Origin of the sequence: Bacillus sp. AY2-1, from assembly GCF_008368965.1 — a bacterium.
Taxonomy (GTDB): Bacteria; Bacillota; Bacilli; order Bacillales; family Bacillaceae_G; genus Bacillus_A; species Bacillus_A thuringiensis_S.
The window spans coordinates 57672-115342 of record NZ_QPEL01000016.1; the positions used below are offsets into that span (position 1 = coordinate 57672).

The window sequence follows — 57671 nt, forward strand, 5'->3', positions numbered from 1 at the left end:
TGTCTTTCTCATTCGATATGTATAGCGTGTTTCCTACTTTATATCGCTCTTCTGGAAAATCAGTACGAGAAATCACACGGATTTCTCCTCTTACTCCATGAGTATTTACAATTTTCCCTACGTTAAACCACTTTGTCATAAATAGTATGTCACCCCTGGTTTCTATATAAATTAAGCATCTCCATTTCATAGATGGAACATGCAATCTCTATTTAAATGTTAAAAAAGGGAGAGGAATAACTCCTCGCCCTTTTTACGTTTATTGAATTTCCAGTGTTACTTTTTCATCATTATGATGTCCCACTGAATACAAGAGCATTCGAATCGCTTTCGCAACTCTCCCTTGCTTTCCAATGACTTTTCCAACATCCTCAGGATGTACAGTTAATCGATACTTTATCTCTCCGTTGCAAAGTTCCTGTGTAACTTTTACATCTTCAGGATGATCGACAAGAGGCTTGACAATCGTCTCGACTAACTTCTTCATAGTCATTGCCTCAATTACTTACCTTGTTTAGATAAGTGGAATTTCTCCATGATACCTTGGTTAGAGAATAAGTTACGAACTGTATCAGATGGTTTAGCACCATTTCCTAACCATTTTAATGCTGCTTCTTCGTCGATCTTAACTTCAGCTGGTTGAGCAACTGGATTGTAAGTTCCGATTTCCTCAATGAAACGTCCGTCACGAGGAGAACGAGAATCTGCAACAACTACACGATAGAAAGGAGTTTTTTTAGCTCCCATACGTTTTAAACGAATTTTAACTGCCATTTATAAAGCACCTCCGAATTTATTTCACACAGATAATTATATTAGCAAAAAGACTATTGCTTTGTAAAGTATTTTTTCTTAACAGAGCCATCTTTTTTTCCTTACATGAATGGAAACTTCAATCCACCTAGTCCTTTTTTCTTGCCTTTTTGCATTCCCGTCATCGTCTTCATCATTTTTTTCATGTCATCGAATTGCTTAATTAGACGATTGATTTCTTGTACAGTTGTACCGCTACCTTTGGCAATGCGCTTTTTGCGACTAGCATTGATTATTTCCGGTTGTTCTCGTTCTAATTTAGTCATAGAACGAATAATTGCCTCAATATGCCCAATTTGTTTTTCATCAACTTGCGCATTTTTCAGCCCTTTAATTTTATTTGCACCAGGAAGCATTCCTAACAATTCATCAAGCGGTCCAAGTTGACGCACTTGTCCAAGTTGTTCTAGGAAATCGTCAAGCGTAAACGAAAGCGTACGCATTTTTTGCTCAAGTTCTTTTGCTTTCTCTTCATCAACTGTAGCTTGCGCTTTTTCAATCAATGTTAAGACATCGCCCATCCCTAAAATACGGGATGCCATACGCTCTGGATGGAACGCTTCAATTGCATCTAGTTTTTCACCCATACCAGCAAATTTAATCGGTGTGTTTGTTACAGCCTTAATAGATAATGCAGCACCACCGCGGGTATCACCATCTAATTTCGTTAATACAACACCTGTTAAACCTAACTGTTCATGGAAACTTTGTGCAACATTTACCGCGTCTTGTCCCGTCATCGCATCGACAACAAGGAAAATTTCATCCGGTTTCGCAACTTCTTTAACTTTCGCTAATTCATCCATTAGTTCTTCATCAATATGCAGGCGACCCGCTGTATCGATTAAAACATAATCATGATGATCTTCTTTTGCTTTTGCAATCGCTTGTTTCGCAATTTCAACAGGACTTACTTGATCTCCTAAAGAAAATACAGGCATGTCCAATTGCTTCCCTAATGTTTCAAGCTGTTTAATCGCTGCTGGACGGTAAATATCCGCTGCAACAAGCATCGGTTTACGATTATGCTTTTTACGAAGCAAATTCGCAAGCTTACCTGTCGTCGTTGTTTTACCCGCACCTTGCAGACCAACCATCATAATAACAGTCGGTGGCTTATTAGCAACAGCAATTTTGCTTTGCTCTCCGCCCATAAGTTCTGTAAGTTCTTCCTGTACAACTTTAATTACTTGTTGTCCAGGTGTCAAACTTTTCATTACATCTTGTCCGACAGCACGTTCAGACACACGCTTCACAAAATCTTTTACTACTTTAAAGTTAACATCTGCTTCTAAAAGAGCTAGACGAACTTCTCTCATCATTTCTTTCACATCGGCTTCAGAAACTTTTCCTTTGCCGCGGATTTTTTGCATTGTCTGTTGAAGTCGGTCGGCTAATCCTTCAAATGCCATATTGCCGCCCTCCTAATCTAATTTTTCGATAGCTTCAACAACTTGTTTCATTTCTTCATTCACATGCTCTTCTTCGCTGATTAGCTGTTTTAGCTTTGCAACAAGTCGCTGTCGCTCTTGAAACTTTTGAAGTAATACTAATTTTTCTTCATATTCTTCAAGCATCGCTTCAGTCCGTTTAATGTTATCATACACGGCTTGGCGACTTACATCAAATTCTTCCGCAATTTCACCAAGAGATAAATCATCTAGATAATAAAGCGACATATAACTTCTTTGTTTTTGCGTTAACAACGATTGATAAAAATCAAATAAATAGTTCATTCTCGTTGTTTTTTCGAGCATGTTGGATCATCCTTTGTTAAGTGATTTCCCTTTACATAAGTTAGTTTACATGGAGTCCAAAAGAGTGTCAAGTTTTTTTCTTAACATCATATATTTTTATAGAAAAAGAAGCGGAAATACCGCTTCTTTCGCTTACGCTTCTTCTGTTTCTACTAAGTTCGCAAATAAACCATACACATATTGTTCTGGATCAAACTGCTGCAAGTCATCCATTTGCTCTCCTAATCCAACAAACTTCACCGGTACATCAATTTCGTTACGAATCGCTAATACAATACCACCTTTAGCAGTTCCATCTAACTTCGTTAAAACAATACCTGTTACATTCGTTGCTTCACGGAATGTTTTCGCTTGGCTTAAACCGTTTTGTCCTGTTGTTGCATCAATAACAAGCAATACTTCATGAGGAGCACCTGGTACTTCACGCTCAATTACACGCTTCACCTTCTCTAACTCTTTCATTAAGTTTACTTTATTTTGCAAGCGTCCTGCTGTGTCACATAGTAATACATCTACCTTACGTGCTTTTGCAGCTTGTACAGCGTCATACATAACCGCCGCTGGATCAGATCCAGATCCTTGTTTAATCACTTCTACACCAACGCGATCGCCCCATACTTCTAATTGTTCAATCGCCCCAGCACGGAATGTGTCTCCTGCCGCCAATAAGACTGACTTACCTTCTGATTTAAACTTATGCGCCAGTTTACCAATTGTCGTCGTTTTTCCTACACCGTTAACACCAACAAATAAAACAACCGTTAATTGGTCTTCTTGCATATTAATTTCGTTACTAAAATCGCTGTCACCTTTGTAAATTCCTACTAGTTTTTCTGAAATAACAGCTTGTACTTCTTTTGGATCTTGAATGTTACGACGTTGTACTTCTTCTTTCAATTGATCAATTAATTCCATTACCGTTGCGACGCCAACGTCTGCACCGATTAAGATTTCTTCTAACTCTTCGAAGAAATCTTCGTCCACTTTACGGTAACGATACACTAAATCATTCACTTTATCCGCAAATGAATTTCTAGTTTTTTCTAATCCGTGTTTAAATTTCTCTGTAACTGTATCCGTTTGTTTTGAAATTTTTTCTTTTAGTTTTTTAAAAAAACTCATACTTTCCCATCCTTCCTATTCACTTGCAATAAGTTCTTCTCCGGCATCTAAACGAACCGAAACAAGTTTAGATACCCCTGATTCTTGCATTGTTACACCGTACAACACATCAGACTCTTCCATTGTACCTTTTCTATGTGTAATTACAATAAACTGCGTCTCATCACTAAATTTCTTTAAATACTGTGCAAAACGAGCTACATTCGCTTCATCAAGGGCGGCCTCTACCTCATCTAGTACACAGAACGGTACTGGGCGCACTTTTAAAATACCAAATAAAAGCGCAATTGCCGTTAAAGCACGCTCTCCACCTGAAAGTAAACCTAAGTTCTGCAATTTCTTCCCTGGCGGTTGTGCTACAATATCAATACCCGTATTTAGTAAATCCTCTGGATTAGTCATTACTAAATCCGCTCTTCCGCCTCCAAATAACTCAGAGAATACCGATTGAAACTCCATTCTAATGCCTTCAAACGTAGTAAAAAAGCGTTTTTTCATTTCTTCATCCATTTCGGTAATAAGCTGGTGCAATGTCGTTTTCGCTTCTTCTAGGTCGTCTCTCTGCTCTAGTAAAAATGTATGACGCTCCGCTACACGTTCATATTCATCAATTGCCCCTAGGTTCACTGTACCTAACTCTTCTATGGATAATTTGATTAATTTTACTTTCTTACGCGCATCTTCTGCAGGCATTGTCATTGTATATTTTAGTTTTGCCGCTTCAAATGAAATCGTATATGTTTCACGTAAATGTTGTAATCTATTTTCCAACTCTACATCAAGTCGGTTTATTTTCACTTCTTGATCTTTCAACATTTCAATAATATATTTATGTTTACCTGTCGTTTCTTTCAAATTACGCTCTAAATGTTCTACTCTCTCTTGCAACGAGACACGTTGTTCGCGACGAGAGCGAATTAATTCTGAAGTTTGATTACGATCATACGCTTTCTTCTCAATCATATTCGTAATTTGCTCTTCACCACTTGAATTAGATGTCATTTCTTGTTTTAAGAAAGCTAAATCCTCTTTCGTTTTTACAAGTGTCGCATCCGTTTCTTCTTTTTCCTTCGTAAATCGTTCAACTTTTTCTTTTTGATTAGATAAGCGTTGTTGCTTTTCAGCTACCAGCACTTTTAACTCAGTCATTTCTTTTTGAACTTTTTCTTTTGAAGAATGTTGCTCACTTTTTTGTTTTGTTAAAGCTACAATTTTACTATCTAACTCTGTGATATCAGCTTGAAGATTCGTTAAAATCCCTTCTAACGCCTCTTTACGCCCTTGTGTTTTTACTCGATCTTGTAAAAAACCTTCAATCTCTAAATCATAAATAGACAAGCGGTCATTAATACGATGTTCTTCTAATTCTAAACGATTAATCTCTTCTCTTAATTTCTGCTCATCTACACGCTCTGCTTCTACAGTTTGCCTTAGTTCGCGTATTTTCACTTCTTTTTCTTGAATCTCTTGTTTTACTGCTTTAACAAAGTTTTCTAACTTCGTTGTTTTTTCTTCCATATCAGTTAACTTGCGAGTCCACTCTTCCAGTTCACGTTGGCGTCCTAATAAAGAAGATTTCGCTTGTTTTACCGCTCCACCAGTCATAGAACCGCCAGGATTCACTACGTCCCCTTCGATTGTTACAATGCGATAACGGTATTGCAGTTGTTTCGCCAACTCATTTGCTCCGCGTAAATCTTTCGCAACAATAACAGTACCTAATAAATTTGAAACTACATTTTCATATTTATTATTGTACTGCACAAGTTCTGCCGCCACACCTACAAACGATGGGTGTTGATTTACAATGCGTAATTGCTCAAATGATAACGACCTACTTTTAATAACAGCTTGCGGTAAAAACGTTGCACGCCCATGTTTATTTTGCTTTAAAAATGCAATTGCATTACGAGCATGTTCCTCTGTTTGTACAACAATGTGCTGCATCGCTGCACCTAGAGCGATTTCCATTGCAACTTCGTATTCTTTAGGTACCGTTAACAGTTCCGCAACAGCACCCTCGATACCTTGCAACCTATTTTCTCTAGCTTTCAATACTTCACGTACACCTTGATAGAAGCCAGAATAATCTTCTTGCATCTCTTCAAGCATTTCTTTTCGAGAACGTGCCTGTTGCACAAATTGATATGCTTGATACAGTTTTGTTTCATTTTCACTATACTGCGTCTTACATTTCCCGAGCGCCGCCTCTGTCTTCTGTATGTTTGAGAGGATGCCAGCTACTTTTTCTTTCACTTGTTCGTAATTTTCTACAAGTTTCGTCTTTTTCGCTGTAATTTCCATACGCATTTCTACATATTTCGCATTCTCTTCATCCAGCCGCTCGTTTTTAGACGTTTGCTGTTTAGATTGTTCTTCAATCATAGATAATTCATTGCGATGACTAGCTTGTTGATTTAAAAGTTCAATATAGTCACCTTTTAAATTCTCAATCTGTTCCTCTAAATTGTCAGCAAAAGTAGCAAGCAGTTGCTCATTATCATACAATTTTTGCTCTAACTCTTTTACTTCATTCACAAATTGCATTAAAGCTTCTGTACTTGACGCAATTTCACCATCGTAACTTTTAGCTTTCTCTGTTAATTCAACAATTAACTGCTCAAGTTGCGCACAATGCGTCGTAGCATTTTGCTTTCTCTCTTTTAACAACTCGCGCTGTCCTTCTAGTTTTTCTAGCTCTTTACTAGAAAGAAGAAGTACTTCTTGCAACGAATCTACAGACTCATCTACCGCTTGTAATTGTCCTCGTAATTCCTCAAGCTCTTCTTCACTTTTTTGTAAATCCGTTGACATTTTAGCTTCTTCGTCTTTATTATGCCCAAACTGATTTCGAAGCGCTTCCCATTTCTCATGCAATTCTTCAATTTCATGTACAATAAGCGCAGCTTCTACTTTCTCTAATTCTTCTTTATTCTCAAGATAATCTTTCGCAATAGAAGCTTGTCTTTCTAAAGGTTCTACTTGACTACTTAATTCATGAATTATATCTTGTACACGATTTAAGTTTTCTTGTGTTTCTGCTAACTTCCCTTCAGCTTTCTTTTTGCGAAGTTTGTATTTCAGTACGCCTGCCGCTTCTTCAAATACACCTCGACGCTCTTCTGACTTACTACTTAAAATCTCTTCCACTTTCCCCTGGCTAATAATTGAAAAAGCTTCTCTTCCCATACCAGAGTCCATAAATAAATCGATAATATCTTTCAATCTACATGATTGTTTATTAATATAAAAATCACTATCACCTGAACGAGATACACGACGTGTTACACACACCTCATTGTATTCAATTGGTAAACGTTGATCTTCATTATTTAAAGTTATTGTTACTTCAGCAACATTAACCGCTCTCCTCGTATCACTGCCTGCAAAAATAATATCCTCCATCTTTGCACCACGTAATGATTTTGCAGATTGTTCACCAAGTACCCAGCGAATCGCATCAGTAATATTACTTTTCCCGCTTCCATTAGGGCCTACTACAGAAGTTACACCTGGGACAAAATCAACAGATACACGCTCAGCAAAAGACTTAAATCCTGCTATTTCTAATCTTTTTAAAAACACGAAAGGCCTTCCTCCTATTCTCCGTTGCTATAACTGTTATCTATACAAAAACGAGCTATCATACGGATTTCCCTTCCTTTTATTCACAAACAAAAAGAAAGTTTCATTCTATGCATAAGGAATCCCCCTCATTCAAAGGGGGATTCCTTATAGTTGTTCTTTTAATTTTTTCAATGCTTCTGCAGCAGCTTGTTGCTCTGCTTCTTTTTTCGACTTACCACTACCAAGACCTAAAGCTACGTTATTTAACGTAACACGTGACACAAATTCTCGATTGTGAGCTGGTCCTTTTTCTTGCAAAATTTGATACTCAACATTGCCACTACCATCACGCTGAATCAATTCTTGTAACTGACTCTTATAATCCATCACATGAGAAAAAGCACCCTCATTAATTTTCGGATATACAATTTCTTTTAAGAATTCCCAAACTGTTTCTAACCCTTGATCAAGATAAAGGGCACCAATAAACGCTTCAAAGACATCCGCTAATAAAGCTGGTCGTTCACGTCCACCTGTCATTTCTTCACCTTTTCCTAATAAAACAAGGCTACCAAATGACAATTCGTTCGCAAAACGAACAAGAGATGGCTCACATACAATAGCTGCACGTAGTTTTGTTAACTCTCCTTCGCTCATTGTCGGATATTTTTGAAACAGATACTGCGATACAGTAAGTTCCAATACTGCATCTCCAAGAAATTCAAGACGCTCGTTATCTTCATGCGGTTTTTTTCGATGCTCATTCACATACGATGAATGCGTAAATGCTTGAATCAATAATTTTTCATCTGTAAACGTAATACCTATCTTTTCTTGAAACACTTTAAATGCTTCACGATATTTTGTTTCGTATTTTTTTTCTCTATATTTTCGGTACGGCATAGGTCCCTCCAGATATAAGCCAGAAAGCCCCGCTAAAAAACGGGACTTCACTTAAGCATTATAGATGACTCTCTATGTAAGTCACAGCATCGCCAACAGTAGCAATCTTTTCAGCATCTTCATCAGAAATTTCCATTTCGAATTCATCTTCTAATTGCATTACAAGTTCTACTACATCTAGGGAGTCTGCTCCTAAATCTTCCTTGAAGCTTGCAGCTGGTACTACCTCAGTCTCTTCTACTCCTAAACGATCAACGATGATTTTTGTTACGCGCTCTAAAACATCTGCCATTCCATTCACCTCCCCTCAAATATTATATTAAATATTGACCAAAAAAACTAGGTGAAATCGATTCTTTTATTACATTACCATACCGCCATCAACATTTAACGTTTGACCTGTAACATATTTGCTTTGATCAGAAGCAAAAAACGTTACAGCATTCGCGATATCTTGCGCTTCACCAAATTGAGCAGCTGGAATAACTTTTAACATTTCTGCTTTAATATTCTCATCTAGTACATCTGTCATATCAGTCGCAATAAAGCCCGGCGCAATTGCATTTACTGTAATATTTCGACTTGCTAACTCTTTTGCAGATGTTTTTGTTAATCCAATAACACCCGCTTTAGCAGCAACATAATTAGCTTGCCCTGGGTTTCCTATAACACCAACAACCGAAGCGATATTTATAATTCTACCGTGACGTTGACGCATCATATAGCGAGATACTGCTTTTGTACATAAGAATACACCTTTTAAGTTTGTATTAATAACTGTATCCCATTCTTCTTCTTTCATACGCATTAATAAATTATCTTTTGTTACACCAGCATTATTTACAAGAATATCAACTTGTCCAAATGTATCTACTGTTTGTTTCACCATATTTGTAACATCATCAGCATTTGCAACATCTGCTCTTACCGCAATTGCATCAGAACCTAATTTCTTAATTTCATCTACTACTTCATTTGCTTTTTGTTCATTACCTGCATAATTCACTACTACATTTGCCCCTTGTTTCGCTAAATCGATCGCAATCGCGCGACCAATTCCACGTGAAGCGCCAGTTACTAATGCTACCTTCCCTTTTAACATCAGTTTTCTCCTCTCAAATTTGAAATGGTATCTTTTAATGTCTCTTCATCATATATCGCATATGCTTTCACTGATGAATCAATTGACTTCATAAGTCCAGCAAGTACTTTTCCAGGTCCAATTTCAATAAATGTATCTACTCCCTGCTGCACCATACATTCAATAGACGGGTACCATAATACAGGCGAATAAAGCTGTTCGATTAACTTTTCTTGAATGTCTGCACCACGTGTAATAACATCCGCCGTAACATTTGCAATAACAGGAATATTCGTGTCATGAATTGTAATTTCATTTAAAACACTTTGGAACTTCTCAGCTGCCGGCTTCATAAGTGAAGAATGGAAAGGCCCACTTACTTTTAGTGGAATTGCTCTCTTTGCACCATTTTCTTTCGCTCTTTGAGAAGCAACCTCTACACCTTGCTTCGTTCCAGAAATCACAATTTGCTTCGTACTATTCATATTAGCGATTTGCACTGCATATCCTTCACTTGTTACTTCTTCTGTAACTTGTTTCAGCATATCTAGGTCAGCACCTAATATAGCTGCCATCGCACCTTCCCCGTCTGGAACAGCTTCTTCCATATATTCGCCACGTTTCCTTACAGCATATACAGCATCTTCAAAAGTTAATGCACCAGCTGCTACAAGAGCGCTATATTCACCTAAACTATGACCAGCGACAAAGTTAGGTGTAATGTCATACTCTTTCAAAGCTGTCAAAATAGCAAAACTCGTTGTTAATAATGCAGGCTGAGCATTTGTTGTTAATGTAAGCTTTTCCTGCGGTCCTTCAAAAATCACTTCTGAAAGTGAATCTTGTAACACCTCATCTGCTTTTGCAAACACTTTTGCAACCTCTTTATTATTCTCTGCTAATTGTTTACCCATTCCAACTGCCTGTGAACCTTGGCCCGGAAAAAGAAATGCTATTTTTCCCATTTCAAATCCTCCTCTTATTGGAGTGACTCTTTCTCCATTACGCTTGAAATTGTAGGAATTACTTCTTTCGCTACCATTTCTCTCGTTTGACGAATCGCACTAAATATCGACTGGTCATTAGAAGAACCGTGAGCCTTAATGACAGGTGCTTTCAATCCAAATAATGCAGCTCCCCCATACTCCGAATAATCCATTTTATCTTTTAATACCATAAGTTTTGGCTTTAATACCGCCGCTGCTAATTTGCTCGTAAACGAACTCATTAGTTGTTCTTTCAACATAGAGAATAGCGCAAGTGCTGTTCCTTCTAATGATTTCAACGCTACATTCCCTGTAAAACCATCACATACAACAACATCTGCTACACCTTGCAATAAATCTCTCGATTCAACGTTCCCAACGAAATTAATTGGCGCATCCTTAAGCATTGCAAATACTTGCTTTGAAAGCTCGTTTCCTTTTCCATCCTCTGTTCCAACGTTTAATAGTCCAACACGAGGATTTTCAATTCCTCTTACCTTCTCAGCATAAACAGATCCCATTACTGCATATTGATATAAATGAATTGGTTTTGCATCAACATTTGCTCCAACATCTAACATAACAAAACCTTTTCCATCTACAGTTGGCATTGTAGGCGATAAAGCTGGTCGCTCAATTCCTTCCATACGACCGACAACAAATAATCCAGCTGCCATTAAAGCTCCTGTACTACCTGCGGATATACAAGCGTCTGCTTCTCCATCCTTTACTTGCTGTGCCGCAAGTACCATTGAAGCTTGTTTTTTTCGACGAACCGCTCTTACTGGTTCTTCCGTCGATTCTATTTTTTCGTCTGTATGAAGAATAGTAATTCGTTCATCACTCGTTAAGTATTGACGAATTTCCTCTTCTTTCCCTACTAACGTAATATGTAGATCAGAATATTCCTTAATAGCTTTCATTGCCCCTAATACTACAGCCTTTGGAGCGTGATCTCCGCCCATTGCATCTATTGCGATTTTCATAAGTTGTTACCTTCCTCACTATAATTACTAGATCGATACATTTCAAAAGTGCCTGTAAAAACAAGTTCTTCTCCAACGAAGCTACGCACTTTGACAACCGTCCGTCCCTTATCATTCTCTACGTCTTCAACACGCGCTTTTGCAACAACACGCTCTCCTAATTTTACAGGGCGAATATATCGAATGGTAGACTTTGCAGTTAAAGCTAATTCTTCATCAATAACCGCAACAGCTAGTGAGTTTGCTTGCGCAAACAGATGATGCCCACGGGCAATTTGATTTCTTTTAAATACATGTTCTACCTTTACTTCAAAGATAGAGATTGCATGTCTATCTAATTCAATATCAATAATTTCTCCGACAACCTCTTCTAACGGTAAAGATTTCACATCTTCTTCATGTTGCTTTGTAGCTACATGTTTAATTCTCTCTCTTAATTCAGGAATAGACAATTCCATACGATCCAGTCGTACTGTTTGTATACTCACTTGAAATTTTTCCGCTAAATCTTCATCCGTAATAAAAGGATTTGATTCGATTGTTTGTTGTAATAATTCTTGTCTTTCTTTTTTACTTCTTCTTTTCTTCATACCGCACCATCCATTTTTATGACTAGGTACTAACAGTAGTATATAATCATTGAAAGTAGAATGCAACAATTTTTTTGTTGACTCCCTTTAATCGAGCTTCTCTCCTTGGAACACACCTGTCCCATCAAGATACGTACGCAAGGCAGCGTATTGATCATTGTGCCAAAATGCTTCTGACTCTACTAGTATCGCCGCATCTTGCCTTGCTGTTTCTAACGCTCGATAATCGTGTACCATGTCAGCAACCTTAAATTCCGGTAAGCCACTTTGCTTACTCCCAAAGAAATCTCCAGGACCTCGTAATTCTAAATCTTTTTCTGACAATACAAATCCATCATTTGTTTCAGTCATTATGCGCATTCTTTCTTTTCCTGTTTCTGATTTAGGGTCTGCTATTAATAAACAATATGATTGTTCACTACCACGCCCGACACGCCCTCTAAGCTGATGAAGCTGCGATAAACCGAAACGTTCTGCATCATAAATAACCATCACAGTCGCATTCGGTACGTTCACACCAACCTCAACAACTGTTGTCGATACAAGAATTTGCACTTTATTTTCACTAAACTGTCCCATTATCTCTTCTTTTTCCTGAGACGATAATCTCCCATGCATCAATCCAACTTGGCATTTCCCTTGGTAATGATGCGTCAGCATACTATGTAAGTCGATAGCATTTTGCACATCAAGTTTCTCAGATTCTTCAATTAGAGGACAAATAACGTATGCCTGTCTTCCTTTTTTTATCTCCTTCTCAACAAAACCGAGGACGCGATCTAACATATCATGTTTTGCCCAGTATGTTTCAATCACCTTTCTCCCTGCTGGCATCTCATCGATTATTGAAACATCCATCTCTCCAAATGCAGTAATTGCAAGCGTACGCGGAATTGGTGTCGCTGTCATAAATAATACATCTGGACTTTCACCTTTCTCCCGTAAAACTCGGCGCTGCGCTACACCAAATCGATGCTGTTCATCCGTAATAACGAGACCCAACCTATGAAATATAACTTCCTCTTGAATTAAAGCGTGCGTTCCAACAAGAATATCTATTTCTCCTTGTTCTAACTTCGCTAAAATGTCTCGTCGTCTCGCACCTTTAACAGAACTTGTTAGCAGTTCCACCTTCATACCAAAATGCGAAAACGTTTCAACAAGCGACTGATAATGTTGCTCAGCTAAAATTTCTGTAGGAACCATTAAAGCACCTTGATAATGAGCTAATTTCGATGCATAAAGGCCAATCGCAGCAACAACTGTTTTCCCAGAACCAACGTCACCTTGTAATAGTCGGTTCATCCGATAAGGAGATGTCATATCTTTTAAAATTTCATCTACAACTCGGCGCTGCGCACCCGTTAACGGAAACGGCAGTGCATCGATAAATTCTTGTAATTCTACTGACGGAATCTCTTTCTTCGTCCCTTTTGAATTTTCCCTCTCCATTTTCCTCAGCGTTTGCATTTTCAGCTGAAATAAGAAAAATTCCTCATATACAAAACGGCGACGCGCTTGCTTTAAATCCTCCTGTCCTACCGGAAAATGCAAAGCCTTAAGTGCTTCATATCTTGGTAATAATTTATACCGGCCTAACAAACCATCCGGTAACACTTCGACTATAGAATCTCCATATTCCTTTAACGCTTGAGCAATAAAACGACGCATCTGTTTTACTGTAAGTTTCCCCTTTACTGAGTAAACTGGCTCCACTTCTTGTTGACGTACAACTGGCCCAAAATGAAGTTCTGATACAGCAATTGTTTGACGATGTTGATCCCATTTACCAGTAATCGTTACCGTTTCATCTAACGTTAATTTTTGCTTATAGTAAGGCCTATTAAAACATACCGCCGTAATTAAATAACGACCGACGAGAACACGAACTGTTAGACGCGATTTCTTCTTACCATAATATTGCAGCAAAGGAGCACTATGAACCTTCCCTTCAACCGTTACACGTTCATCATGCTTTACTTCAGCAAGATCTTTCATCGCATAATCTTCATAACGGTACGGAAAATGTTCTAATAGATGAGAAACTGTATAAATCCCCATCTCATGTAGTAACTCAGATGTTTCTCCTCCGATCCCCTTTACATCCGTAACAGGAACTTGTACAACATCATTCAAGATTCTCACACCCCGTCACATTATTTTCTTTATTGCATTTTATTTGAGTACCAATTAGCATCTGTAATCGCTCTCTTTCACCTTATTTATTCTATCATAGGCATTCTAAGAGAAACTACTCAAATCCCTTATATAAAACAAGTAAAAAAGAGCCTCACTATTAGCAGCAAGGCTCTTTTCTCTCTTCAATATGCTAGCCTTTTGAATAAAAACTAGTAATAAACTTCATATTACTACTTCTTATCCATTAGCAAGTAAGTAATCCATTTATTCTCAAAACGAATCTTATCTTATTCTACAGAGAAGATGAAAGAATACACTGGTTGGTTTCCAGCATGCACTTCTACTTCTGCATCTTCAAATTTCTCTTCTACAAATTCAACTAACTCCGCTACTTCTTCGTCAGTTGCATCTTCACCTTGTAGAATCGTTACGATTTCAGAATCTTCATCAATAAGCGCTTCTAGTAATTGCTTCGCAGCTCCTACTTTTTCAGCATTTGTAGATACAATTTTTCCATCTGCAATACACATGAAGTCATCTTTTTGAATTGCTACACCATCAATTTCCGTATCACGTACAGCATACGTAATTTGACCTGTTTTCACATGAGATAAAGCTTCTTGCATGTTTTCTTCATTCTCTTCTAACGTTCCAACTGGGTTAAATGCTAACATTGCTGCCATACCTTGAGGAACTGTTTTCGAACGAACAACAATAACTTCTTGATTTACAACTGATGCCGCTTGTTCTGCTGCCATTACAATATTTCCGTTATTCGGTAAAATAATGATTTTTTCAGCATTTGCTTCTTCAATTGCCTTCACGATATCCTCCGTACTTGGATTCATCGTTTGACCACCTTCGATAACTTTCGTTGCGCCGATGCTCTCAAATAAAGTTTTAATACCAGACCCCATTGCCACAGTTACGATACCATATGGTTGTTTTTCTTTCGATTGAGCTGGTTGTTCAGGAACCATAGCAGGTTCATCTAATAAAGCAGTATGCTGTTCACGCATATTTTCTACTTTAATTTTAATTAAACTACCGTATTTTTGCCCGTAGTTCATAGCGTCTCCAGGATGCTCTGCGTGGATATGAACTTTTACAATTTCATCATCAGACACAACTAGTAGAGAATCACCATATACACTAATATCTTCACGGAATTTTTGTTCAGAGAAATTATGCTCTTTCACCTTTTCAGCCTCTAATTTCACCATGAACTCCGTACAATATCCATACTTAATATCTTCTGTACTCAATTGGCTTTGTACACTACGGTGATGTTCTGCGCGTACCATCTCATTCATAGATGTTTGCGTCGGTGCATCAGAAGAAATCGTTTCTCCTTTTAAGTCAGCTAAAAATCCTTCGTATACCACTACAAGACCTTTACCACCGCTATCTACAACGCCAACTTGTTTTAATACAGGTAATAAATCTGGCGTACGATTTAACGATGCGTTTGCTTCTTTCACAACGTCTTCCATAAACAAAACAAAGTCGCGCTGTTTTTTCGCAACTGTTACTGCATATTTACCCGTTTCTCTTGCAACCGTTAAAATCGTTCCTTCAATCGGTTTCATAACCGCTTTATAAGCCGCCTCTACTCCAGCTTCTAGTGCTGCAGCAAAATCAACTGTTGTTAATTCTTCTTTTTGTTCAATGGATTTAGAGAAACCACGGAACAACTGAGATAGAATAACTCCAGAGTTACCACGAGCTCCCATTAATAATCCTTTGGCTAAACTTACGCCGACTTTACCAGCATGCTGTGAAGGATTTGCTTTCACTTCACGCGCACCTGAAGTCATAGATAAGTTCATGTTTGTACCGGTATCGCCATCTGGAACTGGAAATACGTTTAATGCATCAACAAGCTGAACATTATTTGTTAAATTATTCGCTCCTTGCATGATCATTTGTGATAAACGTTTTCCATCAATTTTTTGAATTGACACAGATTTTCCTCCTTAATGCACATTACAAGTTTATTACTTTAACTCCTTGTACGTAGATGTTTACAGAATCTACTGCTAGTCCTACAGTTTGATCTAATGTATATTTCACTTTCGTCTGCACATTATGTGCCACTTCTGAAATTTTCGTACCATAGCTCACAATAATATACATATCAATATGTACTTCATCTTCATCTTTACGAACAATAACACCTCTAGTGAAGTTTTCTTTTCGTAAAATGTCTGTTAATCCATCTTTTAACTGATTTTTTGATGCCATACCTACGATACCGTAGCAATCTACCGCGGCACCTCCAGCAATTGTTGCAATTACATCTGTACTAATATCAATTTGACCGTACTTCGTTTTAATTTCAATTGACATCTCGTTTCCCCCTTCATAAATGGTGAAAGTGAGCTAGACTACTTTAGTTACTATCATATAATCTTTTTAAAGAAAATTCCATCGTTCTTTCTTTTCACTCTCATATTTTATGTTTTAAATTACACTTTTTTATGATGAGCAAAATAGTCCATTGTTATTATACAACATGTACCACTATAATATGTCAAGCAATTTTTATGGATTTTAACTTTTCTTCATTGACATATAGTGTCAAGTAAATTTTCTTGATTTCTTTTTTCTACGGTGTTGCATTCTCTTTTTAGTTGTGTTAAATTATAGTAGTGTTTTTAGCATCGCATAAAAGACTAACATTGAAAAATTACGTATGGTAAGGTATCAAGGGAGGGAAATATAAATGGCTCGTGTTTGTGCTATTACTGGAAGAAAAGCTCGTTCTGGTAACTCTCGTTCTCACGCAATGAACGCTACAAAACGTAAGTGGGGCGCTAACCTTCAAAAAGTTCGCGTACGCATCGACGGAAAAGTTCAACGTGTTTACGTTTCTGCTAGAGCATTAAAATCTGGCAAAATCGAACGTGTTTAATAATAAAAAAAAGAGCCGATAGGCTCTTTTTTTACTATAACAATGGAAAAAGCACCGGTGATAGGTGCTTTTTTAATCTTTTTTGAAGGTATTTAACATTGCACGAACAATTCCACCAAGAAATTTAGGTAACTTAATTGTATAAAATCTCATGGTTTCCCTCCTAATCCCTATTACTCCACTTGGTCACTATATGATGTAAGGAGCAAAATTGTTTCTTCAATCAGTGCTTCTTATCAACATTAATATGCCAGAAGTAAATGAAAAAGTACCTTTTTCCTCAACGAGTTCGTTACTAATACAAAGTGTTGATCCCCACTCTATTGTTTTATTAGTAAGAGGGTACTTAAAACCAAACAATGTAATCCCTTCCACTATTTCAGTAACTGGTACAAAAGATACATAAGGAAAATTTTTATTTTCTTCAATTATATGTGTACCCACTTTTTTAACTGTTATTTCATTTTTATTGTCCACAATACACATTTCTATCTCTACTTCTAACCCTTTTAAAAGCATTTGTATATTTGCCAAACCGTGATCAAGTCTTCCACCGGTAGCACCAAAAATACGAATTAGTGCCGGCTTCTGTCCTAATGCCCAGTTGATTGCAATTTCTAAATCCGTTTGATCTTTTTCCCGCGGAACAATATGTAATTCGTTCGTTTGCTGTCCCATCCATACTAATTCTTCTTCAGTAACTGAATCGTAATCTCCAAACGCAACAGCCGGGGTAATCCCTTTCTTTAATAGACGGTATACTCCCCTATCAACCGCAGCCCACACTACTTCCTCATTCTCATATCGAGCAAAATCTGCGCAATATTCCGAAGGTCCTCCTGCCAAAATATGAATAATCATTTTTTCTTCCCCTTCCATTGTAAAAAGGCAATCTGCCATTCGGTAGATTGCCTTTTTACATATTTTTACCCTATCCTATGAATACCTTACTAGGATAAAAGTTCATCACTACCCACGAATTACGCGAATTGCTTCACCGCGGTCTTTTTGATTGTATACTGCTGATCCAGCTACAAGTACATTTGCTCCTGCTTCCACACAAAGTCTTGCTGTTTCAGCATTTACACCACCATCAACTTCAATTTCTACTTCTAGATTGCGCTCTTTCACCATGTCTGCAACTTGTTTAATTTTCGGTAATACAGAATGGATAAACTTCTGTCCACCAAATCCAGGGTTTACTGTCATAAGTAATACCATATCTATATCTTCTAATACATGCTCAATCACTGAAACTGGCGTATGTGGATTTAATACAACGCCCGCTTTAATACCGTGAGATTTAATTAACTGAATTGTACGATGCAGATGTGGACACGCCTCTGCGTGAACAGTAATAATATCCGCTCCCGCTTGTGCGAAAGTCGGGATATAGTTATCAGGATTTTCAATCATTAAATGTACATCTAATGGTAATGATGTAATTGGACGGATAGCTTCTACAATTAATGGTCCAATCGTAATATTTGGTACGAAATGTCCATCCATTACGTCAACGTGAATGTAATCCGCTCCGCCCTTTTCTACATCTTTAATCTCTTCCCCTAATTTTGAAAAATCTGCTGATAAAATCGATGGTGCAATTTTAATCATAACTAATACCTCGGCTTTCTCTCTCTAATTTCTTCTACGAATTGTTTATAGTTCTTATAGCGATATTCTGTAATCTTCCCTTCTTCAACCGCAGCTTTCACAGCACATTTCGGTTCAGAAAGATGTGTACACCCTCTAAATTTACAGTATTGGCTCGCTTCTTTCAACTCTGGAAAACAATATGTAAGATCTTCTACTTCTATATCAATGAAATCTAGTGAACTAAAACCCGGTGTATCTGCTACTAGTCCACTCCCAATTGCAATTAATTCTACGTGTCTTGTCGTATGCTTCCCGCGTCCTAAATGGGAGGAAATATCATTTGTTTTCAGCTCTAATTCTGGACGTAGCACATTAAGCATTGAAGATTTCCCAACACCAGATTGACCCGCAACAACAGAAACACAATTTTCTAAGTATGGTTTTAATATATCAATACTTTCTGACGTATTAATAGAAGTAAATAAAACATCATAACCCATCTCACGATAATCATTCGCATAAGCTTCAACAGTTGCTTTCATCTTTTCATCTACTAAATCCATCTTGCTAATACAAATAATTGGCTTAATGTTATGATATTCAATCAGCACTAAAAATCGATCTAACAGTCCAGGATTAAAATCTGGTTCTACTGCAGAGAACACAAGGATCGCTTGATCGACATTAGCAATAGGAGGTCTAACAAGTTCATTTTTTCGATCAAACACTTCAAGCACATAACCTTCAGTTGGATTATCTGCCTGAAAAACAACTTGGTCTCCTACAAGTGGTGTAATTTTATTTTTTCTAAATACACCTCGCCCACGACATTGCGTAACCCCTTCTTCATGCTGCACGTAATAAAACCCACTTAAAGCTTTTATAATTTTTCCTTCTGGCATAGAATTCTCCTTTTTTTGTATAAGGTGATGCTGAATTTAAAAATGAATGGATTTAAATTTTCCAAATAACGATTTCAAAACCTACCATATATACTTTCGCTAATATACATTAAATCTTCCATTAAATGCAAAAAAATATTTACAGCTGCATCACTTTACTAGCTTTTTGAATCATATATTTTTGCCTGCTATACCGTCCACTTTGTAGACAGCATAACAGGCAATAATAATAAGTAGACTTTCACTATTATTGAGTTGGATATGGTACTTCTTTATCAATAATCGTTACTCCATCTCGTACAATTTTATAGTGTCCCTTTGAACCTTCTTGAATTACAAATTCTAAAGAAATAGTCGCTGATTCAGTAATTGTTCTCGTTTCAACCGGTCTATCCATTTTTTGCTGCATGTCTTCTTTATAAATTTCTATTGTTTGCGGCTTTTTTTCACCTGTTACAGCAGGCTCATATGGGATAGAGATATTGTCCACTTTTACCGTTTTAGTCACTTTAGGCTTTTGACCATCAGAGATAATAATAGTTACTTTATCTCCCTCTTTTAATGGTGTACCTGGTTTTGGAAATTGCGAAATTACAAGTCCTTTTTCGACTGAATCTGAGTACTCTCGTTTTATATCTGACGTTAGTTTTCTCTCATTCAAATAACCAGTTACACTATTTTCAGTCCACCCCGAAAAGTCACCTGGTCTAATTTGATAAGGACCTTTACTTACCCAGATTTTCAGTTCTTGCTCCGCTTCTATAACCATTTGATCAGGCGTCGGAATTTGCTCTACAATTTCACCTTTCGGCTTATCATTTTCAATATAATTTACTGTAACTTGTTTATATTTTTCTTCTAACTCAGCTTTTACACTCTCAAAGTTTTGCCCTGTGAAATTCGCCATCTTACTTTTCTTTTTTCCACCTGATTGATAGATAGTAATTTTAGCGTTTTCTTTTACGACTCTTCCTGCTACAGGTTCCGTTTTTATTACATCCCCAACTTCAACATCATCTGTATATACAATATTAGGCTCCGTCACCTCAAAGCCCTTTTCTACTAACGTATTTACAGCTGTCGTGTATTTCATACCAGCCACATCAGGCACTTTCACATCTTTCGGAATAAATAATCCTGGAATAACCGTAAGCGCTAATGTTATTCCTATTGCTAAAAATAAAAATGTTGAAATTAAAACTTTAAGCCACTTGTTACTCCGTTTTTTCTTCTTATCTAACTCAGCTTCTTCTGCTCTTATCGGTTCTTCCACCTTACTCCCTTTTAAAACAATCGTTTCATCACTTACATTTTCAAATAATTGTTCTTGTTGAATAATCGGAATCGCTTTCGTCGCTTCCATATCTTCTGGTATGTAAAATGGTTGCTCATTTATCCTCTCTGGATATAGCGCAGTTTCAATATCTCGCTTCATCGCATTGGCAGATTGATATCGATGGAAAGGATCTTTTGCAGTTGCCTTTAATATAATATTTTCAACACTTTGCGGAATATTTTCATTCCATCTTTTTGGTGATGGGATTTCACTTTGTAAATGTTTTAAAGCTATAGCAACAGCAGATTCGCCAGAAAACGGTTGTCTTCCTGTTAACAATTCAAACATAACTATTCCAAGAGAATAAATATCCGATTGTTTATTTGCTATCCCGCCACGTGCCTGTTCTGGTGATAAATAATGGACTGAACCCAGTACTGAATTTGTATGTGTAATTGTTGTTGCACTTGTAGCTGTCGCAATTCCAAAATCTGTTACTTTTATTATTCCATCAGCTCGAATTAAAATATTGTGCGGCTTTATATCACGATGCACAATTTCAAAATGATGGGCGTGTGCCATGGCGGATGTTAACTGCTCCATAATATCAAGAGCTTCTCCTATAGGTAACATACCTCGCTCAATTATGTATTGCTTCAATGTTTGCCCGGGTACATATTCCATGACAAGATAATATATACCATCTTCTTCTCCGACATCATACATATTCACAATATTTGGATGCGACAACGTTGTAACAGACTGCGCTTCTCGATGGAAACGTTTAATAAACTCTTCGTTATTTGAGTAGTCGAGTCTTAATATTTTTACCGCTACATCTCGGCCAAGTATATCATCATGAGCTAAATATACATTGGCCATTCCGCCACCACCAATCATTTTCAGCAGCTTATAACGGTCATTTAAGCGTTTTCCAATCAGCACGTTGCACTTCACCTACTTTCGTTTGTCGAACCCGCATAATCAATAAGAACAAGTGTGATATTATCTTCTCCACCGCGATCATTCGCCAATTGAATGAGACGCTGCCCTTTACCTTCAAGCTGTTCATTTAACTGTAAAATTTGTTGCATATCATCAATAGAAACTTTGTTTGATAACCCATCAGAGCAAAGAAGTAATTGATCATCTTCCTCAAGCACCAACGTTTTAACATCTAATCCAACTTTTTCTTCTGTTCCTAGCGCTCTTAATAACACATTCTTTTTCGGATGATACTCTGCATCTTCCTTTGAAATTTCACCATGTCTCACAAGCTCATTTACAAGCGAATGATCTTCCGTTACAAGCGTCATTTCTCCTTCTGATACCATATAGCAACGACTATCTCCTATATGCCCTATCGTCACAAAACTTGGTGTACAAACAGCTATTATAAGCGTTGTTCCCATACCATTACATTCTACATTTTGCTGAGCGTATTCATATATGCGCTCATTAATAATCCCAACACTAGTATGTAACCATTGTTCTACTTTTTTCGGTTCATTCATATTATGCGTTTGCTTCCAATAATCATGGAATAATTGAATGGCCATCGAGCTAGCTACATCACCAGCTCGATGACCTCCCATTCCATCTGCTACTACCGCTAAAACATTTCCATCTAAATTGTGAAAAACTCCTGCACTATCTTCATTATGTTGACGAACTTTTCCTTTATCCGATAGAAATACGGCTTTCATCTCGTCACCTCGTCTCTTCTTTGCGCTCCTTCGCACGCAACTGACCGCAGGCTGCGTCAATATCATGACCTTGTTCACGGCGAATCGTTACATTCACTCCACGATCTTTTAACGTTTTCTCGAACAAGAAAATTTGCTCACGTGGTGTACGTACATAATCACGTTCAGGTACGTAGTTTACCGGGATTAAGTTTACATGACATTTTACACCTTTTAAGAGCGCAGCAAGCTCTTCAGCGTGCTCAACTTGGTCATTTTCTCCTCCAAATAATCCATATTCAAAAGTAATACGGCGCCCTGTTCTATTTACATAGTATTTAATAGCTTCCATTAAATCCGGTAATTTATAAGCACGGTTAATCGGCATTAATTTTGAACGTAATTCTGAGTTTGGAGCATGCAATGAAATCGCAAAATTAATTTGTAGTTCTTCTTCAGCAAACTTATAAATTTTCGGGATAATTCCACTCGTCGAAACAGTCATATGTCTAGCACCAATATGAAGTCCTTTTTCATGGTTAGTGATGCGTAAGAATCCCATTAAATTATCGTAATTATCAAATGGTTCTCCAATTCCCATAACAACAAGAGAGCTTACACGTTCTTCTGTTTCATCAAGCGCACGCTGAACTTCTACTACTTGCGCTACGATTTCTCCAGCTTCTAGGTTTCGTTTTAGTCCACCAAGCGTCGAAGCACAGAACGTACATCCAATACGACAACCAACTTGCGTTGTTACACAAATGGAATTTCCATATTCATGTCGCATTAATACCGTTTCAATAGAATACCCGTCATATAATTGGAATAAGAATTTAATCGTTCCATCCGAAGACGTTTGTTTTACTAACGTGTTTAAAGTAGTAATATCAAAGGAATTCGACAATTTATCACGCAATCCTTTAGAAAGGTTTGACATATCCTCATAATTTTTTACACGTTTTTTATATAGCCAGTCAAAAATTTGTCCAGCGCGGAACTTCGGTTCTCCTTGTTCCTTTAACCAATCTTGCATTTCATGAATTTGTAAAGAGTAAATTGATGGTTTCTTCGTTTCTACATTTTTCTTTTGTTTTCTTACAGTCGTTTCCATGATGCTACACCTTCTTCCTTAAACAAGCAATGTAAAAGCCATCCGTTGCAAAATAATGCGGTAAAATTTGTACTTGACCTTCATTAATATACGGACTTAATTTTTCTGGCATACGTTCTTTTATCGTAGTATCCCATTCAAATTCAGGATGTTCTTTTAAAAATTTATCTATTACTTGTTCATTTTCTATTTTCTCAATTGTGCACGTACTATAAACAAGACGACCGCCTTGTTTTAATAACGGTGCTATTTTTTCTAGTATCGCAAGTTGAATCGTCGATAATCTTTCACTATCGCCTTTATCTTTTCCTAACTTAATATCAGGCTTACGTCTAATTACACCAAATCCAGAACACGGTGCATCTACCAATATTTTATCAAACGTTTCATTTGAAAAGTGCTCTTGCACTTTTCTAGCATCTAGCGCTTTTGTTTCGACATTTTCTAACCCAAGTCGCTCTGCTTGCTGTTTAATTAAACGTACTTTGTGTGCATGTAAATCAAGAGACATTACTTTACCAGTTCCCTTTAAACGCTCAGCTATATGCGTAGTTTTACCACCAGGAGCCGCACAACTATCAAGAACTGTCTCTCCCTCATTTGGTTCTAAAGCGCGTGCTACAAGCATAGAACTTTCATCTTGAATAGAAAGAAATCCTTTTTTAAACGCTTCTGTATGCGCTACATTTCCTCTTTCAATCTGAATTGCATCATCTGACAAGTCACCACGTTTTGCTTCTATACCTTCACTTGCCAACAACTCAATCGCTTCTTCTACCGTTACCTTATCAACATTCACACGCGCTGTAGGTACAGGAGGTAACATATTTACTTCGCACATTTTCTTTGCAGTTTCTAAGCCATATGCAGAAGTCCACTCTTGTACAAGCCAAACTGGATGACTCATCGCAATTGCAAGCCGTTCTACTGGATCCTTGATTTCATCTACAGAAGGTACACCTTCTCTCTGAATCGAACGTAATACACCGTTCACCATACCAGCAATTCCTTTATGCCCGCGACGCTTTGCAATCTCAACCGCTTCATGAATAGCCGCTCTTTCTGGCACTCGGTCTAAATAAATCATTTGATATAAAGATAAGCGAAGCAATACTCTTACCCACGCCTCAACCTTCTTTTTTAAAAAAGGCTGTAAATAATAATCTAATGTGTCACGACGTTGAATCGTTCCATATACAATTTCAGTTAATAAACCAATATCTTTTCTATCAATTGCACTTTTTTCAATTAAATTATTTAAAAGTAAGTTGCTATATGCACCACTTTTTTCCACTTGAATTAAACCATCAAGAGCTAATTCACGAACATTTTGTCTCATGCATTTTCTCCTAACTTCGTTCCAATTTCAGGTTTTGTTCCACGTAAAAATTGTGAACAACTCATACGCTTTTTACCAGAAGGTTGCAATTCAGTAATTTTAACACCTGTTTCATTACTAGTTGCTACTACAAAACCATCTTCTTCGATCGCAACAATCGTACCTGCTTCAGCCGGTTCAGTTACAGGCACTTTTTCTCCCCACCATACTTTAACAACTTGTCCTGCTAAAGTTGTATAAGCAACTGGCCATGGATTCAATCCGCGAATGTGATTGTATACTTCTTCACCTGTTTTTGTCCAATCAATTTTCTCTTGCTCACGTTTTATATTGTACGCAAACGTTACTTCTTCTTCGTTTTGTTTAATCGGTTCTAACTTACCTTGAATTAATAAAGGTACTGTTTTAGATAGAAGATGTGCTCCTGCTTCACTTAATTTATCAAATAATGAGCCTGTCGTTTCACGCTCTTCAATTTCCACTTCCACTTGCGTTAAGATATCACCAGCATCCAATTTTTCTACCATATACATAATTGTAATACCTGTTTTTTCTTTACCTTCCATAATTGCATAATGAATTGGTGCACCACCACGAAGTTCAGGAAGTAAAGAAGCGTGGACATTAATACATCCATACTTCGGTGCTTCTAAAATTTCATTTGGTACAATCTGACCAAATGCAGCTGTTACAATTAAATCTGGCTCTAATGCCAATACTTTTTCATATTCATCTTTTTCACGAATTTTTAACGGCTGTAACACAGGGATACCATGTTTTTCCGCTTCAACTTTAACAGGTGTAGGTGTTAATACTTTTTTTCTACCTACTGGACGATCAGGTTGCGTCACAACACCTACTACCTCATAGCCATCTTCAATAAGACGACGAAGCACCGGCACTGAAAAGTCCGGTGTTCCCATAAACACTACTTTTATCATTTAAAAACCGCTCCTTTTAACACCTATTCTAGTTCGTTTTCTTCATAATATCTTGTCACTTTCGATGTAAATAAAACACCGTGTAAATGATCGATTTCATGTTGAATTGCACGCGCTAAAAATCCTTCCGCTTCTAATAAAAATACTTTCCCACGGCGATTTTGTGCTCTTACTTTAATATAATCCGCACGTTCTACTTCACCATAAAGTCCCGGGAAGCTTAAACATCCTTCGGGACCTACTTGTTCACCACGTTTTTCTAATATTGATGGATTGATTAACTCGATTTTCCCAGTATCATCATCGACATCAACAACCGCTACTTGCAAGCTTACACCTACTTGAGGCGCAGCTAAACCGACTCCGTCCGCAATTAACATTGTTTCATGCATATCTTTCAACAATTTCACTAACTTTTTATCAAAGTTAATTACTCTTTCGCATGGTGTTTCTAACACTTCATTTGGATGCTTTACTATTTCTAAAACTGCCATATTTCCCTCCGCTACATTAACATTGTTGGATTAAAATCAATTGAGATTTGTAGCTCTTTTTGCATTTCTGCTTGATAATGTTCATTTACCATTTTGAGCACGTTCTTTAAGTTTGGTTCCCGTTTGTATTTTATCATGCATTGATAACGATATCTATCTTTTATCCTTGGAATTGCTGAAGCAACTGGTCCTAACACCATTGTTTGCTGCGAGCAATGCGTTCGTAAATACGAGGCAATTTTTTCCGTCACTTGTACCGCTTTTAATAATTCAGGATGAGATACGGTTACGAGTACAACATAGTAATATGGAGGATATTGTCTTGTTCGTCTCATTTGCATTTCTTGGTCAAAAAACACATCATATTGTTGGTTCTTCGCTAACTCTATACTGTAATGTTCTGGCGTATACGTTTGAATCACAACTTCCCCTGGCAATTCATGTCTACCCGCTCGTCCACTTACTTGCGTCAATAACTGATATGTCTTTTCACTTGCACGAAAATCAGGTAAGTGAAGCATCGTATCTGCAGTTAAAACCCCAACAAGCGTTACTTTTGGAAAATCTAATCCTTTAGCAATCATTTGTGTTCCAAGTAATATATCTGCTTTTTCTTCCCCAAACGCCTTTAATAATTTTTCATGCATTCCTTTTCGACTTGTCGTATCTACATCCATTCGAATGACTCGCGCCTCTGGAAATAGTTTTGTAATTTCTTCTTCTACCTTTTGTGTACCTGTACCAAAGAAACGAATGTATGTACTTTGACAAGCTGGACACTCAGTTGGCATATTTTCTTCGTAACTACAATAATGACATTTTAAACGATGATTCATTTTATGATATGTCAATGAAATATCACAATGCGGACATTGTACAACATACCCACAATCACGGCACATAACAAATGTAGAATGACCTCTTCTATTTAAGAAGAGTACCATCTGTTCTTTCTTTTCTAATCGATCTGCTATTTTTTCATGCAGCGCCTTAGAAAACATTGATCGATTCCCGTCACGAAGTTCTTCTCGCATGTCAACAATCTCTACCGTTGGTAAAGCTTGTTCATTCATACGTTTTTCCATTGTTAGTAGTTCATAAACACCTTTTTTCGCCCTTGCAAACGATTCAAGTGTTGGTGTCGCACTACCAAGAACGATAGGACATTTATGGTATTGCCCTCTCCAGACAGCCACATCTCTTGCATGATACCTTGGATTATCTTCTTGTTTGTAACTTGATTCATGCTCTTCATCAATAATAATAATCCCTAAATTCTCAAAAGGCGCAAAAACGGCTGAACGCGCACCAACTACAACTTTCACTTCTTTTCTTAAAATCTTACGCCACTCGTCATACTTTTCTCCAACAGACAACGCACTATGAAGAACTGCAACTTGCGAGCCAAACCTACCTTTAAAACGATTCACCATTTGGGGTGTTAGTGCAATTTCAGGAACAAGAACGATAGCTTCTTTTCCTTTCTCGAGCACTGCTGCTATAGATTGTAAATATACTTCTGTCTTTCCACTTCCTGTAACACCATATAGTAAAAATGGATTATAAGTTTCATTTGTAATTGATGATAAAATCGGTGTAATAACTTGTTTTTGTTCCTCCGTAAGTGGCAATGGTTTCGTTTGTTCAAAACCATCATCGTCATACGGATTTCGGTATACTTCCACATACTTTTCTGAAATGAATCCCTTTTTAACAAGTGCTTTTATTGGAGCATCTGTTATTTGTAACTCTTCTGTAATTACTTTCAACGGTACACTTTTATAATTTTCCACAAAATAATAGAGTACATCTTGTTGTTTTTTACTTTTCAGTTCAAATGCCGCTAATTCTAATTTATCTTCTGGCAACTCCGGCTGAACAACTCTTTGCTTCTTCTTTTGTACTTTATCTTTCACTTGATAAACGACTTCAACCGTACCATTTTTAATTTCTTGTTGAATAGTCCGGTATAAATGTGGCTGTTGCTCGATTACTTCAAAATCAATTGCTTCTTTATCCTGAAATAAATATAGTATTTCAGGTGCTATTTCTTCCTGTTTACAAAGTTGTAGACGTTTTTTATACGTTGCTTTTATCGCAGTTGGAAGCATCACTTGAAAAGCTGAAATCATGTAGCATAACGTTTCACTTGTAAGCCAATATCCAAGTTTTAATAATTCATCATTTAAAACCGGTGTTACATCTAATATTTCATGGATCGTCTTTAACTTCTTACTTTCTACATCCACCGAATCTTTAATCCCAATAATAAAACCTTGCAATTTTCTTGGCCCAAACGGAACTACTACCCGCATTCCTGTCTGTACAATATATTCCCATTTTTTAGGGATAATGTAATCAAATGGTCGATCTGTCTGACGGGCAGGTACATCAACAATTACACTTGCAAATTTCATAAACGATCATCTTCTAACATCATTTCAATTTGCTTTAATATTTCACGAGCTACCTCTTTTTTCATTAAAAGTGGCAACTCAATAACTTTTCCATCTTTTCTATACATCGTTACAATATTCGTATCCGTGCCAAATCCAGCTCCTTGCGCTTTTACATCATTCGCGACAATCATATCTGCATTTTTCTCACGTAGTTTTTTCGTTGCATATTCCTCTACATTTGTCGTTTCAGCAGCAAAACCGATAAGTAACTGTTTATCCTTTTTCTGACCTAACGTTTTTAAAATATCCACCGTTCTTTCGAGTTCAATGACAGCATCACCATTTTGCTTTTTCATTTTATTATCATGAACATATTTCGGACGATAATCTGCAACTGCTGCTGTTTTAATGACAACGTCTACGTTTTGATAATGTTGAAGAACTGCTTCTAACATATCTTGTGCAGATTCCACTTGCACTGTCGTTACATGTAACGGTGGATTTAATGCTGTCGGTCCTGAAACGAGTATAACATCAGCGCCTAAATTCGCCGCCACTTCTGCAATCGCATACCCCATTTTTCCAGAAGAAAAATTCGTCATAAAACGAACTGGATCAACCTTTTCACGTGTTGGGCCAGCAGTTATTAATATTCTTTTTCCCTGCAATGGTTTGTGTTCTGAGAAAGCTTCCTCTAACCGTGCGATAATCGCTTCAGGTTCTTCTAGTCGTCCCTTTGCTACATATCCACATGCTAAAAAGCCTTCCCCAGGCTCAATAAACGTATATCCTAGCGTTTTCAATGTCATCATATTTTTTTGAACAATTTTATTTTCATACATATGCACATTCATAGCAGGCGCAATCCATACCGGAGCTGCAGTAGCTAACAAAGTAGTTGTAATCATATCATCTGCAATACCACCAGCTAACTTTCCAATACAATTGGCAGTAGCAGGTGCGACAAGTACAACATCCGCCCAATCTGCTAAATCAATATGAGCAATAACAGCCGAGTCTTTCTCATCAAATGTATCCGTATATACATCATGGCGAGAAAGTGCTTGGAATGTAAGAGGCGTAACAAACTTCATTGCCGACTCACTCATCATTACTTTTACAATCGCGCCAGATTGTGTCAATTTACTCGTTAACGCAGCTGCTTTAAAAACCGCAATGCCTCCTGTTACACATAGAAGTATCTTTTTCCCTTTTAGCATATGACTCGTCCTCTTTCTTTTTCAAACTTATAATACTGAAATAGAATTCCCAGCTCGTCAGTACCAATATTTCATTCCTTTCGTAAAAAAATAACAACCTACTTGTAAATAGGTTGTTACCGTTACATAGAAAATTATAAAGTCTATGTTTTATTTTGTCGAAGGCAAAGGCTTATTCAGCAACTTTATCTTCACTTGGTACGTAGCTTAATACTTCCGCATCGATTTCTTCTAATGCTTTACCTACACACTTATGAGAAACCGGTTGCTCTACAACACAGTTATTAGCAAGTTGCATTTCACGTGCACGCTTTGCAGCCACTGTTACTAGTGTGTATTTAGAATCGATTTTTTGTAGTAATGAGTCAATTGATGGATTTAACATAATTATAGACCCTCCGTCATTTCTTTATAATATTTTGCTACCCTTTCGCGGCGGCAATGTTCGCCAACCACAATTGCTTTAATTCTATCACAAGCTAATTCAACTTGATCGTTTTCTACTACATAGTCGTAAGCGTCCATCATCTCGATTTCTTCTTTCGCTACAGTTAAACGATTTTCAATAACATCTTCAGTCTCTGTACCACGGCCGACAATACGGCTCTTTAGTTCAGATAAACTTGGAGGTGCTAAGAAAATAAATACACCTTCTGGGAAAGCTTTCTTAACTTGAATTGCTCCTTGCACTTCAATTTCTAAGAATACATCTTTTCCTTCTTGTAATGTTTTTTCAACATAGTCAATCGGTGTTCCGTAATAATTACCTACGAACTCAGCCCACTCAAGTAATCTTTCATTACGAATCATTTCCTCGAATTCTTCTCTTTCTTTAAAGAAATAATCCACACCATCTACTTCACCTTCACGCGGCTTACGTGTCGTTACTGAAATAGAGTACTGAAAACGTGTATCCTCATGGCTAAACAGCTCTTTACGAACCGTTCCTTTTCCAACCCCAGAAGGCCCTGAAAGAACGATGAGCAATCCTCTTCTACTTCTCATAAATATGTAAAACCTACCCTTCCTCACTTAAATCTTCTTTATTATTCAAACGATGTGCAATCGTCTCTGGTTGAATTGGACTTAATACAACATGCCCATCATCCATAACAATAACCGCCCTTGTTTTTCTCCCATACGTAGCATCAAGCAAAGCATTATGTTCGCGTGCTTCCTGTACTGTTCGTTTAATAGGAGCTGACTCCGGACTTACAATAGCAATAATTCGATGAGCAGATACAATATTTCCGTATCCAATATTTAAAAACCGCATGGCCATAGTTTGCGCCTCCTAGTAAGTCTATCCGATTTCTCCACCACGTATAACTTTATATATTTTTTGAAAGCTACTCAATATTTTGTACTTGTTCACGAATTTTTTCAAGGTTATTTTTCATTTCTACAACATATTTTGAAATTGTTAAGTCATTTGCCTTAGAACCAATCGTATTAATTTCTCTATGCATCTCTTGCACGATGAAATCCATTTTTCTTCCAACAGGTTCTTCAATCTGCAATGTTTCATGAAATTGCTCTAAATGACTTTGCAAACGAACTAACTCTTCATGAATATCACAACGCTCTGCAAAGATTGCGACTTCTGTTAGCAATCTTTGTTCATCTAACTCTTGATTATGTAATTCTTTTAAGCGATTTTCTAATCGTTCACGATATTTTTGTGTAACAATTGGTGCATGTGGAATAATTGCATTTACACAATTGCTAATCTCTTGTAAACGATACGCTATATCTTTATGTAATCGTTCTCCTTCGCCATCTCTCATCGTTTTCAACATATGAGCAGCTTGACGAACAGCCTCATATAAACTGTTCTCAAAATGTTCATTTACATTTTCTATTTCTTCAATTGCTGTTACTTCTGGCATTGCCATTAATTGCTCGAGTGTAATAGAATCTTGTAATTGAAACTTTCCTTTTATATCTTCCATCATCGATTGGTACTGCTCAAGAAGTGACCAATTCACACTTAATTTTCTTTCAACAAGTCCTTCACCTGCTATACTAATAGACACCTCAATGCGTCCACGTCGAACTTGCTGTGCAATTATTTTACGAATTTTGTCCTCAAATACCATCATTTGCTTAGGAAGTCGAATACTCATCTCTAAAAAACGGTGGTTCACCGATTTCATTTCTACTGTAATTTGAAAAGTATCACTTTCTACTTTCGATCTTCCAAACCCTGTCATACTAGAAATCATTTTTATCACATCCAAGCCATAAAATAACTCAATGAAAAAGGTAATAGAGACAAGGCTCTACTACCTTCTGTAAATTATATCACATTTTCATAACATTGACTATTTCAAGTTTAATCCCTTCTTATATAACATTGGCTTTTTCTTTTTCGCCTTTTTCCCTGTTAATAAAGAACCTACTAGTAAGAAAGTCGGAATTGATGACAAACCTCCAATTAATAACCAATCTCTTGCTTGTATCGGCATTGTGCTAAAGATCGGTTGTAACGGTGGATAATATATAACCACTAGCATGAGTAGTAACGAAATGATAACCGCCCCTACTAAATACACGTTCCCAAATGGATTGCGGTGAAAGACAGAATGCTCACTACGACAATCAAATACATGAATAAGCTGAGCAAGTACCAACGTCGCGAACGCTACAGTTTGTGCATATTTCAGTTCATTTGGATGTTGGTTATACGCAATAATAAACGCTACTAACGTCACTGCCCCAATTAAAAACCCTCGACTTATTATTTTCCACGCAAGCCCTCTAGCGAATACCCCTTCTTTCGGGTGGCGCGGCGTTCTCTTCATCACATCTCCTTCAGCCTTATCCAAACCTAATGCCATCGCTGGTAAACCATCAGTAACTAAGTTCACCCATAAAATTTGAATAGGAACCATCGGCAGTGGTAATGCAAGTAACATCGCAAATAACATGACTAAAATTTCTCCAACGTTTGACGCCAATAAGTAGCGAATAAACTTACGTATGTTCTCGTATATATTTCTTCCTTCTTTAATTGCTGATTTAATTGTAGCAAAATTATCGTCTAGTAAAACAAGTGAAGAGGCCTCTTTCGCAACATCTGTCCCTGTAATTCCCATCGCTATCCCAATATCCGCTGTTTTTATAGCTGGAGCATCGTTCACTCCATCGCCTGTCATGGCTACTATATGTCCTTGATTTTGCAGTGCCTTAACAATTTTTAATTTATGCTCAGGTGATACACGAGCGAATACATACGTATCTTCTACAACATTTTCTAATTCCTCCACATCCATATTCGCGAGTTCTACGCCTTCAACAACGCGTCCATCTGGTGGCAAAACTCCTAATTGTTCAGCAATCGCCATTGCTGTCACTTTATGATCACCTGTAATCATTACCGTTCGAATACCAGCTTCTTTACACTCTTTTACCGCCTGCGCCACTTCTGGCCTTGGCGGGTCAATCATACCTTGTATCCCAACCAACATAAAATCTTTTTCAACGTCTCTTTCATGTTCAATAGAATCCGTGACTTTTAAAGGTTTAAACGCAACTGCAATTGTTCGAAGCGCTTGACTACCTAAGCTATGAATAGCCGCCTGTACTTCTCTTCTATATAACTCACTTAACGGCTGCTGCTTATCCCCCCATAAAATCGTTTGACTCATTTGCAAAAGAACGTCCGGTGCTCCCTTCGTAACAATAAACTTCTTCCCCTCTCGATCTCGTACAATAACACTCATCATTTTTCGAGTTGAATCAAATGGAAATTCACGAATAATTTCAAATTTCCCTTTCAATGCCTCACGTGTAATCCCAGCTTTCATTGCTGCAGCTACAAGCGCTCCCTCTGTTGGATCTCCATCTAATACGTACGCCTTTTTCTTTTGAATAATATTTGCATTGTTACATAGTGAACCAAATGTAAGTAGCTGATAAAGTGCTTTTGTCTTAGCTGGATTCACTTCTATTTCACCTTTCATAAAAGAGCCATTAGGTTCATATCCTTGCCCTGTCACTTTCCACAATTCTCCGCCTGACCACATATGTGTTACCATCATTTTGTTTTGCGTCATTGTCCCCGTTTTATCAGAACATATAACGGAAGCACAACCTAACGTTTCTACGGCTGGTAACTTTCGTACAATTGCTCTCTTTTTTATCATACGCTGTACACCAAGTGATAAAGCTACTGTAACAATTGCTGGCAACCCTTCTGGAATAGCCGCAACAGCTAGCGATACGCCAGCTAAAAACATATGATATACTTCATTCCCTTGATACACACCAGCCAATACAACGAGCGCTGTCAAAATAAGAGCTACAATAATTAATATTTTTCCGAGCTGTTCTAACCTTCTTTGCAGTGGTGTTTCCATTTGCTCTGCATTTTGTAACATATTTGCAATTTGACCCATCGCTGTATTCATACCAGTTGCTACAACGACACCTGTTCCAGATCCTCGCGTAATCATTGTCCCCATAAAAGCCATATTTTTTTGATCACCAATTGCAACCTCTTGCCCTTGCAATGCTTCTACCTTCTTTTGCACAGGTACGGACTCCCCTGTCAAAGCAGACTCTTCAATATATAAACTTGATGCCTCAACAAGACGCACATCAGCCCCAATACGATCACCACTGGAAAACTTAATAATATCACCTAAAACAAGTGCTTTAGATGGTGCTTTTACCCACTTTCCATTCCGCATTACAGTAACTTGTGGAGCAGCTAGTTCCTTTAAAGCTTCCAATGATTTTTCAGCTTTTCTTTCTTGAAAAAAGCCGAGAATACCATTGATAATAACAATGGCAACAATAGCAATAGAATCAATGTATTCACCTAAAAACGCAGAAACAATTGTTGCTCCAAACAAAACGAGTACCATGAAATCTTTAAATTGCGCTAAAAATACCATTAGTGCAGAAGGCCTTTTTGCTTCTTCTAATTCATTTGTACCAAATTTCTTAATTCGCCCTTCTGCTTCTTTCTCCGTAAGTCCAACCTTTACATTCGTATTCGTTCTTTCTTCCACTTCATGTGCTCGCATTCCATACCAGTTCATCCTGCCATCGACCTCCTGATTCCAGACATACTCTATTGAAAGCTTATTCAGCCTCGTCCAAAAAAATGCTATAATTAACTTTTAGTTAGAAAGGAGTGTTCATTAATGGCATTCGATGGATTATTTACAAGAGCGATTACACATGAAATTGAAAATTCTCTTTACACGGGAAGGATTTCCAAAATATACCAACCTTCAAAATACGAGATTTTATTACATATTCGAGCGAATGGAAAGAACCAAAAACTAATTCTTTCATCTCATCCTACATATGCGCGTATGCACTTAACGAATCAAAACTACGATTCGCCAGCAATACCGCCGATGTTTTGTATGCTTCTTCGTAAACATTTAGAAGGTGGATTTATTGAAAAAATTGAACAAATCGACTTAGAACGGATTATCCAAATTACAGTTCGCAGTCGTAATGAAATCGGAGACGAATCATTAAAAACATTAGTAATTGAAATAATGGGAAGACATAGCAACATTATCTTATTAGATACGAAAACAAACGTGATTTTAGATAGCTTAAAACACGTTTCATTAGCCGTAAACCGTCACCGAACTGTATATGCTGGTGCTGAGTACGTCGCGCCACCAGCCCAACATAAAATCAATCCTCTGCAAATTGAAACCGCAGATGATTTTATTAGACCGCTAGACTTTCTATCTGGAAATATGGATAAACAACTCGTCGGGGCTTTCATGGGAATATCCCCATTATTTGCAAAAGAAGTAGTAAAGAAAGCCGGTATGGTAAACGAGAAAGCATTATCAGAAGCATTTTTCTCTATACAAACACCATTACTATCTCATGCATATACACCAGCAATGATTACTGCAAATGGAAAAGAATTCTTTTATCTTTTCCCTCTTACACACTTGCAAGGAGAAGAAAAAACATTCTCATCAGTGAGCGAATTGTTAGATCGTTTCTTCTTTGGCAAAGCAGAACGTGATCGTGTAAAACAACAAGCTCATGATTTAGAACGCTTTATGCAAAACGAAAAAAATAAAAACGAGAAAAAACTCATTAAACTCGAAAAAACACTGCAAGATGCCGGAAAGGCAGATAAATATCAACTATTTGGAGAACTACTTACAGCCAATATGTACGCTTTGAAAAAAGGGGATAAAGATATTGAAGTCGTTAACTATTACGACGAAAATAGCGGAACTGTAAAAATTACATTAGATCCTTTAAAAACACCATCTGACAATGCGCAACGCTATTTCCAAAAGTACCAAAAAGCGAAAAATTCAGTTGTTATTGTAGAAGAACAAATCGAAAAAACAAATGAAGAAATTCTTTATTTTGATAGCTTACTTCAACAAATGGAAGCTGCTTCTTCAAAAGATATTGAAGAAATTCGTGAAGAATTAGCTGAAGAAGGTTATGTGCGCAATCGCAAAAAGAAAAACACAAAGAAAAAACCTACTAAACCAGTATTAGATAAATATTTAGCAAGTGATGGTACAGAGATTTTCGTTGGTAAAAACAATAAACAAAATGATTATTTAACAACGAAGTTTGCCCGCCGTGATGAAATTTGGTTACATACGAAAGACATACCTGGCTCTCACGTTGTCATTCGTTCTTTAGAGCCTGCTGAAGAAACTTTACTAGAAGCTGCCAAAATTGCTGCGTATTACAGTAAAGCGAAAGAGTCTAGCTCTGTACCTGTTGATTTCACCAAAATACGCCATGTCAAAAAACCGAGTGGTGCAAAACTTGGTTTTGTTACGTACGACAATCAGCAAACCGTATATGTAACACCAGATGCTGATATTGTAATGAAATTAAAAGCGTAAATAAAAAATGCGTTGCTTATAAGCAACGCATTTTTTATTTATTTTCAATTTAGTTGCTATATCCATTCCATATTGTCAAAAAAATTGACAGTGTCATTTTACATTTGTATAAATTTTTTAAAGCATGTAAATAAAGTACAAGTGTAACTCCAATCAATATTTTTTCATCCCCCTGCTATTTATTGAAGCAATCTGAATTTTATAAACAAACCGTCTCCCGCAAATGGCGGGCTATTTTCTTATCTCCCTTAAAATATATGTTTTCCCTACTATCCTTTCTTCAAATATACATTTTGGCACACTATTTGCTTTATTAAATACTGTGAATAGGGGGAATTAACATGACTTTAAAAATTAATAAAATCCAAAATCAACTACAAAACTATGAAATTGACGGGTTACTCATTACCAAAAAAGAAAATCGCCAATATGCAACAGGCTTTACAGGTAGTGCTGGCGTCGTCTTAATCTCTGCGGATAAAGCTGTTTTTATAACTGATTTTCGCTATGTAGATCAAGCGAAATCACAAATAAAAGATGCTGAAATTATTATGCATACAGGAAATTTAGAAAAAGAAATTGCAAATCAAGTATCAAAATTAAACATTCAAAAACTCGGAATTGAAGAGAACAACATGACATTGCAACAATATAAAAACTTACAAAAATGCGTACATGTGGAAATGGTTCAAGTGTGCGAAATCATCGAAAATATTCGTATTATTAAAGACATGCCGGAAATAGAAACAATGAAAATCGCAGCTAATATTGCTGACGAAGCATTTCACCACATCATTACGTTTCTAAAACCAGGAATAAGTGAAAATGATGTACGAGATGAGTTAGAATTTTTCATGCGAAAAAAAGGGGCTACATCCTCTTCATTCCAAATCATTGTAGCTTCTGGCGTTCGTTCTTCACTTCCTCATGGAGTTGCATCAAATAAAATAATCGAGCGAGGCGACATCGTTACATTAGATTTCGGTGCACTTTACGATGGATATTGTTCCGATATAACTCGTACTGTAGCAATCGGAGAACCATCAGAAGAATTCAAAAAGATATACAATGTTGTACGAGAAGCGTTAAAACGTGGAACTAAAGCAATTAAGCCTGGAGAAACTGCGAAAAGTATCGATGATATAACGAGGAATTACATTACAGAACATGGATACGGTCAATACTTTGGACACTCTACCGGGCACGGTCTTGGGTTAGAAATACATGAACCACTTCGCCTATCCTAAGAAAGCAAGACAACTTTACAAGAAGGTATGGTTGTTACAGTTGAGCCGGGCATTTACATACCGAACTGGGGCGGTTGTAGAATTGAAGATGATATTGTCATCACCAAAGGTGGTTATGACGTTATTACAAAATCAAATAGAGAACTAATTGTAATCCCTTGTTAATATTATGAAGGTTTAAACAAAACTTTTTTTTGCACATAGAATTCCTTCTCTGGAGTATTCATTTAAAGAGGGGGAATTTTAATTGAATTTTGTAATTGATAAATTGGAGGGTTTACATGTAGAATTTTCAAAGCTTGTTTCCATGATGAATTACGCTCGCTATACAACAATGCAAGCAGTGGAAAGTTTAACAATTGAAGAACTTGATTATTTATATGATAAGGAAGCAAATTCAATTGGCATGTTATTGTATCATATGGCTGCTATTGAATTTTACTACCAGATTCATACTTTTGAAGACCGTGAACCAACGGAGGCTGAATTAGAACGCTGGTTACCTGGCATTGAATTAGGCGATCTTGGACGTGAGAAAATAAAAGGAAACGCTATAGAATTTTACATAAATACATTACAAGAATTACGTTCCAAAACAATCGAGACTTTTCAATCGTTACCTGATGAATGGTTATTTAAAACGACAGACTTTTGGTATGACAAACCAGCAAATAACTATTTTAAGTGGTTTCACGTTCTTGAAGATGAAATCAATCATCGTGGACAAATTCGTTTAATTAAAAAGATGCAAAAAGCTCATGCAGTAAAATGAGGAAATGCTACCGAATAAGGTGGCATTTTCTTTTATTCATTAACGAATAGCTTTTCGTTTATTATTTTAGTGACTACCACTACCAACATTAAAATGCATATTAAATATAGCATTTTCGAAATAAACAACCACCCTTGAAACATTACAATTCCATCTATTATCTCATTTCCTTTCCATAACAAAAACGGAATTGTGCTGATTATAATGACAAATTCGATGCTGAAAACCATTTTCTTTTTTCGACTATATGCTTTCCATTTATTCCAGGGATACATAGGTGCAAAAATCAATACTCCTATACATAATATAACTGGTACCCATTCACTTTTTAAAAATTGCCCTGAAATAACTGATAATAGTAAACAAACGAGCACACCATAATATCCTATTTTTTCTCTCATTCTTACTACCTCCATTCTATCCTCTCTTTAATATGTAACTCCATATTCTTATCGTGAACCTAAGAAAAATAACAACTACAATTACAATATAAAGACCTTTTGCAGAAGACATCCATTCTTGAAAAATAGACATTTTCTCCATCTGTTTCTGTCCTTCTATTAAAATAAACCCTATGAAAAATGAGCAAACAACAATGATACCTATCATAATTCCAATGCTTTTCTTACTATGTTGTTTCATGTCATCCCATCGGTATAACAGTATAAAAACAAACCCAAAAAGAGGGGTGATACTTATCCATTCATTGTTTGTAAATAGATTTAAAATGATTAATGGACTACAAGAAATAATAAATCCCCAAAAACCAATTTTTTTGCACATACGCCCTCCTCTAATTCCATTTTTAGGATTAATTGTATTGCATCATCCATTTTTTATTCTTACCATTACAGTACATGAAATTTCACTTTTTTTCTTTTTCTATACTCACATACTTTCACTGCTTTCATACAATAAACTACACGAATGCCTAAGGATGTGAATGTTATGGGAGTTGAATTAACGCTATTACACGCTCTCTATGTTATTTGCTTACTCACTATTATTACCTTTTTTATTCTCCGGAAAGATACGACGATTATTTGTATCGTTTTTATCTTTTTATTAGCATTAACTGCTACAAGTTCTATCCCTCTTGCCGTTAGCGGTATTTTTCAAAGTTTCATTTACGCTATTACTGAGCTATTACCAACTATATTAATTATCTCTATTATCGTATCAATGAGCAATCTACTCGTTCATACTGGCATAAATGATACGATGATTTCACCATTTACAAAGATGATTCGTACCCCTGCACTTGCCTACTGGATCATCGGCCTTTTAATGATGACAATTTCTTTCTTTTTTTGGCCTTCTCCAGCTGTCGCCTTAATGGGAGCTATTTTATTCCCCGTCGCTGTACGCGTCGGTCTTCCTCCAATTGGGGTTGCCATTGCTATGAACTTATTCGGACACGGCATCGCCTTATCTGGCGACTTCGTTATTCAAGGTGCACCGAAATTAACTGCAGACGCGGCTGGTCTTCCTGTTTCCAGCGTCGTTTCTGCCAGTGTTCCCCTCGTTATCGTGATGGGCGTTGTTACAACTTCTGTCGCTTTTTTCTTCTTACGAAAAGAATTTGATACAGGATTATCGTTGCAAGACTCCCCTGCATCAACGGAACCATCTAAAACTACTATTTTATTATCTCCTCGCATAAAGAAATGGCTCGCTATATGTATCCCTATCGTATATATCATCGATATCCTTTGCATGATTCAATTTAAACTACAAGGAAGCGATGCAACAGCACTTATCGGCGGAACGACTGTTATTATGATTATCATCATTTCCCTCATCGCCTACAAAGGTAATGGACTAAATAAAACAACCGATTATTTTATAGAAGGGCTCCAATTTGGATTTAAAATCTTTGGTCCAGTTATTCCAATTGCTGCACTCTTTTATTTAGGAGATAGCGGTTTTGTGAAAATTATCGGAGACTATTTACCGAAAGGTTCACATGGAATCATTAACGACTTAGGGATTGCCTTATCTCAAACTGTTCCTTTAAATCAATACGTATCGGCGGGAACATTAACTATCGTTGGTGTCATAACAGGATTAGATGGATCTGGCTTTTCTGGTATATCACTTGCTGGTTCAATTGCCAATCTTTTCGGAACAGCACTTGGGCATGGAACAGCTACATTAACAGCACTCGGGCAAATTGCTGCCATATGGACCGGAGGCGGGACTTTAATTCCTTGGGCGCTTATTCCTGCCGCTGCCATTTGTAAAGTGGATCCATTTGAACTCGCACGCCGAAACTTTTTACCAGTTTTGATTGGCTTAATTGTCACCACGATCGTTGCGATGTTTATTCTATAGCGTAAGCAAGTTTTCTCTTGCTTACGCTTTTTATTATGAAATCCAGTGACTTTCTAAAGGGATTATCTACATGTTAGCGAAGTTATATTAAGAGAATATTTATTTAAAAAACGTTTACGAGGAACAGATTACTTCCATTAGAAAAGGGGACATAACTATGAATGAATTGATTTTCGTCTTATTAATTTGTCCATTACTTATCTTTATCGTTTCTGTTATTGGAACACGCAAGACGAAAACGTATTACGTAATGCCGATTGTAACGTTTGCTAGTTTTTTAATAATAGGTGTTATCGCCTTCACTCCAAAATTCTTCTTTTGGGTTGGCATGTACAGCATCTTCTCATTTATTGTTTCTTATATGACTCTATTGTTTGTAAGAGGATATGAGCTTGCAGAAAGCGCTAAGTAGTTTTTAGTAGAAAGATTATAATATGAATTTTCTTTAATATCGATAGGACTTTACTTGAATTTTTAACAATGATAAAAAAGACGACTGCGTTCCCCCGCAGTCGTCTTTTTTTATGTTACGCTGTGATCCAAGCTTCGTCAGCTGGATTTTTACGCCACTCTTGTAATTTTTTCGTTTCAGCTTGTCCGATCATACCTTTTTCTGCTGCAACTTCAGTTAATGCACTGTAATCACTTAAAGAATATGATGCTACGTTAGCTGCTTCTAATTTTTCTTTTCCTGACTCTAGCTCGTATGTGAAGATTGATACGATTCCTAATACTTCACAGCCAGCTTCGCGAAGTGCTTCTACACACGTAATTGCACTACCACCAGTTGAAATTAAGTCTTCTACTACTACTACTTTTTGACCTTTTTCAGCTTTTCCTTCAATTTGGTTCCCTTTACCGTGACCTTTTGCTTTACTACGTACGTAGCACATTGGTAAATCCATACGACCGCTTACCCATGCAGCGTGCGCAATACCAGCAGTTGCTGTTCCTGCAATAACTTCTACAGTTGGGAAGTGCTCTTTAATTAACTCTTCTAATCCAGCTGCAATCGCTTGACGTACTTTTGGATAAGATAAAGTTAAACGGTTATCACAATAAATTGGTGATTTCATACCTGAAGACCAAGTGAATGGATCATTCGGTTGTAAAAATACTGCTCCAATTTCTAATAAATGCGATGCGATTTCTTTTTTCATACTGTTACACCTTCCCACTGTTGTTTTACTGTTTTATACGCTTCAAGCGGATTTTCTGCTTTCGTAATACTGCGTCCAACTACGATGTAGCTTGAGCCAAGTTCCCTCGCACGTTTCGGTGTTGCTACGCGCACTTGGTCATTAACATCATCACTTGCAAGACGAATCCCCGGTGTTACTGTTACAAATTCATTTCCGCATACTTCACGTAATTTTGGAACTTCAAGTGTTGAACAAACAACGCCATCAAGTCCACTGTCTTTCGTTAATTTTGCATAATGAGCAACCGCTTCTTCTAACGTTTTCTCAATGCCAATCTCTTTTTTCATCATAGCTTCCGAAGTGCTTGTTAGTTGTGTAACTGCAATACAAATCGGTCTCTCTTTTCCTTCTTGCTTACCTTCCTCTAATCCCTCAATCGCAGCTTTCATCATGCTACTTCCCCCAGCAGCATGAACATTTACCATATCAACATCTAGACTAGCTAGGCTACGCATAGCGCTTTTTACTGTATTCGGAATATCATGAAGTTTTAAATCTAGGAAAATCTTATGTCCTTTTTCTTTTAAGTACGTAATAATTGCAGGGCCTTCTTTGTAAAATAACTCCATACCTACTTTGACAAATAACTCTTCCCCTTCAAAGTGGTGTAAGAATTGTTCTACTTCTTGTTTCCCTGGAAAATCTAGTGCAACGATTAACGACTGTGACATGTTTGCTTCCAGCTCCTTCCTTGACATTCCGAAATATGATCAAATCCTAATTCATCTAGTAATGCTGGTAACTCTTCAATAATTGTCGGACATACGAACGGATCGATAAAGTTCGCTGTACCTACTGCAACTGCGCTTGCGCCAGCGTAGAAGAATTCAATTACATCTTCCGCTGTTTCAATACCGCCCATTCCGATAATTGGAATGTTAACCGCTTGGCTTACTTCATGTACCATGCGAATTGCTACTGGCTTAATCGCAGGACCTGATAATCCGCCTGTACGGTTTGCTAAAATTGGTTTAGCTGTTTTTAAATCTAGACGCATACCAAGCAATGTATTAATCATCGTTAAACCATCTGCACCTGCATTTTCAATCGCTTTTGCAATTTCCACTATGTTTGCCACGTTCGGTGACAATTTCACGTATACAGGTACTTCAGAAACCTCTTTTACTCGCTTCGTTAAATCAGCAGCAATTTCAGGATTTGTACCAAAGGCGATACCACCTGTTTTTACGTTTGGACAAGAAATATTTAATTCTAGTGCATGGACATTAGGCGCTTTAGAAATTTCCTTCGCAACCGCTACGTAATCCTCAGCCTGTGAGCCTGCAACGTTCGCAATAATTGGAAGGTCAAATTGTTCTAACCATGGTAATTCCGAATTCATTACTTTGTCTAATCCCGGGTTTTGAAGTCCGATTGCATTTAACATGCCGCCTGGTGTTTCAGCAACACGAGGCGTTGGATTTCCATAACGTGGTTGTTCTGTCGTCGCTTTAATCATGATTGATCCTAGTACACTTAAATCGTAAAACTGTGCATATTCACGACCAAATCCAAAGCATCCAGATGCCGGTATAATTGGATTTTTTAATGATAATCCTGGTAATTCAACTTGCAATCTGTTCATAGTACAACCTCCCCGATTGGAAATACTGGTCCGTCGCTACACACCTTCTTGTAAGAATGTCCACTTGGATCTTCTTGTAAGTGGCATACACATGCGAAACAAGCTCCAATACCACAGCCCATACGCTCTTCTAATGAAATATATGCTTTTTTCTCTTTGTAACGTCCTTCTAATGCACGAAGCATCGCTAACGGGCCACATGAATAAAGAATGTCAAAGTCGATTCCGTAATTATCAATTACATCTGTGACAAATCCTTTTGTACCGTGTGTACCGTCTACTGTCGCAACGTACGTATCACCAAGTTCTGCAAATTTTTCTTCATAGAAAACAACATCTTTCGTTTGAAAACCTAAGATGTGAATCACACGTACACCCTTTGCAACGAGGCGCTGTGATAATTCATAAAGTGGTGGTACACCAATTCCCCCGCCTACTAGTAAAGCTGTTTGACCAGCTTCTGCTTCTTCTACAGGAAAACCGTGTCCTAATGGTCCTAGTACATCTATCATTTCACCTTGTTTTCTAGTTGCTAATGTTTTTGTCCCTTGTCCTTCGGCACGATATAGCATTGTAAATTCGTTCTTCTCTTGATCTACATTACAAATACTAATTGGGCGGCGCAGAAGGGGCGCAATGCCCTCTGCTACCTTAATGTGTACAAACTGCCCTGGTTCGTTCATTTGCTGTACTAACGTTCCTTGAAGCACTAATTCGTAAATGTTTTTTGCGATTTCTTTTTGGTTAACGACAATCATATTTTGCTTTTGCATCATGCATGTACCACCTCGTGACGCTTTGTTTGCGTAATTTCTTTCATTGAATGAGCTGAGAATGTCATAGATTCCAATACTCGTAAGATTGCTCTCGTTGTATCAAGTGATGTTAAGCAAGCCACACCATTTTCTACTGATTCACGGCGAATGCGGAAACCATCACGCGCTGGTTGTTTGCCTTTTGTTAATGTATTGATTACAAACTGTGCTTTTCCTTGACGGATAATATCAAGTAAGTTATAGTCTTCAGAATCAATTTTGTTTACCACTTGCACTGGAATATTTTGCTCTGCTAACGATTGTGCTGTTCCAGCTGTTGCTAATAAGTTATAACCGATTTCGTGGAAACGTTTTGCAATTTCCATTGCCTCTTCTTTATCTTTATCCGCTACTGTGATGATTACTGATCCGTGCGTTGGGATGTTAATTCCAGAAGCAACTAATCCTTTGTATAATGCTTTTTCAAGCGTTAAGTCTTTACCCATTACTTCCCCTGTTGACTTCATTTCAGGTCCTAATGTTGTATCAACTGAGCGTAGTTTCGCAAACGAGAATACCGGCGCTTTTACATATACTTCTTTCTCTTCTGGGTGATAACCAGTTCCGTATCCTTGCTCTACTAAGTCTTGACCTAAAATAACTTTCGTTGCAACATTCGCCATCGGTACGCCCGTAATTTTACTTAAGAACGGTACTGTACGACTCGCACGTGGGTTTACTTCAATTACGTACACTTGATCTTTGAATACTACGAACTGGATATTTAGTAATCCAACAATGTTTAAACCTTTTCCAAGTGCAATTGTATGTTCAATGATTTGTTCTTTTAGTTTTTCAGATAAGCTTTGTGGTGGGTATACTCCAATTGAGTCACCAGAGTGAACTCCAGCGCGTTCAATATGTTCCATAATACCTGGAATGAATACATTCTCACCGTCTGAAATTGCATCTACTTCAATTTCTTTACCAACCATGTAACGGTCAATTAATACCGGATGCTCTGCATGAACTTTAACTGCATTTTTCATGTAGTGCAGTAATTCTTCTTGACGATATACGATTTCCATCGCACGTCCACCTAGTACGTAAGACGGTCTTACTAATACTGGATAACCAATTTCTTCAGCGATTGCTACCGCTTGTTCTACAGTTGTTGCTGTTTTACCAACTGGTTGCGGGATACCAAGCTGTGTTAGAGCTGCTTCAAACTTATCACGATCTTCTGCGCGGTCTAAATCTTCAAGTGATGTTCCTAAAATTTTCACACCGTGTTCTTCTAATTTCGCCGCTAAGTTAATTGCCGTTTGTCCACCGAACTGAACGATAACACCTTCTGGCTTTTCTAAATCGATAATGTGCATTACATCTTCAATTGTTAATGGTTCAAAGTATAATTTGTCAGAAATACTGAAGTCTGTTGAAACTGTTTCTGGATTGTTATTAACAATGATTGCCTCATATCCAGCTTCTTTAATTGCCCATACAGAGTGAACAGTTGCGTAGTCAAACTCAACACCTTGACCGATACGGATTGGACCAGATCCTAGAACTACTACACTCTTACGATCTGTTCTAACCGATTCATTCTCGTCACCATATGTGCTGTAGTAGTATGGTGTTGCAGATTCAAACTCTGCCGCACAAGTATCTACCATTTTATAAACAGGAGTTATATTGCTTTCTTTACGCATATCGTAAATTTCACGCTCTGTTTTATTCCAAGCTGCTGCAACGTAGTGATCGCTGAAGCCCATTTCTTTCGCAGTTTGTAGTACTTCCATATTTCCTACATTCGCTTTTACTTCACGTTCCATATTTACGATGTTTTCAACTTTTTGTAAGAAGAAGAAGTCCATTTCACACCATTCGTTGATTTCTTCTTTCGTTACACCTTGACGAATTGCTTCTGCTACAATAAACAGTCGCTCATCATCAGCTTTTATAATGCGTTTTTTCATTGTTTCTTTATCAAGTTCTTTTAAATGCTCTAACTCTAAGTGATAAACGCCAAGTTCTAAAGAACGAACCGCTTTTAATAATGATTGCTCTAAGTTACGTCCGATTGACATAACTTCACCAGTTGCCTTCATTTGTGTACCCAGTGTTCTGTTTGCTGATTCAAACTTATCAAATGGCCAGCGCGGAATTTTTGAAACGACATAGTCTAATGCTGGCTCGAAGCAAGCGTATGTTTTTTGCGTTACTGGGTTTATAATTTCATCTAATGTTAGACCGACTGCAATTTTTGCCGCTAGCTTCGCAATTGGATATCCAGTTGCTTTAGATGCTAGTGCAGATGAACGACTTACACGCGGGTTTACTTCGATTACATAGTATTGGAAGCTATGTGGATCAAGTGCAAGCTGAACGTTACATCCACCTTCAATTCCTAATGCACGAATAATTCGTAATGAAGTGTTTCGTAACATTTGATATTCACGGTCACTTAATGTTTGGCTCGGTGCTACTACGATAGAATCACCTGTGTGAACTCCAACTGGATCGATATTTTCCATATTACATACTACAATCGCGTTATCATTTGAATCACGCATTACTTCATATTCAATTTCCTTACAACCAGCAATGCTCTTTTCTAATAAACATTGTGTTACTGGACTATGTTTTAATCCACCTGATACGATTTCAATTAGTTCTTCTTCATTACTACAGATTCCGCCACCTGTTCCCCCCATTGTAAATGCTGGGCGAACAATAACTGGATATCCAATTTCTTTTACAAATTCATGTGCTTCTTCTAGCGTATGAATGATGGTACTAGATGGAATTGGTTCATTTAATTCCTGCATTAATGTACGGAATAAATCACGATCCTCCGCTTGCTCAATTGCTGATAATTTCGTTCCTAAAATTTCAACTCCACACTCTTCAAGTATGCCTGATTTCGCAAGTTCAACAGCCATGTTTAAACCTGTTTGACCACCTAATGTTGGTAAGATTGCATCTGGACGTTCTTTACGAATGATACGGCTTACGAATTCTAGTGTTAATGGTTCTATATATACTTTATCTGCTGTTGCAGTATCTGTCATAATTGTTGCTGGGTTAGAGTTAACAAGGATTACTTTGTAACCTTCTTCTCTAAGAGATTGACAAGCTTGTGTACCAGAGTAGTCAAACTCTGCTGCTTGCCCAATTACAATTGGTCCTGATCCGATTACTAAAATTGTGTTAATGTCTAGGCGTTTTGGCATAACTCTTCCCCTTCTTTCTTGAAGTTTTCAATCATTTCTAAGAAATCTTCGAATAAATCATTTGCATCTTCTGGTCCTGCTGAAGCTTCTGGATGGTATTGCACTGTAAATGCTGGGAACTTCGTATGACGAAGACCTTCTACTGTTCCATCATTTAAAGCGACATGTGTAATTTCAAGTTCTGTATTTTTAACTGATTCTTCTTCTACTGCGTAACCATGATTTTGAGATGTAATTGCTACTTTTCCAGTTGCAAGATGTTTTACTGGATGGTTTAAACCACGGTGACCGAATTTTAACTTACTTGTATTCGCACCAGATGCTAGAGCGAATAGTTGATGTCCTAAGCAAATTCCGAATAAAGGAACTTTACCGATAATGTCTTTTAACATTTCAATTGCTTCTGGTACATCTTTCGGATCTCCAGGTCCGTTACTTAACATAATTCCATCTGGGCTAAGGCGTAAAATTTCTTCTGCTGTTGTATTGTAAGGTACTACAATTACATCACAGTCACGTTTGTTTAATTCTCGTAAAATACCATGTTTCATTCCGAAGTCTACAAGTACAACTCGGTGTCCACGGCCTGGGCTTGGGTATGGATCTTTCGTTGATACGCGTTTCACGTGATCTGTAAATACTGTCGCTTTTAATTGGCTCACGATGTATTCTACATCTGCATCCATGTTACATAGACGTCCACGTAATGTACCGTATTGACGAATTTTTCTCGTTAATTTTCTTGTATCAATTCCTGCTAACCCTGGGATATTTCTTTCTTTTAAGTAATCATTTAACGAAATTTCATTACGGAAGTTTGATGGGTGATCACAAATTTCGTTTACGATTAAGCCATTTACAGATGGGTGAATCGATTCAAAATCGTCACGGTTAATGCCGTAGTTTCCGATTAATGGGTACGTGAATGTTACGATTTGACCGCAATATGATGGATCAGATAATGTTTCTTGATATCCAGTCATTCCTGTTGTAAATACAACCTCACCTGACTTTTCAATTTCGCCTCCGAAACCTTTTCCAATTAATACTGTTCCATCTTCTAAGATAAGTTGTCTTTTCATACTAATGCACTCTCCTTTTGCCATGCGATCTTACCACCAACGATTGTCATTACCGGCCATCCTTGGCATTTCCAACCTGCGAATGGTGTATTTTTTCCTTTTGATAAGAATGTTGTTGGGTCAATCTCTTCTTCTTGTTCTAAATCAATGATTGTAATATCAGCTGTTCTACCTTCTTTCAGGCGACCTGCTTCTAAGCCGAATGTATCAGCTGGCTTTTCTGTTAAGAATTGAATTAACTGCTCTAATGTAATAATTCCTTTTTTCACAAGGTTTGTGTATAGAAGTGGGAATGCTGTTTCAAAACCAGTAATTCCGAATGGCGCTCTTTCAATTCCTTGTGCTTTCTCTTCCGCTGTATGCGGTGCATGGTCAGTTGCGATCATATCGATCGTTCCATCTAGTAATCCTTCAATTAATGCTGCATGGTCTTCTTTTCCACGAAGCGGTGGGTTCATTTTAAAGTTAGGATCAACTGATGGGATATCATCTTCACATAACACTAGGTGATGTGGTGTTACTTCTGCTGTTACTTTAATTCCAGCTCGTTTCGCATCACGGATTACACGTACAGAACCTTTCGTACTTACGTGACATACGTGATAGTGACAATCTGCTGCTTCAGCAAGCAGTATATCCCTTGCAATATGTACAGATTCACATACTGATGGGATACCGTTTAATCCGTGTTTCTCAGAAAACTTCCCTTCATGTACACAACCTTTATTAATAAGCGTATTCTCTTCACAGTGCGCAACTACTGCCATATTTAATTTCGCTGCACGTTTCATAGCCGCTAACATCATGCTAGCATCTTGTACGCCTACGCCGTCATCTGTGAAAGCAAATGCTCCAAGTTCTTTTAATGTTTCGAAATCTGTCATTTCAGAACCAGCTTGACGTACTGTAATTGCTCCGTATGGTAGTACGTTGACATGCGCTTTTTCTTTAATACGTTTTTGCAGGTCTTCCATATGTTCTCTGCAATCTGGTACTGGGCGTGTATTTGGCATTGAGCAAATTGTAGTGAATCCACCTTTTGCCGCTGCTAGTGTACCTGTTTCAATTGTTTCTTTATGTTCACCACCTGGTTCACGAAGATGTACGTGTACATCTACTAATCCAGGTGCGATTAAATTTCCGTTCACTTCGATTACTTCAGCATTATCTGCCGTAATATTTTCTGCTACCTTAGCGATTTTACCGTCTTGTACGAGAAGATCTGTTGCTACGATTTTTCCTTCTTCATTCATGTAACGACCATTTTTAAACAAGTAATTCATGTTTCATTCCTCCTAATACATTTGGTAAGGCGCGTTTTAGTACAGCCATTCTTACGTAAACTCCATTTTCCATTTGTTTAAATATGCGTGAACGCTCACACTCAACAAGTTCACTTGCAACTTCAACATCACGGTTTACAGGAGCTGGATGCATAATAATGCTTCCTTCTTTCATACGCTTTTCTCTTTCCACTGTTAATCCGTGTCTCTCATGATACTCTTTCATAATGTCTGTTTCATAATGATCATGACGCTCATGTTGTACACGAAGTAACATCATTACATCCACTTCTGGAACAAGTTCATCCAATGGTTTGTATGTTCCAAATGTGCTGTCTTCATCTTTCCACTCTTCTGGACTTGCAAAGTAAATTGTTGCACCCAGTTTCGTTAATGCTTCTGCATTAGAACGTGCTACTCGGCTATGACGAACATCTCCTACTATCGCAATCTTTAATCCTTCAAATCTTCCAAACTCTTGTTTAATTGTAAGAAGATCGAGTAGGCACTGCGTTGGGTGGTTTCCACATCCATCTCCAGCGTTTAAGATTGGGATATTTACCTGATCTTTTAGTTCATCGAAGTAGCGATCTTGCTCATGGCGGACGATCACCGCTTTTGTTCCGATTGATTCTAGTGTTCTTATCGTATCGTATAGAGTTTCTCCTTTTTGTACGCTAGATGCATCCGCTGAAAAGTTTAAAACATCTAGTCCTAATCTCTTCTCAGCAACTTCAAAGCTAAATCTCGTTCTCGTACTATTCTCAAAGAACAAGTTCGCAACAAAAGTTTGCTCTGTCGTTTTGCTCTCTTTTCCATTCGCGAAATCTTCTGCGTCTTTTAGGATTTCTGAAATTTCTACTTCCGATAATTCACTCATCGTTAACAAATGGCTCATCGTCATCCCTCATCTTTCTGATTTTTATGTTACCACTTTTGTATTTTTATAACAACATTCGTATAAAAATACCCTAGTCATGTAAGACTAGGGTGCAAGGAAGAAGCCACCCTTTTCTGTCTCACAGGACTGAATTAAAAGGTTATTATTATGAAGCAATCTGCTTAGGTTGTTTTATTTGTTTCGTTTCCGGTAGTAGTAGATTTAACAGTACACCTACAATTGCTGCTAGTGCCATTCCTTCTACTTGGAACGATTCTCCTACGTGAAGTACCGCTCCACCAATACCGATTACTAGTATTACTGATGCAATCATTAAGTTTCGTTTGTCACTTAAATCTGTTTTATCATCTACCATCATGCGTAATCCGCTTGATGCAATTACACCGAATAGTAAGATTGATACCCCACCCATAACTGGTGTTGGGATCGAATGAATCAGCGCAGAAATCTTACCGATAAATCCGAACATGATTGCGAATACTGCTGAACCGATGAATAAGTATACACTGTATGCTCTCGTAATTGCTAGCACACCGATGTTTTCACCATACGTTGTATTCGGTGGCCCGCCGATTAGTGATGCGATTAATGTTGCTACTCCGTCACCGAAGATCGAACGGTGTAAACCTGGTTTTTCAATTAAATCTCTTTTAATAACATTTCCAAGTACAATTTGATGTCCGATATGTTCTGATATTGTTACTAGTGCAACTGGTACCATCAAGAGTACAATCTTCCATGAAAACTCTGGTGTGTATGTGACAAATGGTACTGTGAAATCTGGTACAACAAACCATTTTGCCTCAGCTACCGGCTTTAAGTCTACTAGCCCTTGGAAGTAAGCGAAGATATATCCGCCGATAATGCCAAGTAACACTGGTATGATACTGAAAAATCCTCTTCCGAATATCGAGCATATAATTGTAATTGCTAATGTTACTAATGCTACTGAAAAGTGTATAAAGCTATATTTGCCATCCGCACCGTTCATCGCCATATTAACTGCTGTATGTGCTAACGCTAAACCGATTACCATTACTACCGGTCCAACTACGATTGGCGGAAGTAATTTCATAATCCACTCTGATCCTGATTTCTTAATTCCGAGTGAGATTAAGATGTACACAAGCCCTGCTAGCAAACCACCAAGCATTGCTGCTCCCGGTCCACCTGCCGTTTTCGCTGTTATAATCGGTGCGATAAAGGCGAATGATGATCCTAGATAGGCAGGTACTTGACCTTTCGTTATAAGAAGAAATGCTAACGTTCCTAATCCACTTGATATTAATGCTACTGATGGATTCAATCCTGTTAAAAACGGAACAAGCACTGTTGATCCAAACATCGCGAACAAATGTTGTATACTCAAAAATAACCATTTTCCCGGTTTCGGTACTTCATTAACGTCTAACACTGGCTTTTGTTCCATTGTTACATCCTCCTTCAGTTTAAATCTTTGCAATAAAAAAACTCTTTGTGCCTGTGCACAAAGAGTCCTACACTTTCGTATGCCAAATTTGACATATGAAAGCCAAGACCCTTTGGCAGCCTCACAGGACTACATTTAAAAGGGCTTTACTTATCGTATATGCTTACTCGATCTTGTTGATCTGTCTCTTGCAAATCAACTTCGATACGCTCTTCACTTGATGTTGGGATGTTCTTTCCTACATAATCAGCGCGAATTGGTAGTTCACGATGACCTCTATCAACAAGAACCGCCAGTTGGATTTGAGATGGTCTACCTAAATCCATAAGAGCATCCATTGCTGCTCGAACTGTTCTTCCTGTATATAACACGTCATCCACAAGGATAACTTTTTTCTTCGTAATATCTACAGGGATATCAGAACCTTTTACAAGTGGTTCTTTATTTTTGGATTGCAGTGTTAAATCATCACGATATAACGTAATGTCTAACTCTCCAACTTCCATTTCTTTTCCTTCAATTTGACCAATTCGTTCTGCCAAACGTTGTGCAATAAAAATTCCACGAGTTTTAATTCCGACAAGAACACAATTATCGACACCTTTATTTCGTTCCACGATTTCATGACTAATTCGTGTTAAAGCACGGCGAATCATTTGGTCATCTAAAACGACAGCTTTCTCTTGCATGCTCTACACCTCCAAGCTTTTTTTCTTGCGTGAGAGTAATGGTATAAAAAAAGTCCTCTCAGCGTGTGCGAGAGGACTTTTGAAAAAAGGGTACAGCATACCCTAAGTATTTCAAACCGTTACCTTCTCAACCTCACGGGGCTGTGTTAAAGGATCATTATTTAACTGTTGTCAGTATCTCAGTTTTCTTGTGATTTGTCAATACTATTTCCGTAAAATATTTAATGCTTCTTCAAATACTTCTGGAATCGGTGCCTCAAACTGAATATATTCACCAGTACGAGGATGATCAAAGCCTAAAATACCTGCATGAAGTGCTTGTCCATTCATATCTAACGTTTTCTTGGGACCATACTTCGGATCTCCTGCAAGTGGATAGCCAATATATTTCATATGAACACGAATTTGGTGCGTACGTCCCGTTTCTAAGCGACATTCTACAAGTGTAAAGTCTTTAAAGCGTTCTAACACTTGGAAGTGAGTAACAGCGTTTTTACCATTTTCATCAACTGTCATACTTTGACGCTCTTTCTTATCACGACCAATTGGTGCATCGATAGTCCCCTTATCATGCGGGATAACACCGTGCACAATTGCTTTGTAACGTCTTGTTACTGTTTTTGCTACAAGTTGATTTACAAGTGATTCATGCGCCATATCATTCTTAGCAACCATTAATAATCCAGATGTATCTTTATCAATACGATGCACAATACCTGGACGCATTACACCGTTGATACCTGATAAATCTGTACAATGGTGCATAAGGCCGTTTACAAGCGTACCACTTGTATGTCCTGGCGCTGGATGTACAACCATACCACGTGGTTTATTTACAACAAGCACATCTGCATCTTCATAATAAATTTCTAAATTCATATCTTCTGGTTGAATATCTAACGCTTCTGGATCAGGAATCGTTACTGTAATTTCATCTTCTTCTTTTACTTTATAATTCACTTTTACTGCTTTCCCGTTTACTGTCACAACATCATCTTTAATCCATTGCTGTACTTGTGAACGTGACCATTCGTTATTTATTCCTGCAACGAATTTATCAATTCGCTCATTTTTTTGCTCTTCTACAACTGTTACTTGTACTACTTCACTCATTCAATTACTCCTTCGCTTTCTTGCCTTCTAATAATGTTTGAATAATAATTAATACAACACCAATACATAACGCTGAATCAGCTATATTGAATACTGGATAGTTGTACGAGAAAATATACACGTGAATGAAATCCACTACTTCTTGTCTAAATACACGATCAATAAAGTTACCAATTGCCCCGCCTAAAATTAGGCCTAACGAAATACCTAGAAGCTTATCTGTTTTCGCATACTTTTTCATATAAAATACGATAAACACTACAAAAACAACTGTAATAATGTAGAAGAACCACATTTTATTTTCTAAAATACCCCAGGCAGCGCCTCTATTTCGATGTGATGTTATGTATAATACATTGTCGATAATTGGAATACTCGTACCCAATTCCATGTTCTTTACAATTAACCACTTCGATATTTGATCGATAGCAATGACAAATAACGCTATTACATAATATATCATTTTCATTTCCCCCACAAAGACAGTGTACCTCAAAATTTTAGCATAGCTGCTACCTTTTCACAATGAACCTTTATAGAAGAATAAAATAAATTAAAAAAAGGTAATATAATATCGTTGTGCGTATTCATACATTTACCTTTTCATAGAAAAATTCATGAATTGTTCGGGCAGTCGGCATTGTTTTCATTTGCTTTGTCGAAATTAATCTCCCGGTCTCTTCACAAATACCGTACATGTCTATTTCCATTTTAAATAATGCACGTTCTACATCCTTTAAATCCTCTTTTATATTATGTAATAGCAATTTTTTCTTTATCTCTTCCTTAATTTCATATCCAAGCTCTTGGCTGAACTCGACATCATATTTGTGCATTACTTCTTTAGCTAGTCTCTCTTGCAACTCTTTTCTCATCAATTGCAATTCTTCTTTTATTTCCATGTAGATTTCATTCACGTGTACATTCCTCCTAGCTGTAATGTACAGTTAGTGTGTCCGAAATTTATTTGCTTACCTCACACACATTTTTCCTTCACAGGAAAGAGCCTGAAAGTTATTTTGATATATCATCAAAATAAAAAACTGACTGCATAAATAGCAGTCAGTTTTTTATTATTTTACATAGTTTTCTTTCACAACTGTTGCACAACGCTCACATAATGTTTCATGTTCAGCATCTTTACCAATTGTTTCTGAAACTACCCAACAACGTTCACATGTTTCACCAGTTGCTTGAGCAACAACAACCGCTGTATGTTCATACTTCGGTGCATCTGCTGGCGCTTCTTCCATCATACCACCAAGTTTATACTCAGAAACGATGAATAATTGCTTTAAGTCTTCGCTAATAGACTCTAACATAGCTTTCATTTCTGCAGTTGGATATAGCGTAATGCTTGCATTTAATGACTTACCGATTACTTTTTCATTACGAGCTACTTCTAGTGCTTTTAACACGTCATCACGTAATGTCATAAATGCATCCCATTTTGTTTTTAATGCTTCCGCGTCATCTAATTGTACAGCTTCTGGCATATCAGTTAATTGTACACTTTCTTCTGTTACGCCTGGAATGTATGGCCATACTTCATCAGCTGTATGCGGTAAGATTGGTGTTACAAGTTTCGTTAACGCAACAAGAACATCATATAATACAGTTTGAATTGCACGACGATCTTCGTGGTTTGCACCTTCAATGTATAAAATATCTTTTGCAAAATCTAAGTAGAATGAACTTAAATCAATTGTACAGAAGTTATGAATTGCATGATACACAGCAGCGAAATCGTATGTCTCATATGCTTCTTTAACTTTTGTAATTAAGTCATTTAATTTCACTAACATGTAACGATCTACTTCACGAAGCTCAGCTACAGCTACTGCATTTTCACTTGGCTTAAAGTCGTCTAAGTTTCCTAATAAGAAACGGAATGTGTTACGGATTTTACGATACACTTCTGCTACTTGTTTTAAAATATCATCTGAAATACGTACGTCAGATTGATAGTCAACAGAAGATACCCATAAGCGTAAGATGTCTCCGCCTAATTGATCCATGATTTTCTTCGGTACAACGATGTTTCCAATCGACTTACTCATTTTACGTCCTTCACCATCTAGTACGAAACCGTGGCTTAGTACGCCTTTATATGGAGCTTTACCTGTTACAGCAACTGCTGTTGATAATGAAGAGTTAAACCAACCACGATACTGGTCAGATCCTTCTAAATATAAATCAGCTGGACGCTGTAAATCTTCGCGCTCTTCTAATACAGCTTGGTGAGAAGAACCTGAATCGAACCATACATCCATGATGTCTGTTTCTTTACGGAATTCACCATTTGGGCTACCTGGATGTGTAAATCCTTCTGGTAATAGATCTTTCGCTTCACGCTCAAACCATACGTTAGAACCGTGTTCACGGAATAAATCTGCTACATGGTTAATTGTTTCATCTGTAATAATTGGATCGCCATTCTCAGCATAGAATACCGGAATTGGCACACCCCATGCACGCTGACGAGAAATACACCAGTCACCACGGTCACGAACCATATTATGAAGACGAGTTTCTCCCCATGCTGGTACCCATTTTGTTTCCGCTACAGCTTCTATTAATTCTTTACGGAATGCTTCAATAGATGCAAACCACTGTGCTGTCGCACGGAAAATAATTGGTTTTTTCGTTCTCCAATCATGTGGGTATGAATGCGTAATGAATGTTAGTTTCAGTAACGCGCCTACTTCTTCTAATTTTTCTGTAATTGGCTTGTTAGCTTTATCATAGAATAAGCCTTCAAATCCAGGTGCTTCATTTGTTAATACACCTTTATCATCAACTGGGCAAAGTACTTCTAATCCATACTTTTTACCAACAACGAAGTCATCTTCCCCGTGTCCTGGTGCTGTATGAACACAACCTGTACCTGCATCTGTTGTTACGTGATCTCCTAGCATTACTAATGAATCACGATCGTAGAATGGATGTTTTGCAACTGTGTACTCCAGTTCGCTACCTTTTACTGTTTTCACAACTTCAGCATTTTCCCACTCTAACGTTTTTGCAACTGTCTCAAACAGCTCAGAAGCAATGATATATTTCTCATCATTTACTTTTACAATGCTATATTCAAGCTCTGGGTGAACAGAAATACCTAAGTTTGCAGGTAATGTCCAAGGTGTTGTTGTCCAAATGATGTACTTTTCATCACCTTCTAATACGTTCTTTCCATCTTTTACAGGGAATGCTACGTAAATAGATGCTGATTTTTTATCTTGATATTCAATTTCAGCTTCTGCTAAAGCAGATTCACTCGTTGGAGACCAGTAAACTGGTTTTTGACCTTTATAGATATAACCTTTTTTCGCCATGTCACCAAACACTTTAATTTGTTG

At 37.4% G+C, this 57671-nt stretch carries 54 protein-coding genes and 1 pseudogene (2 of these 55 cut by a window edge); 6 read left to right on the forward strand and 49 right to left on the reverse strand.

What is annotated here, in order from left to right; genetic code table 11:
• The 16 genes from rimM to DN403_RS03225 form a co-directional block, all read right to left on the reverse strand.
• Positions 1-139, reverse strand: the start of a protein-coding gene (gene rimM / locus DN403_RS03150; RefSeq protein ID WP_149185300.1) for a ribosome maturation factor RimM. Its footprint begins 377 nt before the window's first position; only the first 139 of its 516 coding nucleotides appear in the window; its start codon is at positions 137-139; its stop codon lies off the left edge, out of view.
• A 120-nt stretch (positions 140-259) separates the two neighbouring features.
• A complete protein-coding gene (locus tag DN403_RS03155) occupies positions 260-487 on the reverse strand; it encodes a KH domain-containing protein (RefSeq protein WP_000737393.1) in 228 nt (75 codons plus the stop codon).
• Positions 488-501: 14 nt separating this feature from the next.
• Positions 502-774 carry a 30S ribosomal protein S16 gene (gene rpsP, locus DN403_RS03160; RefSeq protein ID WP_000268748.1) on the reverse strand — a complete coding sequence of 91 codons (273 nt, stop codon included), beginning with the start codon at positions 772-774 and terminating at the stop codon, positions 502-504.
• 101 nt (positions 775-875) lie between these two features.
• Complete coding sequence (gene ffh, locus DN403_RS03165) at positions 876-2225, reverse strand: signal recognition particle protein (RefSeq protein ID WP_000863460.1); 1350 nt, start codon at positions 2223-2225, stop codon at positions 876-878.
• A 12-nt stretch (positions 2226-2237) separates the two neighbouring features.
• Positions 2238-2570, reverse strand: coding sequence for a putative DNA-binding protein (locus DN403_RS03170; RefSeq protein ID WP_000891062.1), 333 nt, complete (start codon positions 2568-2570; stop codon positions 2238-2240).
• Between the two features lie 132 nt (positions 2571-2702).
• The gene (ftsY, locus tag DN403_RS03175; protein WP_000007640.1) at positions 2703-3692 is read right to left on the reverse strand and encodes a signal recognition particle-docking protein FtsY; all 990 of its coding nucleotides are present in this window, start codon (positions 3690-3692) and stop codon (positions 2703-2705) included.
• A 15-nt stretch (positions 3693-3707) separates the two neighbouring features.
• Positions 3708-7277, reverse strand: coding sequence for a chromosome segregation protein SMC (gene smc / locus DN403_RS03180; RefSeq protein ID WP_098437124.1), 3570 nt, complete (start codon positions 7275-7277; stop codon positions 3708-3710).
• A 147-nt stretch (positions 7278-7424) separates the two neighbouring features.
• Positions 7425-8162: a ribonuclease III gene (rncS, locus tag DN403_RS03185; RefSeq protein ID WP_001146875.1), complete on the reverse strand. Its 738-nt coding sequence runs from the start codon at positions 8160-8162 to the stop codon at positions 7425-7427.
• A 58-nt stretch (positions 8163-8220) separates the two neighbouring features.
• Positions 8221-8454: an acyl carrier protein gene (acpP, locus tag DN403_RS03190; RefSeq protein ID WP_000786062.1), complete on the reverse strand. Its 234-nt coding sequence runs from the start codon at positions 8452-8454 to the stop codon at positions 8221-8223.
• A gap of 69 nt (positions 8455-8523) precedes the next feature.
• A complete protein-coding gene (gene fabG, locus DN403_RS03195; RefSeq protein WP_000911774.1) occupies positions 8524-9264 on the reverse strand; it encodes a 3-oxoacyl-[acyl-carrier-protein] reductase in 741 nt (246 codons plus the stop codon).
• Entirely contained in the window at positions 9264-10208 is a 945-nt protein-coding gene (fabD, locus tag DN403_RS03200; protein WP_000515908.1) for an ACP S-malonyltransferase, read from the reverse strand. Before fabD ends, fabG begins: the two co-directional genes overlap by 1 nt.
• A 14-nt stretch (positions 10209-10222) precedes the next feature.
• Complete coding sequence (gene plsX / locus DN403_RS03205; protein ID WP_000684100.1) at positions 10223-11215, reverse strand: phosphate acyltransferase PlsX; 993 nt, start codon at positions 11213-11215, stop codon at positions 10223-10225.
• Positions 11212-11805 (reverse strand): transcription factor FapR, encoded by a 594-nt coding sequence (gene fapR / locus DN403_RS03210; protein WP_000747349.1) that lies wholly within the window; start codon positions 11803-11805, stop codon positions 11212-11214. The genes plsX and fapR overlap by 4 nt, the downstream gene beginning before the upstream one ends.
• 87 nt (positions 11806-11892) lie before the next feature.
• Positions 11893-13941, reverse strand: coding sequence for an ATP-dependent DNA helicase RecG (gene recG / locus DN403_RS03215; RefSeq protein WP_001000824.1), 2049 nt, complete (start codon positions 13939-13941; stop codon positions 11893-11895).
• 290 nt (positions 13942-14231) lie between these two features.
• Positions 14232-15908 (reverse strand): DAK2 domain-containing protein, encoded by a 1677-nt coding sequence (locus DN403_RS03220; RefSeq protein WP_000027133.1) that lies wholly within the window; start codon positions 15906-15908, stop codon positions 14232-14234.
• 22 nt (positions 15909-15930) lie between these two features.
• Entirely contained in the window at positions 15931-16293 is a 363-nt protein-coding gene (locus DN403_RS03225) for an Asp23/Gls24 family envelope stress response protein (RefSeq protein WP_000021109.1), read from the reverse strand.
• Between the two features lie 376 nt (positions 16294-16669).
• Between DN403_RS03225 and rpmB the strand changes: the two genes are divergently transcribed.
• Positions 16670-16858 carry a 50S ribosomal protein L28 gene (gene rpmB / locus DN403_RS03230; RefSeq protein ID WP_000124776.1) on the forward strand — a complete coding sequence of 63 codons (189 nt, stop codon included), beginning with the start codon at positions 16670-16672 and terminating at the stop codon, positions 16856-16858.
• Between the two features lie 72 nt (positions 16859-16930).
• Here the strand turns inward: rpmB and spoVM are convergent, their stop codons facing one another.
• The 17 genes from spoVM to DN403_RS03315 form a co-directional block, all read right to left on the reverse strand.
• Positions 16931-17011 carry a stage V sporulation protein SpoVM gene (gene spoVM, locus DN403_RS03235; protein ID WP_001213599.1) on the reverse strand — a complete coding sequence of 27 codons (81 nt, stop codon included), beginning with the start codon at positions 17009-17011 and terminating at the stop codon, positions 16931-16933.
• A 66-nt stretch (positions 17012-17077) separates the two neighbouring features.
• Positions 17078-17758 (reverse strand): thiamine diphosphokinase, encoded by a 681-nt coding sequence (locus DN403_RS03240; protein WP_000752665.1) that lies wholly within the window; start codon positions 17756-17758, stop codon positions 17078-17080.
• A 69-nt stretch (positions 17759-17827) separates the two neighbouring features.
• On the reverse strand, positions 17828-18472 hold the full coding sequence (gene rpe / locus DN403_RS03245) for a ribulose-phosphate 3-epimerase (RefSeq protein ID WP_000589970.1): 645 nt from the start codon (positions 18470-18472) through the stop codon (positions 17828-17830).
• A gap of 2 nt (positions 18473-18474) precedes the next feature.
• Positions 18475-19356, reverse strand: a complete 882-nt coding sequence (gene rsgA / locus DN403_RS03250; RefSeq protein ID WP_001113932.1) for a ribosome small subunit-dependent GTPase A — start codon at positions 19354-19356, stop codon at positions 18475-18477.
• Positions 19357-19603: 247 nt separating this feature from the next.
• Positions 19604-21577 (reverse strand): Stk1 family PASTA domain-containing Ser/Thr kinase, encoded by a 1974-nt coding sequence (pknB, locus tag DN403_RS03255; RefSeq protein ID WP_000904752.1) that lies wholly within the window; start codon positions 21575-21577, stop codon positions 19604-19606.
• Positions 21578-21585: 8 nt separating this feature from the next.
• The gene (locus tag DN403_RS03260; protein ID WP_000648708.1) at positions 21586-22338 is read right to left on the reverse strand and encodes a Stp1/IreP family PP2C-type Ser/Thr phosphatase; all 753 of its coding nucleotides are present in this window, start codon (positions 22336-22338) and stop codon (positions 21586-21588) included.
• Positions 22339-22342: 4 nt separating this feature from the next.
• Complete coding sequence (rlmN, locus tag DN403_RS03265) at positions 22343-23431, reverse strand: dual-specificity RNA methyltransferase RlmN (protein WP_000450548.1); 1089 nt, start codon at positions 23429-23431, stop codon at positions 22343-22345.
• Between the two features lie 4 nt (positions 23432-23435).
• Positions 23436-24770, reverse strand: coding sequence for a 16S rRNA (cytosine(967)-C(5))-methyltransferase RsmB (rsmB, locus tag DN403_RS03270; protein WP_149185301.1), 1335 nt, complete (start codon positions 24768-24770; stop codon positions 23436-23438).
• On the reverse strand, positions 24767-25711 hold the full coding sequence (fmt, locus tag DN403_RS03275) for a methionyl-tRNA formyltransferase (RefSeq protein WP_000598805.1): 945 nt from the start codon (positions 25709-25711) through the stop codon (positions 24767-24769). The genes rsmB and fmt overlap by 4 nt, the downstream gene beginning before the upstream one ends.
• A gap of 23 nt (positions 25712-25734) precedes the next feature.
• Positions 25735-26205, reverse strand: a complete 471-nt coding sequence (gene def, locus DN403_RS03280; RefSeq protein WP_000279470.1) for a peptide deformylase — start codon at positions 26203-26205, stop codon at positions 25735-25737.
• An 11-nt stretch (positions 26206-26216) separates the two neighbouring features.
• Entirely contained in the window at positions 26217-28622 is a 2406-nt protein-coding gene (priA, locus tag DN403_RS03285) for a primosomal protein N' (RefSeq protein ID WP_149185302.1), read from the reverse strand.
• On the reverse strand, positions 28619-29824 hold the full coding sequence (gene coaBC, locus DN403_RS03290) for a bifunctional phosphopantothenoylcysteine decarboxylase/phosphopantothenate--cysteine ligase CoaBC (protein ID WP_000911744.1): 1206 nt from the start codon (positions 29822-29824) through the stop codon (positions 28619-28621). Before coaBC ends, priA begins: the two co-directional genes overlap by 4 nt.
• A 172-nt stretch (positions 29825-29996) precedes the next feature.
• Positions 29997-30209 (reverse strand): DNA-directed RNA polymerase subunit omega, encoded by a 213-nt coding sequence (gene rpoZ / locus DN403_RS03295; protein WP_000933962.1) that lies wholly within the window; start codon positions 30207-30209, stop codon positions 29997-29999.
• Between the two features lie 2 nt (positions 30210-30211).
• Positions 30212-30829 carry a guanylate kinase gene (gene gmk / locus DN403_RS03300; RefSeq protein ID WP_001257742.1) on the reverse strand — a complete coding sequence of 206 codons (618 nt, stop codon included), beginning with the start codon at positions 30827-30829 and terminating at the stop codon, positions 30212-30214.
• A gap of 13 nt (positions 30830-30842) precedes the next feature.
• On the reverse strand, positions 30843-31106 hold the full coding sequence (remA, locus tag DN403_RS03305) for an extracellular matrix/biofilm regulator RemA (protein WP_001251456.1): 264 nt from the start codon (positions 31104-31106) through the stop codon (positions 30843-30845).
• A 67-nt stretch (positions 31107-31173) separates the two neighbouring features.
• Complete coding sequence (locus DN403_RS03310) at positions 31174-32049, reverse strand: YicC/YloC family endoribonuclease (protein ID WP_000625867.1); 876 nt, start codon at positions 32047-32049, stop codon at positions 31174-31176.
• A 99-nt stretch (positions 32050-32148) separates the two neighbouring features.
• Positions 32149-34872 carry a calcium-translocating P-type ATPase, SERCA-type gene (locus DN403_RS03315; RefSeq protein WP_001104763.1) on the reverse strand — a complete coding sequence of 908 codons (2724 nt, stop codon included), beginning with the start codon at positions 34870-34872 and terminating at the stop codon, positions 32149-32151.
• A 105-nt stretch (positions 34873-34977) separates the two neighbouring features.
• Between DN403_RS03315 and DN403_RS03320 the strand changes: the two genes are divergently transcribed.
• The 3 genes and pseudogenes from DN403_RS03320 to DN403_RS03330 all read left to right on the forward strand — a co-directional run bounded on the left by DN403_RS03320 (position 34978) and on the right by DN403_RS03330 (position 38706).
• Positions 34978-36687, forward strand: coding sequence for an Rqc2 family fibronectin-binding protein (locus DN403_RS03320; protein ID WP_000863281.1), 1710 nt, complete (start codon positions 34978-34980; stop codon positions 36685-36687).
• A gap of 341 nt (positions 36688-37028) precedes the next feature.
• Positions 37029-38099 (forward strand): annotated as a pseudogene (locus tag DN403_RS03325) (M24 family metallopeptidase).
• Positions 38100-38181: 82 nt separating this feature from the next.
• Positions 38182-38706: a DinB family protein gene (locus tag DN403_RS03330; protein ID WP_001012055.1), complete on the forward strand. Its 525-nt coding sequence runs from the start codon at positions 38182-38184 to the stop codon at positions 38704-38706.
• A 32-nt stretch (positions 38707-38738) separates the two neighbouring features.
• Here the strand turns inward: DN403_RS03330 and DN403_RS03335 are convergent, their stop codons facing one another.
• A complete protein-coding gene (locus DN403_RS03335) occupies positions 38739-39107 on the reverse strand; it encodes a YoqO family protein (protein WP_001208263.1) in 369 nt (122 codons plus the stop codon).
• A gap of 16 nt (positions 39108-39123) precedes the next feature.
• The gene (locus DN403_RS03340; RefSeq protein ID WP_414638676.1) at positions 39124-39522 is read right to left on the reverse strand and encodes a YoqO family protein; all 399 of its coding nucleotides are present in this window, start codon (positions 39520-39522) and stop codon (positions 39124-39126) included.
• 132 nt (positions 39523-39654) lie between these two features.
• On the opposite strand from DN403_RS03340, the gene DN403_RS03345 reads away from it, so the two are divergent.
• Together DN403_RS03345 and DN403_RS03350 are read left to right on the forward strand one after the other, a co-directional pair.
• The gene (locus DN403_RS03345; protein ID WP_000537902.1) at positions 39655-41040 is read left to right on the forward strand and encodes a membrane protein; all 1386 of its coding nucleotides are present in this window, start codon (positions 39655-39657) and stop codon (positions 41038-41040) included.
• A gap of 157 nt (positions 41041-41197) precedes the next feature.
• Complete coding sequence (locus tag DN403_RS03350; RefSeq protein ID WP_001003933.1) at positions 41198-41452, forward strand: YbeF family protein; 255 nt, start codon at positions 41198-41200, stop codon at positions 41450-41452.
• Positions 41453-41567: 115 nt separating this feature from the next.
• Here the strand turns inward: DN403_RS03350 and pyrE are convergent, their stop codons facing one another.
• The 14 genes from pyrE to ileS2 form a co-directional block, all read right to left on the reverse strand.
• Entirely contained in the window at positions 41568-42200 is a 633-nt protein-coding gene (pyrE, locus tag DN403_RS03355; RefSeq protein ID WP_000711463.1) for an orotate phosphoribosyltransferase, read from the reverse strand.
• Positions 42197-42913, reverse strand: a complete 717-nt coding sequence (gene pyrF / locus DN403_RS03360) for an orotidine-5'-phosphate decarboxylase (protein ID WP_000083509.1) — start codon at positions 42911-42913, stop codon at positions 42197-42199. The genes pyrE and pyrF overlap by 4 nt, the downstream gene beginning before the upstream one ends.
• Entirely contained in the window at positions 42898-43827 is a 930-nt protein-coding gene (gene pyrD, locus DN403_RS03365; protein WP_001081049.1) for a dihydroorotate oxidase B catalytic subunit, read from the reverse strand. Before pyrD ends, pyrF begins: the two co-directional genes overlap by 16 nt.
• On the reverse strand, positions 43824-44603 hold the full coding sequence (gene pyrK, locus DN403_RS03370; RefSeq protein ID WP_000983354.1) for a dihydroorotate oxidase B electron transfer subunit: 780 nt from the start codon (positions 44601-44603) through the stop codon (positions 43824-43826). The genes pyrD and pyrK overlap by 4 nt, the downstream gene beginning before the upstream one ends.
• Positions 44600-47818 carry a carbamoyl-phosphate synthase large subunit gene (gene carB, locus DN403_RS03375; RefSeq protein ID WP_001126139.1) on the reverse strand — a complete coding sequence of 1073 codons (3219 nt, stop codon included), beginning with the start codon at positions 47816-47818 and terminating at the stop codon, positions 44600-44602. Before carB ends, pyrK begins: the two co-directional genes overlap by 4 nt.
• Complete coding sequence (locus tag DN403_RS03380) at positions 47803-48900, reverse strand: carbamoyl phosphate synthase small subunit (RefSeq protein ID WP_000828669.1); 1098 nt, start codon at positions 48898-48900, stop codon at positions 47803-47805. Before DN403_RS03380 ends, carB begins: the two co-directional genes overlap by 16 nt.
• Positions 48897-50183 (reverse strand): dihydroorotase, encoded by a 1287-nt coding sequence (gene pyrC, locus DN403_RS03385; protein WP_001108387.1) that lies wholly within the window; start codon positions 50181-50183, stop codon positions 48897-48899. The genes DN403_RS03380 and pyrC overlap by 4 nt, the downstream gene beginning before the upstream one ends.
• On the reverse strand, positions 50167-51081 hold the full coding sequence (pyrB, locus tag DN403_RS03390) for an aspartate carbamoyltransferase (protein WP_000018846.1): 915 nt from the start codon (positions 51079-51081) through the stop codon (positions 50167-50169). Before pyrB ends, pyrC begins: the two co-directional genes overlap by 17 nt.
• A 148-nt stretch (positions 51082-51229) precedes the next feature.
• Positions 51230-52513: a uracil permease gene (gene uraA, locus DN403_RS03395; RefSeq protein WP_000435925.1), complete on the reverse strand. Its 1284-nt coding sequence runs from the start codon at positions 52511-52513 to the stop codon at positions 51230-51232.
• 146 nt (positions 52514-52659) lie between these two features.
• Positions 52660-53202 (reverse strand): bifunctional pyrimidine operon transcriptional regulator/uracil phosphoribosyltransferase, encoded by a 543-nt coding sequence (gene pyrR, locus DN403_RS03400; protein WP_001156491.1) that lies wholly within the window; start codon positions 53200-53202, stop codon positions 52660-52662.
• 204 nt (positions 53203-53406) lie between these two features.
• Positions 53407-54315 carry an RluA family pseudouridine synthase gene (locus DN403_RS03405; RefSeq protein WP_000005854.1) on the reverse strand — a complete coding sequence of 303 codons (909 nt, stop codon included), beginning with the start codon at positions 54313-54315 and terminating at the stop codon, positions 53407-53409.
• Between the two features lie 4 nt (positions 54316-54319).
• On the reverse strand, positions 54320-54778 hold the full coding sequence (lspA, locus tag DN403_RS03410) for a lipoprotein signal peptidase LspA (protein WP_000642180.1): 459 nt from the start codon (positions 54776-54778) through the stop codon (positions 54320-54322).
• Between the two features lie 124 nt (positions 54779-54902).
• Positions 54903-55232 (reverse strand): TraR/DksA C4-type zinc finger protein, encoded by a 330-nt coding sequence (locus DN403_RS03415; protein WP_149185303.1) that lies wholly within the window; start codon positions 55230-55232, stop codon positions 54903-54905.
• Positions 55233-55388: 156 nt separating this feature from the next.
• A protein-coding gene (gene ileS2, locus DN403_RS03420) for an isoleucine--tRNA ligase (RefSeq protein ID WP_000455953.1) crosses the window boundary here: on the reverse strand, positions 55389-57671 show its 3' portion. It continues 483 nt past the right edge of the window; 2283 of the gene's 2766 nt are visible here — the last part of the coding sequence; its start codon lies beyond the right edge, outside the window — the gene reads right to left on this strand; the stop codon is at positions 55389-55391.

What these genes read in the sequence shown, in the direction of transcription:
- DN403_RS03155 (WP_000737393.1), bottom strand. Translation starts at nt 487, where the DNA reads ATGAAGAAGTTAGTCGAGACGATTGTCAAGCCTCTTGTCGATCATCCT.
- rpsP (WP_000268748.1), bottom strand. Translation starts at nt 774, where the DNA reads ATGGCAGTTAAAATTCGTTTAAAACGTATGGGAGCTAAAAAAACTCCT.
- ffh (WP_000863460.1), bottom strand. Translation starts at nt 2,225, where the DNA reads ATGGCATTTGAAGGATTAGCCGACCGACTTCAACAGACAATGCAAAAA.
- DN403_RS03170 (WP_000891062.1), bottom strand. Translation starts at nt 2,570, where the DNA reads ATGCTCGAAAAAACAACGAGAATGAACTATTTATTTGATTTTTATCAA.
- ftsY (WP_000007640.1), bottom strand. Translation starts at nt 3,692, where the DNA reads ATGAGTTTTTTTAAAAAACTAAAAGAAAAAATTTCAAAACAAACGGAT.
- rncS (WP_001146875.1), bottom strand. Translation starts at nt 8,162, where the DNA reads ATGCCGTACCGAAAATATAGAGAAAAAAAATACGAAACAAAATATCGT.
- acpP (WP_000786062.1), bottom strand. Translation starts at nt 8,454, where the DNA reads ATGGCAGATGTTTTAGAGCGCGTAACAAAAATCATCGTTGATCGTTTA.
- fabG (WP_000911774.1), bottom strand. Translation starts at nt 9,264, where the DNA reads ATGTTAAAAGGGAAGGTAGCATTAGTAACTGGCGCTTCACGTGGAATT.
- fabD (WP_000515908.1), bottom strand. Translation starts at nt 10,208, where the DNA reads ATGGGAAAAATAGCATTTCTTTTTCCGGGCCAAGGTTCACAGGCAGTT.
- plsX (WP_000684100.1), bottom strand. Translation starts at nt 11,215, where the DNA reads ATGAAAATCGCAATAGATGCAATGGGCGGAGATCACGCTCCAAAGGCT.
- fapR (WP_000747349.1), bottom strand. Translation starts at nt 11,805, where the DNA reads ATGAAGAAAAGAAGAAGTAAAAAAGAAAGACAAGAATTATTACAACAA.
- DN403_RS03225 (WP_000021109.1), bottom strand. Translation starts at nt 16,293, where the DNA reads ATGTCAATTGAAATTAAAACGAAGTACGGTCAAATTGATATTAGTACA.
- rpmB (WP_000124776.1), top strand. Translation starts at nt 16,670, where the DNA reads ATGGCTCGTGTTTGTGCTATTACTGGAAGAAAAGCTCGTTCTGGTAAC.
- spoVM (WP_001213599.1), bottom strand. Translation starts at nt 17,011, where the DNA reads ATGAGATTTTATACAATTAAGTTACCTAAATTTCTTGGTGGAATTGTT.
- DN403_RS03240 (WP_000752665.1), bottom strand. Translation starts at nt 17,758, where the DNA reads ATGGCAGATTGCCTTTTTACAATGGAAGGGGAAGAAAAAATGATTATT.
- rpe (WP_000589970.1), bottom strand. Translation starts at nt 18,472, where the DNA reads ATGATTAAAATTGCACCATCGATTTTATCAGCAGATTTTTCAAAATTA.
- rsgA (WP_001113932.1), bottom strand. Translation starts at nt 19,356, where the DNA reads ATGCCAGAAGGAAAAATTATAAAAGCTTTAAGTGGGTTTTATTACGTG.
- DN403_RS03260 (WP_000648708.1), bottom strand. Translation starts at nt 22,338, where the DNA reads ATGAAAGCCGTATTTCTATCGGATAAAGGAAAAGTTCGTCAACATAAT.
- rlmN (WP_000450548.1), bottom strand. Translation starts at nt 23,431, where the DNA reads ATGGAAACGACTGTAAGAAAACAAAAGAAAAATGTAGAAACGAAGAAA.
- rsmB (WP_149185301.1), bottom strand. Translation starts at nt 24,770, where the DNA reads ATGAGACAAAATGTTCGTGAATTAGCTCTTGATGGTTTAATTCAAGTG.
- fmt (WP_000598805.1), bottom strand. Translation starts at nt 25,711, where the DNA reads ATGATAAAAGTAGTGTTTATGGGAACACCGGACTTTTCAGTGCCGGTG.
- def (WP_000279470.1), bottom strand. Translation starts at nt 26,205, where the DNA reads ATGGCAGTTTTAGAAATAGTAAAGCATCCAAATGAAGTGTTAGAAACA.
- priA (WP_149185302.1), bottom strand. Translation starts at nt 28,622, where the DNA reads ATGAAATTTGCAAGTGTAATTGTTGATGTACCTGCCCGTCAGACAGAT.
- coaBC (WP_000911744.1), bottom strand. Translation starts at nt 29,824, where the DNA reads ATGCTAAAAGGGAAAAAGATACTTCTATGTGTAACAGGAGGCATTGCG.
- rpoZ (WP_000933962.1), bottom strand. Translation starts at nt 30,209, where the DNA reads ATGTTAAATCCATCAATTGACTCATTACTACAAAAAATCGATTCTAAA.
- gmk (WP_001257742.1), bottom strand. Translation starts at nt 30,829, where the DNA reads ATGAGAAGTAGAAGAGGATTGCTCATCGTTCTTTCAGGGCCTTCTGGG.
- remA (WP_001251456.1), bottom strand. Translation starts at nt 31,106, where the DNA reads ATGGCCATGCGGTTTTTAAATATTGGATACGGAAATATTGTATCTGCT.
- DN403_RS03310 (WP_000625867.1), bottom strand. Translation starts at nt 32,049, where the DNA reads ATGATTTCTAGTATGACAGGGTTTGGAAGATCGAAAGTAGAAAGTGAT.
- DN403_RS03315 (WP_001104763.1), bottom strand. Translation starts at nt 34,872, where the DNA reads ATGAACTGGTATGGAATGCGAGCACATGAAGTGGAAGAAAGAACGAAT.
- DN403_RS03320 (WP_000863281.1), top strand. Translation starts at nt 34,978, where the DNA reads ATGGCATTCGATGGATTATTTACAAGAGCGATTACACATGAAATTGAA.
- DN403_RS03335 (WP_001208263.1), bottom strand. Translation starts at nt 39,107, where the DNA reads ATGAGAGAAAAAATAGGATATTATGGTGTGCTCGTTTGTTTACTATTA.
- DN403_RS03345 (WP_000537902.1), top strand. Translation starts at nt 39,655, where the DNA reads ATGGGAGTTGAATTAACGCTATTACACGCTCTCTATGTTATTTGCTTA.
- DN403_RS03350 (WP_001003933.1), top strand. Translation starts at nt 41,198, where the DNA reads ATGAATGAATTGATTTTCGTCTTATTAATTTGTCCATTACTTATCTTT.
- pyrE (WP_000711463.1), bottom strand. Translation starts at nt 42,200, where the DNA reads ATGAAAAAAGAAATCGCATCGCATTTATTAGAAATTGGAGCAGTATTT.
- pyrF (WP_000083509.1), bottom strand. Translation starts at nt 42,913, where the DNA reads ATGTCACAGTCGTTAATCGTTGCACTAGATTTTCCAGGGAAACAAGAA.
- pyrD (WP_001081049.1), bottom strand. Translation starts at nt 43,827, where the DNA reads ATGAACAGATTGCAAGTTGAATTACCAGGATTATCATTAAAAAATCCA.
- pyrK (WP_000983354.1), bottom strand. Translation starts at nt 44,603, where the DNA reads ATGATGCAAAAGCAAAATATGATTGTCGTTAACCAAAAAGAAATCGCA.
- carB (WP_001126139.1), bottom strand. Translation starts at nt 47,818, where the DNA reads ATGCCAAAACGCCTAGACATTAACACAATTTTAGTAATCGGATCAGGA.
- DN403_RS03380 (WP_000828669.1), bottom strand. Translation starts at nt 48,900, where the DNA reads ATGAAAAGACAACTTATCTTAGAAGATGGAACAGTATTAATTGGAAAA.
- pyrC (WP_001108387.1), bottom strand. Translation starts at nt 50,183, where the DNA reads ATGAATTACTTGTTTAAAAATGGTCGTTACATGAATGAAGAAGGAAAA.
- pyrB (WP_000018846.1), bottom strand. Translation starts at nt 51,081, where the DNA reads ATGAGCCATTTGTTAACGATGAGTGAATTATCGGAAGTAGAAATTTCA.
- uraA (WP_000435925.1), bottom strand. Translation starts at nt 52,513, where the DNA reads ATGGAACAAAAGCCAGTGTTAGACGTTAATGAAGTACCGAAACCGGGA.
- pyrR (WP_001156491.1), bottom strand. Translation starts at nt 53,202, where the DNA reads ATGCAAGAGAAAGCTGTCGTTTTAGATGACCAAATGATTCGCCGTGCT.
- DN403_RS03405 (WP_000005854.1), bottom strand. Translation starts at nt 54,315, where the DNA reads ATGAGTGAAGTAGTACAAGTAACAGTTGTAGAAGAGCAAAAAAATGAG.
- lspA (WP_000642180.1), bottom strand. Translation starts at nt 54,778, where the DNA reads ATGATATATTATGTAATAGCGTTATTTGTCATTGCTATCGATCAAATA.